Origin of the sequence: Rubrobacter taiwanensis (genome assembly GCF_004337705.1) — a bacterium.
GTDB lineage: Bacteria > Actinomycetota > Rubrobacteria > Rubrobacterales > Rubrobacteraceae > Rubrobacter_C > Rubrobacter_C taiwanensis.
The window spans coordinates 1-54,681 of sequence record NZ_SKBU01000004.1; the positions used below are offsets into that span (position 1 = coordinate 1).

Sequence of the window (54,681 nt, forward strand, 5' to 3'; positions counted from 1 at the left end):
CTTCGGGCTCGGGCTTCTCCTGAAAGCCCAGGATGTTGCCCTCCCGGTCCACCTCCACGACCCCGTACTCTGAGGTGTCCGAGACGCGGGCCAGCGCCAGCGTTGCTAAGGCTTCGCGCTTCCTGTGGAAGTCCACCACCTCCCGCACATCTATATCCGTCAGGGCGTCGCCCATGATGACGACGAAGGTCTCCTCGAAGCGGTCCTCGAGGCGCTTGACGCCCCCGGCGGTGCCCATCAGCTCCTCCTCGCGGCATAGGTGGACCCGCATGCCGTTCATCCGGGGAGTGCCCCCGTAGAACTCCAGTATGTAGTCCGCGAGATGATGGATGTTGACGTATGCTTCCTCTACGCCGCCGTCGGCCAGCAGCTCGAAGATGTACTCGATTACCGGGCGGTCCACGACCGGGGCCAGGGGCTTCGGAATCTCGCTGGTCAGAGGTAACAGCCGGGTGCCTTTGCCGGCGGCCAGGATCATTGCCTTCATAGCCGGGCGTTCCTCCTCAGCTGGCTTCTCTTGCCCCGGTCTTCTCCATGAGCTCCGTCGTTGCGACGCCGCTCCTGACGAAGAATACCTCGGGCTCGATCGGAAAGAGCACCCGGATCTCGCTGCCGGGGTATACCTCCCCGGCTACCTTCAGCGCCTGCCGGATGCTCGCGGCCTGCACCTCGACCTCGAAGCGGTCGGTTCTGCGGATTACCTCCAGGGAGATCCTGATCATGATCCATCGCCCTCACTTTCATCCCGCTCCTCCAGGGAGTGGAGCCTCCGTATCCGGTGCCTGAGCTCCTCTACATCGCAGGGCCAGGGCATCGTATAGCGCCCGGACTCGGCCCGGGAGGCCGGCGCGTCGGCCCTGAGCTCCAGGATCGGAATGCCGCTTGCTTCCGGGTTCGCCGCGATCGACTCCAGCAGAGCTCTCCGGCGCTCTGAGACCGGCTCCGGTGTCAGGAGCAGCAGGTCGCTGCCCTCCAGCGCCTGCGGATCTGCCAGCGCCGATTCGGGCAGGAACTCGGCCTCGTACTCGTCGCTCTGCAGCAGGAGCTCCAGGGTGCGGCCGACGACGGCGTCCCGGCCGAGGATGATTATCCGCCTCTTTCTCGCGTTGGGGTTGTTCTTCTTCGGCTCGGGTTTACGGGCGGGATACACTCTGGCGCCGCGCTTTCGATCCGGAGGAGCTCGAGGTTCTCATGAGAGTAATGGTGAGCCTCCGGCGGGCTGTGAGCATCAGCCGGGTGGCATATTTTGTCGGCCTCCGGCTACGACTTGGGGAAGGTGATGATGCCCTGTTCCAGTGCCCGCACCACCGCCTGGGTCCGGTCCGAGACGCCGAGCTTGGAGATGATGTGCTCGACGTGGTTCTTGATCGTGCCCACGCTGAGCACGAACTGCTGGGCTATCTCGCGGTTGGTCTTACCCAGTGCCAGAAGCTCCAGTACCTCCAGCTCCCGGGGTGTGAGGGAGTGGGAAGACGTTCCACTCGAGAGAATTCCCCCCGGGCGGGGGGCATTGTTGGCCAGATCGTAGATGAGTTTGTTCGCCATCGCGCGGTTTAAGGTCGTCTCTCCTTCGAGCACCTTGCGTATGGCGGTGACCAGATGCTGCTGGGGCGCGTCTTTCAGCACGTATCCGGCGGCCCCGGCCCGGATCGCCTCCAGGAGGTAGTCCTGATTCTCATACATCGTGAGCATCAGCACGCTGATATCCGGGAAGCGCCGCTTGATACTCCGGGTCGCCGCCAGTCCGTCCAGCTCTGGCATGCGCACGTCCATCAGGACCAGGTCCGGCCGTACCCTGCGGCAGAGGTGCAAGGCCTCCAGCCCGTTGGAGGCTTCGCCGGCGATCTCGATGCCCGGTTCGCCGGCGAGCATGACCCTTATGCCGTTCCGGACGGTATCGTGGTCGTCGACGATCAGCACTCGGGCCATTGCCACCTCCCCGGGGCCGGGTGTCCTCTGCTCGTCCGGAGCGGAGCGGAGCGCGCGTTTCTCAAGAGCCATCGGTGTCATCCTCCTCCTGAACGGAACTTCCGGAACGGGTCAGCGGGATCTCGGCCGTCACCAGGGTGCCGGATTTCGGACGGGTCGAGAGCTCGAAGCTTCCTCCGAGCAGGTTTACGCGTTCCTGCATGCTGGACAGGCCCAGCCGCTCGCCCGGTCCGGAGCCGGCCGGGGCGGCATCCGGGTCGAAGCCCCGGCCCCAGTCCCTCACCCGGAGGCGTACGCCCCGCCGCGTTCGGTCCAGCACGACGCTCACCCGCCTGGCGTGCGCGTGCTTGCGTACGTTTCTCAGCGCCTCCTGGGCTACCCGGAAGAGCGCCGTCTCCACGGCCACGGGCAGACGTTCGCCGTCCTGCAGGGTGCCACCGTACTCCACGCTCCAGCCGTCGGCTCGCATGCTCTCTACCTCGAGCCGCACGGCCGTCTTGAGCCCCAGATCGTCCAGTGCCGTGGGGATGAGGTTGGATATTACCCGCCGGGCCTCCCCAGCGGTGTCCTGTACCAGCTCCAAAGAGCGTTCGAGCAGCTCCCGACCTTCCGCGGAGTCTGGAGGATGGAACCGGGCGAAGGCCTGGAGGTGCTGGTGAGCGGCGGCGGCCATCTGGGCCAGTCCGTCGTGGATCTCGAAGGCCACCCGGCGTCGCTCCTCTTCCTGAGCGACGAAGAGCTTCCTGACGAGGTTCTCGAGCCGTTTCTCGCGCTCCGCCAGCTCTCCGTAGAGGCGGGCGTTCTCCAGCGCGCTGGCTGCCTGGTTTGCCAGACTGGCGAGTATCTCGGGCATCTCGTCGACGGTCAGATCCTGCGGTCCGTAGACCTCCAGCACCCCTATTACCTGATCCCGGATCCTCAACGGCAGACAGAGCCCCATCAGGGACTCCGCCGGGTTCGCCGGTCGCCGCAGCCGGAACAGACGGTGCTTGCCGGTGGACATCACCTCCTCCCGGCTCTCCGTCGCTTCGGGCATGAAGCGTGCTCTGGGCCAGAGAGCATCGAGCCCTGAGGCGCGCCAGATGCGGAGCTGGCCGTCCCTGTCCTCCACGTCGATGATCGCCGTGGTTAGCCCGAAGACCTCGCGCATGATCTTCAGGAGCCTCATGCTGATCTCTCCGGCATCGAGGGTGGAGCCCAGGATCTGGCCGGCTTCCCGGAGCGCCAGCAGGGTTCCCAGACTGCGCTTGAGCCGCTCCTCGGTCTGTTTGCGCTCGGTTATGTCGCGGCAGGTGCCCTCATAGTACGCAACCTTTCCATCGGCTCCTCTTACGGCCCGCGCGCTCAGAGAGCTCCACATGAGAGCTCCGTCGCGCCGCCGGGTCCGGACCTCGAATTCACTGACGGATCCCCGCTCCTGCAGGCGGCGGATGAACTCGCCCCGATCCTGCGGATCGGCGTAGAGATGGTCCACGCCGGGGATCTCCTCCGGAGAGGTATAGCCGAACATGCGCACGAAGGCGGGGTTGGCGGTTAGCAGGGTGCCGTCCGGGGCACTCTGGTAGATGCCCTCGACCGCGTTCTCGAAGACGGAGCGGTACCTCTCCTCGGCGCGCCGGCGCTCCGTTATATCCAGTGTCAGGCCGCCCAGCCGCCGCACCCGGCCCCTCCTGCTCCGGACGGCGGACAGGACGCTGCGCACCCAGCGCTCGCCGCCGTCCGCCGCGAGAACCCGGTACTCGAGGCTCCGGCTCTCTCCCGTGTCGGCGACCGACCGGCAGATACTCAGCACCCGCTCGCGATCTTCGGGGTGAACGGTGCCGGTCAGAGCTCCGGAGTCCGGGAAGAGCGCCGGCTGCCCAATGGTGGAGGTCAGCTGCAGGGTGTCTGCCTCGGCCTCCCAAGCGGCGGCGTTCGCCCGCTCGAATATCTCCTGCCGGAAGGTTTCTCGCCTCTGTTTTCTCCGGTGTGCGGAGCGCAGCTGCGCTCCGGCTCCGCTGAGGAGCAGCCCCGCGCCCGCGAGCACCGCCAGCGGCACCATGTGCCCGGGACCGGGCTGGGAGACGGAGTGCAGCAGGAGGTAGCCGTTCGCTGCGAGCGCCAGAGCGAGGGCTGCGAGGCCTGGCCCCAACCCTCCGAAAAGGGTGCTGGCCAGAACGGCGGCCAGAAACAGAAGGGTTGCGGAGAACCGCTCCCGGAGCATGGAGTCCGGGACGATCCACAGCGCCGAGGCTGCGGCGACCGCCAGGGCGGGGATCAGGTAGCGTGCCGGAACGGGCAGATCCTCGCCTCCGGCAGATCCACCTCCGGGATGCGCCGCGCTGCCGGTGACATGTTTCAATCTCATCACGATTACTTAGACATTATCAAGAACTGAGGGGAATGGGGCACCGATCGGCGAATATGTGTATTTTCGTGGCGCTCTAACACTCGAGTTCGAACCTGAGAGGTCCGAGTGCGGCGCCCGGATGGCGGAGGCAACCCCCCGCCGGAGCCTCTTATCGAGGCAACGCTGGGGGTGGTCTTGAAGCACGGCCTCGCGCGGCGGCCTAGAATGGATTCGCCCGCGAGGCTCATCGCGGAAGCCGTAACGACCACTACTCTAGAGGAGGGGATCGTGATCAGGGTGCTGGCCGTCTGCGGGATGGGGCTGGGGACGAGCGTGATCCTCAAGAGCCGTCTGAAGGAGGCGCTGGACGCCGCGGGCGTGGAGTACACGCTGGATGTGGTGGACGCCGGAGCCGCCCGGGGACAGGATGCGGACATAATCTTTACCTCGGATGAGCTTGCCGACCGCGTGCGGCGCGAGGGTGCCCGGGTGGTCGTCGTCAGGAACTTCACCAGCCGCGACGAGGTGGGGGAGAAGGTGCGGGCCGCCCTCGCCGAGCTGGAGGGATAGGCCCGTGGCGGTCCTGAACGTCCTGCGGGACATCCTCGGCACCCCGGCGATCCTGGTCGGGCTGCTGGCGCTCGTCGGTCTGCTCGCGCTGCGCTCTTCTGCCCCGGACGTGGTGAGCGGGACGCTCAAGACCATCATCGGGTTCCTCATCCTGGGCGGCGGGGCGACCATCCTGATCGGGGCGCTGGAGCCGCTGGGAGAGATGATCTCCGAGGGGCTCGGGCTGCAGGGCGTGATCCCGACCAACGAGGCCGTCGTGGGACTGGCGCAGGCGGAGTTCGGCGCGCAGACGGCCGGGATAATGGGTCTGGCCTTCCTGGTGAATTTGTTGCTCGCCCGCATCACACGCCTCAAGTACGTCTTCCTCACCGGCCACCACGTCTTCTTCATGAGCGCGCTGGTGGCGGTAGTGCTCAGCTCCGCCGGGGTCGGCGGAGTGAACCTGCTGCTCGCGGGCGCCCTGATCGTCGGGAGCGTGATGGTGCTGATGCCCGCGGCTGCGATGCCGTTCATGCGCCGGATCACGGGCGGGGAGGACATCGCGCTCGGGCATTTCGGCACGCTGGGGTACGTGACGAGCGGCCTCGTAGGCCGGGCGCTCGGGAACGCCGCGCGGAGCACCGAGGAGATCACGGTCCCGCGCAGCCTCTCTTTCCTGCGCGACAACCTCGTCTCCACCGCGCTCGCCATGATCGTGGTCTACCTGGTCTTCGCGCTCATCGCCGGTCCGGCGTTCGTCTCGGAGCTGGCCGGAGACCTCAACCCGTTCGTCTTCGCCCTGGTGCAGGCGCTCACGTTCGCCGCCGGGGTGTGGGTGATCCTGGTCGGGGTGCGCATGATCCTGGGCGAGATCGTGCCCGCCTTCGAGGGCATCTCGCGCAAGGTCATACCCGACGCCGTCCCCGCCCTCGACATCCCCATAACCTTCCCCTACGCTCCGACCGCCGTGATCGTGGGCTTCGCCGCCAGCGTGACGGCCGGGCTTGTGGCCCTGCCGTTTCTCGGCCCGCTGGGGCTCGCGCTCATAATCCCCGGCATGGTCCCGCACTTCTTCGTCGGGGGCGGAGCGGGGGTGTTCGGCAATGCTACCGGCGGCCGCCGGGGCGCGGCCCTCGGCGCCTTCGCCAACGGCCTGATCATCACGTTCCTCCCCGCGCTCCTGCTGGGCTACCTGGGGACTCTGGGGCTTGCGAACACCACCTTCGGCGATTCGGACTTCGCGTGGGTCGGCATCGTGCTGGGCTTCGTGGCGGAGGCCGGCGGTCCGGTGGGGGCCTGGGCCCTGGCGCTGGTCTTCGTCGCGCTCACCTTCGTCCTCGGCTACGTCTTCCCGCAGCTCCGGCCCCGCGACGAGTCCCGGAGGGACTAGCTTGCCCGGCCGGTCTTCAGGCCGTCCGGGCGCCGGACCCGGCGTCTTTCGAGTATCCGCTCGATGAAGACCTCGCGGCTTATGCTCACAAGACCGGCCGTCAGGGCGTCACCGGCCTCGGGCGGAGGGTCGAGAGCGACGCCGAGAGCCGCGGAACAGGGACCGTAGAGGATCGAGACGAGCTCGCCGGTGGTGGTGGGCCGGATCTGCCAGCCGGCGTCCCGTGAAGGCGCCGAACGCAGGAAGAGCCGGGCCTCCTCCTCGGAGGTGAAGACCGGCATGACTTCTTCGCCTCCGATCAGGTACATAGTCAGTACATTCATCTGACGGCGATCGTGTAGCGCGATCACCCAGTATGAAGCTCGGGTCGCCTCGCTCATGCTGCTGCTCTTTTCTGCTTCCCTGAGAAGCTGTGGCGAAGGGGGCTTGCCGCTACCGGCTCTCGCTGCGGTCGGCGCTCTCCTTCCTCTCCGGGCGGTCTTCTTCGCTCGGACCGGGGCTGTGGCGGCGCTTCTCCTCTTCTTTCCCGGGCCGGTCGACCTGCTTGCTGCGGCCCGGGTTTTGCTGGTGTTTTTCTTCCCTCTCAGACATCTCGCTGGCTCCGTTCTCCTGAGGTGCTACGGGCAGTATAGCCTATCCGGCTATGTACCCGCCCGGCAGATTTTTAATCACTCGCCGGCGGCTTCGATCAGGCGCCGGCTCTCCCGCACCACGGCCCGGCTCACGGAATCCCCGCCGGGGCTGAGAGGCTTGCCGAACGCGACGCGCACGGTGCCCTCGCGAAGGGCCGGCACCATGGCCTGCAGCACGGCGGCGAGCCACCGCCGGTCCTCCGGTCTCCGGCGCAACCGGGTCAGGGGGTGGTGCAGCGCGCGCCGGGAGAGTACGCCGCTGACGACGGCCGGGACCACCGTCAGCTCCGGGGTCCGGCGAGCGAAGAGGTCCAGGCTCTCCGACCAGCGTTCCAGAGCCTCGGCCGCGCCGGGCAGCACCGCCGGGTCCGGCTCTATCCTGCCGCCGGGGAAGGTGAGCACCGCGCCGCCGCCTCTCAGGTGCCGGTTCGCCGCGCGGACGGCCTTCAGCCCGCTGCCAGAGACGTAGAACAGGCGGCTCGCCGTGTTCGGCAGAGCGCTCAGAAGCGGGTTCGCCGCCGCCACGACCCGCAGGTCCGGCCGCGGGATGGCGGAGAAGAGGGCTATCGCGTCCGAGAGGCCTGGGTGGTTGGCGACGACCAGCAGCGGTCCCTCGGAGGGGAGGTTCTCCCGGCCCCGGACCTCGACCTGCCGCACGAACCGGCTCATGGCCCACGCCCCGCCGGCCTGAAGGCCGCTGCGCCCCACGACCTCGTCGTAGGTGAGCAACTGCTCCGCGAAGCGCCGCGCGGGGAGCCGGAGGACCGGCTTCAGCAGCCCGCTCCCGGTCCGGCCCCGGGCTCCCAGGGCCTCCAGCAGGTCGTCCGTGCCGGCGCGCGTGAGCCTCTCCAGCCGCCGCCGGCGCTCCGGGTCCGTTCCGCCGGCCGGCCCGGCGAGGGGGGTGTTCTGTGCTTCGATCCCGGCTATCTCGGCTCCAGTCTCATTCTCCCCGGCGGCGCAGGATCTCTACGGCCGAGCCGGAGAGGACGGTGTCTTCCAGCCGGACGTCCGGCTTCCGGACGCGCACGCGCACGGCCTCCACCATCGGGTGCTCGTCCAGGACGGCCGCGGCTATCCGCTCGGCCACGGTCTCGGTCAGGCTGACGGGCTCGCCCTCCACTATCTCGCGCGCCCGCCGGTGGACCCGGCTGTAGTCCACGGTCGCGGCGAGGTCGTCGGTCTTTCCGGCCCGGCGCAGGTCGCAGCGCAGCTCCACGTCCACCACGAACCGCTGCCCCAGCTCGCGCTCCGGCGCCAGCGTCCCGTGGCGGCCGAAGAAGACCATGCCCTCCAGGAGTATCCTGTCTTCACTCATCGGGTGTTACCTCGCGTGAGTGATCGGCACACTTAATTTAAGATAGCACGGTGCGGGTAAGATAAGGGGTGATATGAACGACGTCTCCTCCGAACGGCCGCGAGTCACCCTCAGCTACGCCCAGACGCTCGACGGCCGGCTGGCCACCGTCACGGGCAGCTCGCAGTGGATCAGCTCCGAAGACTCCCTGCAACTCGCCCACCGCCTGCGCTCCGAGCACGACGCCATCCTGGTCGGCGTCGGCACGGTCTGCCGGGACGACCCGCGCCTGACGGTCCGGCTGGTGGAGGGCGAGGACCCTCTGCGCGTGGTAGCCGACAGCGCCCTGCGTACCCCACCCGCCGCCGCCGTGCTCTCCGGCGGGGCCGCGCGCGGAACGCTGCTGGCGGTCACGCGACGGGCCCCGGAGGAGCGGTGCCGGGAGCTGCGGCAACTGGGAGCGAAGGTGCTGCGGCTCCCGGAGGACGGCGCGGGACGCGTGGACCTGAGGGCTCTCCTGGTGGCGCTCGGCGAGCGGGGGGTGGGCTCGGTGATGGTCGAGGGCGGCGCCACCCTGATCACGGCCCTGCTCCGGGAGCGGCTCGTGGACCGGGCGGTGGTCTGCATCGCGCCGAAGATCCTGGGCCGCGGCATAGCGGCCGTGGGGGACCTGGGCATCCGGGAGCTGGACCGGTCCCTGCGGCTGACCGGGGTCTCCGTGGAGCGCTACGGCGTGGACCTGGTGCTGGACGGCCGGGTGGAGTACCCCGGTGCCGGGTAGCCCGCTCCCGGCCCGCGCCCTGTGGTTCGAGTCGGCGCGGGAGGCCCGGCTGCGCGCAGCAGAGGCCCCGCCCCCCGGTCCTGACGAGGTGCGGGTGCGCGCCGCCGCCTCGGGTGTGAGCGCCGGGACGGAGCTGCTCGTCTACCGGGGCGAGGTACCGGAGGACCTGCCCCTCGACCTGCCGACGCTGGAGGGGAGCTTCGGTTTCCCGATCAAGTACGGCTACGCCGCCGCCGGCCGCGTGCTGGACGCCGGCTCCGCGGTCGAGCACCTGCACCCCGGAGACCCGGTCTTCGTCCACCACCCGCACCAGAGCGTCTTCACGGTCCCGGCGGAGCTGCCGGTCCGGCTTCCCGCCGGGCTCGACCCGGAGTTGGGCGTGTTCGCCGCCAACCTGGAGACGGCCCTGAACATCCTCCACGACACCCCGCTACGCTTCGGAGAGACGGCCGTAATCTTCGGGCAGGGGGTAGTGGGGCTGCTGGTCACCCAGCTCCTCAAGCGTGCCGGAGCGGAGCCGGTGCTGGCCGTGGACCCCATCTCCCGGCGGCGGAAGCTGGCGCTGGCGCTGGGCGCGGACGAAGCGTTCGAGCCGGGGAAAGGGCTGCCGGAGGCGGTCCGGGAGGCGACTGGCGGCCGGGGCGCGGACGTCGCGGTGGAGGTCAGCGGCTCGGGGGCGGCGCTCCAGAGCGCCATAGACTGCGTGGCGGAGGAGGGCACGGTCGTCGCGGCCTCCTGGTACGGCACGAAGCCCGTGACCCTGCAACTCGGCGGGGGCTTCCACCGGGGGCGGGTGCGGCTGCGCTCCTCGCAGGTCGGGCGTATCAACCCGGAGCTGGCCCCGCGCTGGAGCCTCCGGCGGCGGCTGGAGACCGTGACCGGCCTGCTGCCCCGCCTGCGGCTGCGCGAGCTGGTCTCCCACCGCCTGCCGTTCGCGCGGGCTCCGGAGGCGTACCGGCTGCTGGAGGAGCGGCCTGAGGAGGCGGTGCAGGTGATCCTGGACTACGCCGGAGAGTAGTTGTCGTTTTTCAGTGGAAGGAAGGACATGTACGAGATATACGTGGCGGCGCGGTTCGAGGCGGCTCACCGGCTGGTCGGGGACTTCGGACCGGCGACCCGGCTGCACGGCCACACCTACCGGCTGGAGGTGCTGGTGCGCGGCGAGCGCCTGGACGGCTCCGGCGTGCTCTTCGATATCGGGGAGCTGCGCGGAGCGGTGGACGAGCTGGCCGCCGGGCTCCACTACCGCAACCTGGACGACGTGCCGGGCCTAGAGGGGCGGAACACCACCGCCGAGGTGGTGGCGGACCACGCCTGGGAGAAGCTCGCTCCGGGACTGCGCGGCCGGGGCCTGGACTCCCTGCTGGTGCGCGTCTGGGAGTCGCCGGATGTCTACGCCGCCCGCGAGGACGCTCTTTGATGTGAGGGTCGCCTTTCTCACCGTGGGAGATACCGGCCGCCGCACCGGCGGCTACCTGTACAACGCCCGGGTCTGCGCCGGGCTGCGGGAGCGGGGCGTTGCGGTGGACGAGATCTCGCTGGCCGGAGCCTCGCCGGAGGAGCAACGGGCCGCGAAGGTCGCCTTCGAGCCGGAGCCGTACGACGTGCTGGTGGTGGACGCGCTGGCCCGCAGAGCCCTCGCGCCGCACCTCGACCGCTGGCGGCGTTCGACACCCGCCGTCGCGCTGGTGCACGAGCTGCCGTCCGCCGCGGGCTCCGGAGTTCCGGATGAGGCCCGCTACGAGGAGCCTCTGCTGCGCGCCGAGCGGCTGGTGGCGGTGAGCGACCACGGGCGGAGCGTCCTGGAGGAGCGGGGGGTCCCGCCGGAGCGCATCCGGGTCGTGCCGCCGGGCTTCGACCGGCTGGGTAAGGCTTCGGGGAGCTCTCCGCCGAACCTGGTGGCGCTCTGCGTGGCGCAGTGGATCCCGCGCAAGGGTATCCTCACCCTCGTCGAGGCCTGGAAGCGGCTGGAGCCGGCCGGGGCCGAGCTCGTCCTCGCCGGGGAGCCGGACGCCGACCCGGAGTACGCGGCGGCCGTGCGCGCCGCCGTTGGGGAGACTGCCGGGATCCGGGTCGCCGGGGCCGTGCCGGATGCGGAGCTGGAGTCGCTGTACGCGGCGGCGGACCTCTTCGTCCTGCCCTCCCGCTACGAAGGGTACGGGATGGTCTACGCCGAGGCGCTCTCCTGCGGTCTTCCGGTGGTGGCCTGCGAGGTGGGACCGGTCCCGGAGCTCGTGGGACCGGCCGGCCTGCTGGTGCCGCCGGACGACCCGGCCGCCCTGGCCGCGGCCCTGGAGCGCCTGCTGAACGGTCCGGAGCTGCGGCGGAGGCTCGCCGAAAACGCGCTGCGGCGCGCCGCGGAGCTCCCCCGGTGGGGGGAGACCGTCGCCGGATTTATGGCGGTGCTGCGGGAGGTGCGGCGTTGAGCGGCCGGGAGCGGCGCGAGCAGAACCGGCGCTCGTGGAACGCGGCCGTCGGGGCGCACGAGAGCCACCGGGGAGACCTGGCCCGCTTCCTGCGCGCGGGCGGCAGCACCCTCTTCCCGGAGGAGCTGGAGCTGCTCGGGGACGTGCGGGGCAAGACCCTGCTGCACCTGATGTGCAACGCGGGCGGGGACTCGCTCAGCCTGGCCCGGCTCGGGGCCGCCGTCACCGGGGTGGACATAAGCGACGCGGCCATCGGTGCGGCCCGCAGGCTGTCCGAAGCGGCCGGCATCCCCGCCGAGTTCCACCGCCGGGACGTCTACGACTGGCTGGAGGAGAACCGGGGGGCGCGCCGCTTCGAGCGGGTCTTCGCCTCCTACGGGGTGGTCTGCTGGCTCTCCGACCTCGACGCCTGGGCCGCCGGGGTGGCCGGCGTGCTCGCTCCCGGCGGGCGCTTCGTGCTGGTGGACTTCCACCCGGCGGCCATGATGTTCGACCGCGACTGGAACCTCGCCCACGACTACTACGCGGGCGGCGCGCCGCTGGAGGACGCCGCCGGGGTGGGGGACTACGTGGCGGAGTCCGAAGGCGGCCTGACCCCGGCCGGGTACGCCGCAGGAGTACGGGACTTCCGCAACCCGGAGGCGTGCCACCTCTTCCGGTGGGGGCTGGGGGAGGTGGTATCGGCGCTGGCCGGAGCCGGGCTCCGGGTCCTGGTACTTAAAGAGTACCCGTACTCCAACGGGGAGCGGCAGTTCGCCCGGATGCGCGAGCTGCCGGGCCGCCGGATGTACCCGCCGGAGGACGTGCCCGCGCTGCCCCTGATGTACGGGATCTCGGCCGGAAGGAGCTGACGCGGCCCCCCGCAGGCCGGGGTCAGATCCCGGAGGTCTTGCGGTGAGTCTACTCGACCCTCTCTTCCGGCCGCTCGCCGGTGTAGCGGGCGCGGGGCCGGATGAGCCGCCGTCCGCCCCAGTGTGCGACCCGCGGGCAGAGATCCTGTCTGAAGCGGCCGGGCGCATGTACCGCGCCGGCGGGGACATGCGGCTCTACGGGCTCTCCCGGTACGTGGAAGAGGAGGCCGTGGAGCTGCTCGAGGAGTACGGTCCGAGTACGTCGGAGAGCGCGACCGCCGCTGGGTGCCGCTGGAAGAGCGTTAGGGGCGGCTTCGGGGAGCGTTACCGGATCCCGGCGAAGGGGTTGATCACTACCACCCCACCATAGCTTTGTCCGGCGTTGAGATCTTCTGAGTAGAGAGCCTTGCACCCCAGAGACCGGGCGCTGGTCAGGATCATGGCGTCCCAGAAAGAGATGTCGGCCTGCCGGTGGAGGTCTATCGCGCGAAGCACCTCCTCGGGAGGCGGAGTGTGCACCCTCCAGCGCAGGAGCCTCTGGACTATCTGCCGGGCCCGCTCCGGCGGCAGGGGCTTTGCGACCTTGCGGGTGAGGTTGGCGTAAAGCTCCTGCAAGACCTGCACGCTCACACACCCACGCCGCTGCTCCCAACCTTGCGCCACCAGCGCCCTCGCCCGTTCGCGCTTCTCTCCGGCGCTCTCGTCGTAAGCGTAGATGAACAGGTTGGTGTCTACGAAAAAACGTTGCTCGAAACCCTGCCTGTCCTGGCCCTCTGCCGCCGATTCAGCGGCGCTCATGCGCCTCTTCCCTGCTCCAGGTTATCTCTCCGTGAGTGCCGAGGTCGAAGCCCCGCTCCAGCTCGAAAAGCTCCTCTTCCCGGGCCAGAGCGTAACCACTCTCCCGATCGATCATCTCTCGCAGAGCCCCGGCCAGAAGCGCCGAGAGCGAACTCTCCCTCCGCGCAGCCAGCACCTTCGCCTCCTTGAGCAACTCCTCGGGCAAGCTCAACGTCACGTTGCGGTTCGCCACTACCACTCACCTCCGATCTGCCACACAAAACAGTGTAGCACACTTTTATGTGTAAAAGGCGGACGCATCTTGAAGCCTGGCCCGCGGCCTCGATTGGGGGTTGCGGTAGAGGGTTAGAACAGGCTCTCCTGATTCCCACCCGCCCGGCGGAGGCGGTTGGCGGCGTTGTGGGCCTGGCGGGTCGGCTCGGGCAGCCGGTAGCGGGTGCAGCAGGCCAGGACCAGATCCACGGCGCTCTGCAGGTCTATGCGATTGCCGACCGAGACGAAGACGGGGGAGACCCCGTCCCGGGTCCTGACCACCCTGCCGACGACCTCACCCCGGTCTACGAGGTCGGTTGCGCTGCCCTTCTTCCGGTCCGGCTCCTCAAAGCGCCCGGTGAGGCGGCTCTTGGCGCAGCCCACGCTCGGGACGTCGAGGAAGAGTCCCAGGTGCGAGGCCAGCCCGAGCCGCCGCGGGTGGGCGAGCCCCTGGGCGTCGAAGATCACGGCGTCCACCGGGGTTTCGATCCGGCTCAGAGCCTCCGCCACGGAGGGTATCTCCCTGAAGGCCAGCAGCCCCGGGACGTAGGGGAAAGACAGGGGAGCTCCGGCTCCCCGCACCTCCACCACCTCCAGCTCCGGGAAGCGCAGCACGGCGACCGTGGCGTAGGCCATCTCGTCCCCGGTGGAGACGTCGGCGCCGGCTACGAAGCGCACCCGGTCCAGGTCCAGCGGCGGCCCGGTCTGCACCCGGGAGGCGAGCTCGCTCTGGAGGCGCCGGGCCTCCGCCACCGGGAGGTTCAGCTCGTGCAGTCTGGCGACTCTTATCCGGCGTTGCCCCTTTCAGAACCAGATGTCCGAGGTCACATCACCGCCCGGGTAGCGCATCTCGTGCGCGCGGGCGGGACCTTTGGGTTCCTGCCCGAAGTCTACCAGGAAGTCCTCGTTGATCTTCATGCCACCGTTCTCGGTGTCGCAGTCTATCTGCAGCAGGAAGGAGCCTTCCCGGGCCATCTCCGGGTAGAACTGGTTGTCCCACGAGCTGTAGAGCGAGCTGGTGACGTACAGGCGCTTCCCGTCCAGGCTGAGCTGGAGCATCTGCGGGCCACCAATGAGCCGCTTGCCGTTCAGCTCCTCCGCCTTGCCCAGCAGGCCGCCGCACCACACCTGCCCGCTCAGGCGCGGGTTGGACGGGTCGGATATGTCGTACTGGCGGATGTCCCCGTGCAGCCAGTTGGAGAAGTAGAGGAAGCGGTCGTCCAGGGAGATGAGCAGGTCGGTGATGAGCCCCGGCACCGGGAAGGGCCAGCCCTCCAGCTCTACCGGCTCCACGTCTATCACCTTCTCCACCCGCCAGGAGCCGTTCTGTCTGTGCCAGTGGAACATGTTGGAGCTAAGGGCAGCCCCGACGAAGCCGTGGGTGCTCTCGGGATCGTGGTGGAAGCGGACTTCGAGCGGGATCATGCCCTCCTCGCCGAGGTCGAAGCTCTGCGCTATCTGGCGCTTCTCCCAGTCCCAGAAGTGGAGCTTGCGGCCGTACTTGCCGGCCTCCACGTCCTCCAGTTTAAAGCCGTCCCGGTAGGTGTTGGGGGCGGCCCACTCGCTGCTCACCATCACGTTGTGCCGGGGCTGGTACCAGAAGTCGTAGTTGTAGTCCATGCCGCCGGTTTCGCGCTCCCAGCGGCCGGCGATGTTGAACTCCTCGTCCAGCACCAGAAAGCCGCCCGGCCCGTTGCCCGCACCGTCCCCGAGCATGGAGATGAGGATCTTGTCCGGCAGACAGTGGACGGTGTGCGGGGCGCTGAGGTTCGTCTTCTCGACTATCTCCTCCGGCTCTATGACCTTGTGGAGCTTCGGGGCGCGCTCATCGGCGGTGTCCACGATGTGGATGCGCCCGGAGCGCTGGCCCGGGATGATTAGGTACCGGCGCTCCTTGCTCGCGTCGTGGTGGCAGGAGCTGCACGCGTTCCATCCGAAGTGGTGCAGCTCGTCGCCCACGTTGGGCATCGGGGTGCGGTGGATCACCTGCGAGTAGGTCGGCGAGTCTGGGTCTACGTCCACCGTGGCCAGGTAGTCCGGCTCCTCCACCCCGGTCCCCACGTAGAGCGCCACTGTGTAGAGCACCCTCTCGCGCTCGGCCTGCATGGCCTCCTCGGGCGAGGCGTAGCCCGGCCCGCAGCAGGCGTGCCCTCCTTCGTGGTGCGCCATGATCTCCTCCTTTCCCCGTGTTCGTCAGCAGCTGGAGTCGGTGGGCTTGGGGTTGGCGAGCTCGAAGAGCGGCCGCACCTTGAGCCCGGCGTAGGTGCCGATAAGCGCCATCGCGATCCACAGCCAGCCGTGCAGCGAGAAGGATGCGACGCCGCTGAAGTACGCTCCAATGTTGCAGCCGTAGGCCAGGCGCGCGCCGTAACCCATCAGGAGCCCCCCGATTATCGCGGCGGCCGCCGTCTTCGGCGGTATCCGACGGTGGAGGGCGAAGGACCCCCCGATAGCGGCGGCCAGAAGAGCGCCGAAGACGATCCCGAAGTTCATCACGCTCGTGGAGTCGGCGAGCACGGACGCCTGCAGCGCGGCGGCCCGCTCGCCGGACCAGTAGCTCCAGCTCGCCACATCAACGCCGAGCGCCTGCGCGATCTTGGACCCCCACAGCGCGAACGCCGAGGTGATACCCCACGGCTCGCCCCGGACGAGCAGGGTGGCTGCGTTGAGCCCGGCCAGCACGACCGCACCGGCCCATAGCGGCCACGCGCCGCGAATCACGCGCGCCACTCCGGAGGCGGCGGCCGGCGGCCGGCGCGGCGGCGGGTTCTTGCGCCGGGCTATGAGCACCGTCGCTCCGGCTATCGCGGCGAAGATGGCGAGCTGTACCGCCAGCGCCCCGCCGTAGCCGAGCCCCGTGCTCTCGGCGAGCGAGACCGGCGGCAGCGCGGGCATCGTCTCGGTCCAGAAGTCCCAATGCCAAGCCCCGAGTACCGACCCCCCGATGAACCCAGCGAGCGTCAACAGGATGGCGGTCTGCCCGCCGCCGATGGAGAAGAGCGTCCCCGAGGCGCACGCACCCCCGAGCTGCATCCCGATCCCGAAGATGAACGCGCCGACCACCACGCTCAATCCCAGCGGCGCCACGAAACCGGCCGGCTCCACCCCGAAAAACCCGACCCCGGCCGCCAGGATCGGGGCGAACAGCACGCTCGCCACCGCCAGCATCAACATGTGCGCCCGCAGCCCCGCTCCCTGACCCACCGCCACGAGCTGCCGGAAGGCCGAGGTGAACCCGAACCGGGCGTGGTAGAGCGCGATGCCGAGCAGCACCCCCAGCGCGTACAGGATCCCCTGCTGAACGCCGTGCCCGGCCACGATCGCATACCCCAGCGCCACCAGCGCCAGAGAACCCCCCAGCGCTACACCTAGCCGGGGCGGAGGGAGCTCCGCTCCCACGGCGCCCGCGGCCCGCTCCGCCGTCCGGGCCGCGACCTGATTGCTCTGCCGAGTCTCGGCCATACCACCTCCCACTAAATCCGATATCTTTTGTCGGGATTATACAAAGCGCGCGGGGACGTTCAACGGGCGGCCGGTTCTGCTTTAAACTTCTTCTGCGGGAGGTGAGGATCATGGCGAGGATAGACGGCGTGACGGTCGAGTGCGTACGCGGGGACATAACGGCCCAGGAGGACATCGCGGCGGTAGTTAATGCGGCGAACGCGGAGTTGAGGCCGGGGGGCGGGGTCGCCGGTGCGATCCACCGGGCTGCCGGACCGGGGCTGGAGGAGGAGTGCCGGCCGCTGGCGCCCATAAGTCCTGGGGAGGCGGTCATAACCGGGGGGCACGGGCTGCCGAACCGGTACGTGATCCACACCCTCGGTCCCGTCTACGGGCGGGACGAGCCGGCGGCGGAGCTGCTCGCGAGCTGCTACCGCAACGCGCTCCGGCTCGCCGAGGAGAACGGGGTGGAATCCGTGGCGTTCCCCGCCATCTCCACCGGGGTCTTCGGCTACCCGGTCGAGGAGGCTGCGGAGGTCGCCTTGGGGACGGTGCTGGAGGAGGCGCCGCGGCTGGGGTCGGTGCGGCTGGTGCGCTTCGTGCTCTTCGGGGAGGAGGACTTCGAGATCCACCGGCGGGTGCTCTCCCGGCTGGCCGGGGAGGGGTAGCGGCGGAATCCTCCGCCGGGTGCCGGGATCGCCGGTCCGGTGTAAAGTACCCGGAATGGAGACCAACTTCGACGCCTCGGCGCGCTACACCGTGGGTGTGGAGGAGGAGTTTCAGCTGGTGGACCCCGGCACGCTCGGGCTCGCTCCCGCCATCGATTCCCTGCTCGCCGCCCGCGACACCGTGGGGCTCCCCGGGGACTCTCTGGCTTCCGAGCTCTTCTCCTCGTGTCTGGAGGTGCGGTCTCCGGTCTGCTCCACGCTGGGAGAGCTGGCGGCGGAGCTGGCCGCCCTGCGGCGGAGGGCTCGGGAGCTGGCCGAGAGCTGTGGCGTGCGGCTGGCGGCGGCGGGAGCGCACCCCTTCAGCGAGGCCGTAGACCAGCCGCTCACCGGCGGCGAGCGCTACCGCCGGGTGGAGGAGAAGATGGGCTGGGCGGCGCGGATGCAGGCGATATACGGCCTGCACGTGCACGTGGCGGTACCGGACGAGGAACGGGCCATCCTGGGCGTCGGGGCGCTCGCGCGGTACATCCCGCTCTTCCTCGCCCTCTCGGCCAACTCGCCCTTCTGGGGCGGCCGGGACACCCGGCTGGCTTCTGTGCGGATTAAGGTCTTCGACCTCTTCCCCCGCTCCGGGGTGCCACCCGCCTTCAGCTGCTGGGAAGATTTCGAGCGGCATGTCGCCGTCCTGACGGAGGCCGGGAGCGTGCCGGACTACACCTGGTGCTGGTGGGACGTGCGGCCGCACCCGAGGCTCGGGACGGTGGAGCTACGCGCGCCGGACGCCCAGACAGAGCTCGACCGTACCGTCTCACTCGCCGCCCTCGCCCGGTGCATCGTCGCGACCGCCGGGGAGCACCCGCCTCCGGAGAGCCCCGTGCTCCTGCAGGAGAACAAGTGGCGGGCCACCCGCCACGGCCTCGACGCCCGATTCTACGACTTTACGGCCGGCCGGAGCATCGCCGCCCGGGAGGCGGTCCGGGAGCTGGTCCGGAGGCTACGGCCCGTTGCTCAGGATCTCGGGTGTGAGGAGGAGCTGGCAGGGGTGCTGGAGATAGTGAGGGATGGGAGCGGGTCCGAGCGCCAGCGGGCCGTCCTCAAGAAGCGCGGCTCGCTGGAGGCCGTCGTCGAGTACCTGATCTCCGCTACCGCTTGAGATCCGCCTTTCCGTCTTCCACCGCGGAACCGGCGGCTACCCGGCCGAAGACCAGCGCCGAGGCGAGGCCGCTCGCGTACCCGCCGGTCGAGACCCCGCCGGCCTCGACGCCCGCTGCGTACAGCCCGGGCAGCGGCCGCCCGTCCGCCTGCCGGAGCACGCGGCACCCCGCATCGACCGCGAGCCCTCCCGTGGTGTGCGTTATGGCCGGCGCGACCTCCACGGCCATGAACGGGGGGACCCGCACGGGCGCGGCCGGTTCGCTCCGGGGCGGTGAGAGCTCCGCTGCCCGGCCGGCTGAGACGGCGGCGTCGTACTCGCCGAGCGTGCGGAGCGCCCTCTTCAGGGGCACGCCCCGCTCCGCGAGCCTTTCTGCAAGCTTCTCCAGGCTCTCCGCCCGCAGGACCGTCCCCCCGGCGCGCAGGGCCGCCGCGACCATCTCCTCCACGGTGCGGTCCCGGACGCGCCGCCGGAGGGCCGCGGCGTCCAGCACGTACCACGCCCGGAGGCCCGGCTGGCGGGCGGTGGCCCGGACGAGCGCCGTCTCCGACCAGTCGGCGGCCTCGTCGGCGTAGCGTTCGCCCGCGGCGTTCAGGGCTACGGCGTGGCGGCCGTAGAGCTGGGAGACCTCGACGAACTCCTGCGGAGAGAAGTTGGCGGGAGGTGCGGGCAGGTTGCGGCCGTAGAAACCGTCGAGGCCCGGGCTCGCCAGCGCACCCGCCGCCAGAGCTGCGCGGAAGCCGTCCCCGGTGCTCCGGGGGTGTGCCCGCAGCTGCAGCTCCCCGGGGCCCCGGAGGATGTACCGCCGGACCAGCTCCCGGCTGGCCGCGAACCCGCCGGTGGCCAGGATCACCGCGTCTGCCGGCTCCCGGCGCTCCCCGCCGTTCTGCGCCACCTCCGCTCCGGCTATCCGGCCTCCGGCGAGGGTCAGGATGCGCAGCCGGGCGTTCGTCAGGATGCGCCCTCCGGCGGCCGCGATGCGCTGCACGAGGGAAGCTACCACCCGCTCCGGGTCGAAGCGGGCGCCGAAGGTCAGGGGGTTGCCCGTCTCGCGCGCGAGCGCGGGGGCGCCGCGCTCCTCCAGCCAGCCGAGGTCGGGCGGCAGCCGCCTCAGGATGAGCCTCTGCAGTGCGGCGTCGCCCGCCGGGACCTCGCGGCGGAAGGTTGCCAGATCCCGGTAGGACCAGATATAGCCGCTGGAGTAGACGAAGGAGCCGCCGGGCCGGACGCCCTTCTCCAGGAGAGTGACCTCGGCCCCCGACTCCAGGGAGCCGAGGGCGGCGACCAGGCCGGCGAGTCCTCCGCCGGCGACGAGGATGCGCATCCCGGTCAGGTCAGCGAGAAGGTGGGCTTGTGCTCCACGTACTCCACGCTGATGCCCTCCGGTCCCCGGACGAAGACGGCCCGGGTGTTCGGGCCCTCGACGAAGTCCTGGATCTCCAGCCCCCGCTCCTCGGCTTCGCGGCGGTGATCCTCCGCCGACTGCACCAGGCAGCCCAGGTGGTAGAGCATCTCCTGACCTTCCCTGAAGGGCGTCGAGGAGGTCAGGCGCAGCCGGTACTCGCCGGCCCGGACCGTCCGCTCGTCCTCCCCCGGCTCGAAGCCCATCCCGGCGAAGCGGCGCGCCGAGCCCTCCGGGTCGCCGGAGCGCAGAACGATGCCCTCCAGGTCGTAGTCGGTGAAGCCTCCCTCGCCTGGCACGAGAGCGAACGGCAGCCCCTCCGGGCCGGTGAAGAGGTATGCGCCGTCCCGCCGCTCCACGCCGGCCTCCTGCGGGAGCCGGGCGGCGGACTCGGGGTCCGACACGCGGAAGTTTATGCGTTCGATCACCTGCGGCGCCGGCACCGTTCCCTCCGGGGCGTCGAAGAGGGTCAGCTTCCCGATCCTGCCCCCGGCTCCCACCAGAGTGTAGCGGTCGGTACGGTCCACGACGTGGAGCCCCAGATGCGAGGTCAGGAACGCGGCAGCCGCCTCTCTGTCGCTCATGTAGAGCGCTACGTGGTCCAGTTTCTCTATCTCCATGCTCCCTCCTCTAAAGATGGCCGGCTCTTGCACCTACCCTGCTTTTTTGCCCGTTGCGCCGGGCCTGCACACCTGACGCAGCACCAGAGAAATATATAATCCGGTCGGGTGGCCGGAGGACGGGGAGGCAAATGACCTCGCTTCACCACATGGAACGGATGACCTACCCCCGGATCGGGCAGCTCGCCGCCCGGACGGAGCTGGCTCTCCTCCCGGTCGGCCCGCCGGAGGCGCACGGCCCCCACCTGCCGGTAGGAACCGACCTCCTGGCGGCCCGCGAGCTCTGCGATCGCGCAGCCCGGAAGCTCGCCGCCCGGCGCACCGAGTGCCTGATAGCGCCCCCGCTCGCCTACTGCCTGGCCGAGGCCGCATCTCCCTTCCCCGGCACGGTCACGGTCCGGTCGGAGGTGGTGGCGGCGCTCGTAGAGGACATCTGCCGGAGCCTGGCCCGTTCGGGGTTCCGCCGGGTGCTGGTGGTAAGCGGGCACGCCGAAGGGGAGAACCTGGCGGCGCTGCGGGCGGGAGCCGAACGGGCGGGAGAAGGTGGAGCAGTGGTGGCGGTCTCCCGCTGGTACACGAACGCGCTGCCGGGGCTGCTGCACCTTCTGGACGAGGATCACCCGGAGTGCGATATCCACGCCGGGGAGTGGGAGACGGCACTGGTTATGCTGCGGGCTCCCGAACTCGTGGACGGAGAGGCCCTGGCCTCGCTGCCGGCGAACTGGGAGGCCTGCCGTATCTCCGAGCTCCGGGCGGCCGGCGGGCGCACCTTCCCGGAGCTGGGGGCTCCAGAAGCCTACTGCGGAGACCCGCGCCGGGCGAAACCAGAGACCGCCGAGAGGCTCTACGCGGCTCTCGGGGAGTTCGTCGCAGAAGAGGCCGGCTCCCTGCTCCGCTCCTGAGGCGCAGAGCCGCCTGTTCTAAGCGCCCGAGGGAGCTCTCTTGTCGAGGCCTCCTTCGCCCTCGTCGCCCTGAGTATAGACTCTATCCGAGACCAGGCCCCGGATCTCCTCGTCGCTCAGGTGCATCTCGGGGTGGTCCTCGTCGACGTGCCTGCGCGCCTGCTCCACCAGGGCTTCGTCATCCGGCGCTTCCAGGTGCCTGCCGCACTCGCAGTCCATCGCCCGCATGTTCTCCTCCTTTCCGCCCGCCAGAAGCGATAAAGTGAACCAAATAATTATTCCCCGTCTGGGCGGAGCGTAACCCGGTCCGGGCGGATGTCTTTGTGCCGCTGCACGAACGGCTCGCACAGCACCGAGTAGTGGTTTGCGCCCTTGAGGACCGCGTCTTTGCGTCCGGCGCCCGTTCCATGACTTCCCGGGTTTCGCCGTCTATGCTTCAGGCGCTGCGCACCGGGTTGCGGCGCAGCCAGGCGAAGGCGGCCAGGCTCAGGGCGGTCCGCTCTTTGGGCCGCTCCAGATCCCGGCCCAGGATCTGCTCTGCGCGCCGCACCCTGTAGCGGACCGTGTTCTCGTGCACGAAGAGCCGCTCGGCCGCGGCGCGGGGCGAGCCGAGGGCGAGCGCCAGGCAGAAGGTTCTGGTGAGCTCGGAGCCGTGCTCCCGGTCGTAGGCCAGCAGGGGGGAGAGGAGGTTCTGCGCGAACGCCGCCAGCTCGCCGCCCAGCCGGGGGTTCTCCAGCAGGCTGTCCAGCCCCCAGCTGCTCACCTCCAGGACATAGCGCCCGGCGTCTTCCCGCCGCGCGCGGCGGGCTATCCCCACGGCGTGCAGCAGGGCGTCCTTGAGCTCTCCGAAGGTATCGTAGGCTGCGCCGTGCACCAGCCACAGAGGGTCCGGCCCGAAGTACTTCAGCAGCTCGTCGCGCACGGCCGAGGGCCGGCTGCGCGTCCGGCTCCGGCGCAGCACCACCCCTAGGCCGTCCTCGAGCACGACGAGCGGGTCGCCCAGCAGGTCTAGCACGGCGTCCTCGGCCAGCATCTTGAGCCGGGTGTGCGCCTTTTCCGCGGTCCAGGCGAAGACCCACACCTCGCCCCGGTCCACCGCCAGACCCAGATGGTTCCCCTCCCGGTGCGCTTGCGGGGAGGCGTTCCCCTCCGCTACCCCCTGGAGCCACCGGGAGCGCTGGTGGTTGAGCCGGTTATAGGCGTGCTCCATGCGGTCTATGATCACGCCGGCTGCGACCGCGGCGTCATCGAGCAGGTCGGGCCACTCCGCCAGGGGAAGGTTCACCGAGGGCCAGAGGTACAGGCGGCCCCGGTCTCCGGAGCCGTCCAGCGGAACGGTTTGCGGCGCGCGTCCCGCACAGAGGCGCTCCAGACGGTCCAGGTTGTGGAACACGTACGGACGCTCTCCGGAATCCACGCAGATCGCCGGTCCCCGGACGAGCCGTTCGAGCCACAGCTCTAGATCCCGCACCTGGGTGGAGTGGAGCAGGATCCGGCGCAGCTCGGACTTCACGACCTTCAGGTGATCCCGGCCCGAGACGAACAGGTGCCGGGGAGCCGGCCACAGCTCGGGCACCGGCTCGACGCCGCGGGCCAGACGCAGCAGCAGCGTCCGCCGGGCGGGGGAGAAGGGCGCCACCTCCCGCCGGACGGCGTAGAGTACCGCACCGGTCTGTGGGGTAGAGCTGCGGACCGGGATGGCGAGCACCGAACGGGCCTGCTCCTCGTCGGTGACGTCGCTGACGCCCGGGTAGCGGTAGCGGCAGTTCTGGTAGTCTTCGATCTCGAAGACCGCACCCCCGGCGAACGCCCGTCCGCCGACCCCCTCCCCGAGGGGCAGCTCGAAGCCAAACCCGGCGTCCCGGGCCCCCAGGTGCCACTTCACGTCCACCAGCTCGTCGTGCACGCTGCCCCAGTAGGTGAGATCCGCATCGCCGATCGCTCGCGCCAGGGTCAGCAGTGCGGGCAGTCCCTGCTCGTCCCGATTTCTGAGCGCGTCTGCCAGCTCCTCCTCCAGCGGCGCGCCGCCGCGGAAGTAGAGGCGTTCCAGGTGCTCCACCTCCAGAAACGACTCCAGAGCCTGCCGGAAGCGCTCCAGCCTCTCCGCCCCCGCAAGCCCACCGCGCGGCCACAGAACCCAGAACCCCCGGAGGGCCGCCTCCCGCGGATGGAGAGGGAAGAGGACCGGCTCTATCCCGGGGAAGCAGGGAGCCCGCTGCATGAGCGCCTGAGCCGTGACCTCCGGCGAAGCGTCGAGGCGGGAGCGCAGCCAGCGCAGCAACTCCGCCCGCCGCTCTCCCGCATAGCTCACCTGCCAGGGCGTCTCCCCGTCCAGCCGGGGCCGGATCAGGGCCGTGCCCGCAGCAGAGACCCAGCCGGCAACACCCGCCAGCGCCCGCTCCAGCTCCCCGGCCCGCCGCTCCGGCTCCAGAGCGGCCCGCTCCAGCAGGTTCCAGACACCGCTTTGTTCCGTCATACAAACCCCTGCCCGGAGTTTTGTCTCCGACAACATAGTAACGGATCTTGCCAGAGAGATACAATCCAGGTATTTGGGGAGAGAGGGGTGGTAAGCGTGAAGTCTAACGGCGTTCATCGCGGCAGGTTCGGGGCACGGTTTTCGGCCGTTCTAATAGCGGCGGTTTGTCTGGCGGCACTCTCGGCCGTCATGGTGTGGGAATCCGGCTTGGCGGGGGCGGCTGTGTGCGCGGAGGGGGTGCTGGTGCCGGGCGCGGAGCGGCAGAAGGTGGCGTGTCTGGACGACCTAACGACCGCGGGCACCGAGCGCACGGGGCACACCAACCGTTCCGACTGGGAGGGGCTGCACGCCAGCGGCACCTGGAACCCGAGCGGTGTTCCGGGTGTTCAGATCGACGGCTACTTCCCGGATGACTCCTACTCGAACAGCAACAACGGCTACTTCCACGACTCGCAGTTCGTGATCCGGCTCCCCGACGACTGGAACGGCAAGCTCGTGGTCACCGGAGCTCCGGGGGTGCGGCGGCAGTACGCCAACGACTTCATCATCAGCGACTGGGTGCTGGCCCGGGGCTATGCCTTCGCTGCCACCGACAAGGGAAACACCGGCGTCTTCTTCTACCGGGACGGCGAGGAGCCCGGTGACGCGGTGGCCGAGTGGCACTATCGGGTGGAGGAGCTCACGCTCGCGGCGCAGGCCACCGTCGAGCAGTACTACGGCCGGGAGGCGGAGAGGACGTATATCACCGGCATCTCCAACGGCGGGTATCTCACGCGCTACGCGCTGGAGAACAGCCCTGAGCTCTACGACGGCGGGGTGGATTGGGAGGGGACGCTCTTCCGGGAGGAGGGGCCGAACCTGCTCACGTACCTGCCGGTTGCGCTGGCGAACTACCCGCGCTACGCGGCGACCGGGGACAGGAGGGCTTACCGGGCCATGATCCGGGCCGGGTTCTAGCCGGGTTCGGAGTTCCTGTGGCAGGACCACTACCTCACCTACTGGGACCTGACGCAGCGGATCTACCGGGAGGAGTTCGACCCCGAATACGACGGTGCTCTCGAAGCGGGTATCCCATTCTGCCGGCCCGGCACCCCGAACTGCGACGCCGACTACGACTACGAGGGTCGGCCGCAGGAGGTAAAAGACGCCGTCGGGCGGGTGTCGCTGGACGGGGATATCGGGCGGCCCATGATCACGCTGCACGGCACGCTCGACGCCCTGCTACCCATCGGTCTGCACGCCGACGAGTACGAGCGGCTGGTCAGGGAGGCCGGCAACAAGCGGCTACACCGCTACTACGTGATCGAGGCCGGCAACCACGTGGACTCCTACTACGACAGGTACCCGGACCGGCTGCGCCCGATCCTGCCCTGTTACCGGGCGGCTTTCGAGCTGATGGAGCGGTGGGTCGAGAGCGGCCGGAAGCCTCCCGGCAGCCGGTTCGTACCGAAGCCGGAGGGCGGGGACGTCGTCAACTCCTGCTCGATAGGAGGTGTTAGGAAGGAGAAGGGGGGAAAGGGGCGTATGAGGGGCGGGTAATCGGAGAGCGGGGAATTTGGGGGGCTCTAAACTCGACAGGAGGATGTGTATGGAGAGAGAAGGCGGACAACGGGCAGTTCAGGGTGCAGAGATCCGGAAGGTCGCACTGGCCAGCTTCATCGGGACGGCCATCGAGTGGTACGACTACTTCCTGTACGGCACGGCGGCGGCGCTGGTCTTTGGCGTACTCTTCTTCCCGGAGTTCGATCCCCTGACCGGGACGCTGGCGGCGTTCGCGACCTTTGCGGTCGGGTTCTTCGCCCGGCCGGTGGGCGGCATAATCTTCGGCCACTTCGGGGACCGGATCGGGCGCAAAACGATGCTGGTGATCACGCTGATGATCATGGGCATCGCCACGTTTCTCATCGGGCTGTTGCCGACGTATGCCCAGATAGGCATCTGGGCTCCGATACTGCTCGTCACGATGCGTATCCTGCAGGGGCTCGCTGTCGGGGGAGAGTGGGGCGGTGCGGTCCTGATGGCCGTCGAGCACTCGCCGCCCGGCAGGCGCGGGTTCTACGGCAGCTGGCCCCAGATGGGCGTTCCGGCGGGGCTGTTGCTCGGGACGAGCGCCCTGTACATCTTCGCCGCGCTGCTGCCGGAGGAGGCGTTTCTGGCCTGGGGCTGGCGCGTGCCGTTTCTCCTTAGCATAGTGCTGGTGGGTGTGGGGCTGTACATCCGGCTCTCCATCTCGGAGTCGCCGGCCTTCCGGCGTGTGCGGGAGAGCCGCACGGAGGCCCGGATGCCGATCATAGACGTGCTGCGCACCTACCCGAAGTCGGTCCTGATCGCGATGGGTCTGCGGGTGGCGGAGAACGGATCGTTCTACGTGTTCAGCGTCTTCGTGCTGGCCTATGCCACCCAGCAGCTGGGGCTGCCGAACAGCATGATCCTGGCCGGTGTCATGATCGCCGCGGCGATCCAGCTCTGCACCATTCCGGCTTGGGCTGCGCTTTCTGACAGGTTCGGCCGCCGGCCGGTGTACCTGGGCGGTGCGGTCTTCTCGCTGCTCTTCGCCTTCCCGTTCTTCTGGCTCGTCAACACCAGCGTCAATGTGCTTATCTGGCTGGCGATTGCGCTGGCACTCGCCGGCGGCCACGCTGCGATGTACGGGCCGCAGGCGGCCTTCTTCTCCGAGCTCTTCGGCACGCGGGTCCGCTACAGCGGGGCCTCGCTCGGCTACCAGCTTGCCTCGGTCTTTGCGGGCGGCCTCTCGCCGTTTATCGCCACGGCGTTGCTGGCGTGGGCCGGCAGCTACTGGCCGGTCGCCGTGTACCTCGGCTTCATGGCCCTCATAACCATCGTGGCGGTGGTCCTGGCGACCGAGACCTTCCGGGAGGATATAGCGGCTGACCAGCAGGAGGAGCGGCAGCTGATCGCCGAGCGCAAGGGCGGGGTCGCCCGGGAGGGGGCATGAGCGGGTTCTCTGTAGGGATGAGCTCCGCCGCCTCCGGCGTGAATCTCTCGGGCCGCCGGGCGCTGGTGACCGGGGGGGCGAGCGGTATCGGGAGGGCTTGCGCCGCGCGGCTGGCCCGCGCGGGTGCGGAGGTCACGGTGCTGGACCTGGACGGCGAGGCTGCTGAGGAGGTGGCCGGCAAACTCGGGGGAAAGGCCGTGCGGGCCGATCTGTCCGATCCCGCCGCGCTGGACGGGCTGGAGGTGGAGGCAGAGATCGTGGTCAACAACGCCGGTCTGCAACACGTCTCGCCCGTCCAGGAGTTTCCGCCGGAGAAGTTTGCGGCGATGCTGCGGGTGATGCTGGAGGCGCCGTTCAGGATCGTGCGCGCCGCGCTGCCGGGGATGTACGAGCGGGGCTGGGGCCGGGTGATCAACATCTCCTCGGTGCACGGTCTGCGGGCCTCGCCGTACAAGTCCGCGTACGTCGCGGCCAAGCACGGGCTGGAAGGTTTCTCCAAGGTGGTCGCGCTGGAAGGGGGGCCGCACGGCGTGACCTCCAACTGCGTCTGCCCGGCGTACGTCCGGACGCCGCTGGTGGAGGGGCAGATCTCGGACCAGGCGAGGACGCACGGCATCCCGGAGGAGCGGGTGATCGAGGAGATCATGCTCACCGAACCGGCCATAAAGCGCCTGATCGAACCCGAAGAGGTCGCCGAACTCGTCGTCTACCTCTGCTCCGATGCAGCCTCGTTCATGAACGGAGCTTCGTTGGTGATGGACGGAGGCTGGACCGCCCGGTGAGAAAGAAAGGGCCGCCGGAGAAACCCGGCGGCCCCTCTTCTCCACAAGCTTTTACGCCGCGTTGCGCCCGGCCTGACCGAGCTCGCCGGAGCGCAGCATGTGTTCGGCCTCCCGCTGCAGCTGCCGCACGCGCTCCCGGGAGACGCCCATCTCGTCGGAGAGCTTCGCCAGCGTGGCGGGCTCGCGGCTATCCAGCCCGTAGCGCCGCACCAGCACGTGCCGGTGCCGGTCGGGCAGGCGCTTTATAGCCTCGGAGAGCAGCTCCGTCTCCATGCCCCGCACCACCTCGGAAGCGGTGTCGGAGCTCCGCTCATCCTCGACGAACTCGCCCAGCTCGGAGCCCTCCTCCTCGGAACCGCTGGTGAGCGGGCGGTTGAGGCTGGTGGCGTCGGCCATGGCGCTCTTGACCTCCTTGAGCTCCTCCACGGACCAGCCGAGCTGCCCGGCCACCTCCTCTTCGGTAGCATCCCGGCCGAGCTCGGCGGAGAGCTCGTTCTGGGTCCTGATAACCTTCCGGATCTTCTCGCCCATGTGTACCGGGACCCTTATGGTGCGGCCCTTGTCGGCCACGGCCCGCTGCACCGCCTGCCTTATCCACCAGGTAGCGTACGTGGAGAAGCGGTAGCCCCTTTCGGGGTCGTACTTCTCCACGGCCCGCATCAGGCCGATATTGCCCTCCTGGATGAGGTCTTCGAACGGCAGGCCCATCCCCCGGTACTTCTTGGCCACGCTGATGACCAGCTTGAGGTTCTTCTCGATGAGCTTCTTCCTCGCCTGCCGGTCACCGCGCTTGGCCCGGCGGGAGAGCTCTATCTCCTCCTCGTGCGTGAGCAGCTTGCCCTGATCTATGCGGGAGAAGTACGCCGGGATGAGCTCCGGCGTCTCCTCCGGCCTCTTCTGCTGTTCGCCGAGCATCTTCTTCAGATCCTCCATCTTATATAACCTCCTTATCCCGAAATCTGCTTCTCAAAACACCGCAACCCCCCCGCAGCAATAACCGCCCAGACCCGGCGCCACTCTTCCTGCCGGCCTGCGCGTCATTATCGAGTTAGATGCGGCTGGGTGCTGATCTGTACTCTATATACCACCTGCGCGAAGAAAATAAACATAGCACAGAGGAACGATTTGTCAAGGCGATGGAGCTGCGGCCTTTCTCGGGATTCGGGGCTTTGCAATAATGCCGGGGTATGTATGTGGATTCTCACACGCACCTCCTGCGGCTGGAGCGACCGCCCGGTGAGGCCGTGCGGATGGCCCGGGAGGCGGGGGTCGGGGCCGTGGTCAACATCGGCACCGACGTCGAGGACTCGCGGCGGGGTGCGGAGCTGGTGACCGCGCTGCCGGGCGTATATTCGGCGGCGGGCATACATCCCCAGAATGCGGGCAACTACACGGCGGAGGATCTGGAGGCCCTGGCCGAGCTTCTGGAGGAGCCGGGGATCGTGGCGCTTGGGGAGGTAGGGCTAGACTACTACCGGGAGTACTGGTCGAAGGAGGTACAACAGGCCCTATTTGAGGATGTGATCTCACTCGCCAACGACACACGCATCCCGCTCATAATCCACAACCGGGAGGCGTTCGACGACACGATGGGTTGTTTGAGCCGCGCCCGTGTCCCGGTGGTGCTGCACTGCTTCGAAGGCGGTGAGCGTGAGATCCGGGAGGCCGGTGAGCGCGGCTACTACATCGGGCTGGCGGGCAACGTTACGTTCCGGAAGAGCGTCACCGCCGGGTTCCTTCACCTTATAGACCCCGGGCGGCTCCTGATCGAGACCGATGCTCCCTACCTGAGTCCCGAGCCCGTGCGGGGCACCAGGAACGAGCCGAAGAACGTGGTTTACACTGCCCGCTTTATCGCGGAGCGGCTGGGGATGAAGCCTGAGGAGCTGGGCAGGATGACGGCCCGCAATGCCCGGGATGTATTCGGCCTGCCCCTTGAAGTCTAGAGGGAGATTGAGTTTCCCGAAGAAACGGCTGGGCCAGCACTTCCTGAAGGACCCCAACATCGCCCGCATCGTGGCGGAGGGCGTGGGGGAGGGCGACGTGGTGCTGGAGATTGGGGCGGGGAGGGGGGCGCTCACGGCCGTGCTGGCGGAGCGGGCCCGGCTGGTGCACGCTGTGGAGTTAGATGCGGAGATCATCCCGGAACTGGAGGAGGCCGTGCGGGGGTTTGCGAACGTGAGGATCCACCAGGCCGACGCTCTCACCTTCGACTACGGACGGCTGGATCCGCCTCCGGTCCGTCTGGCGGCGAACCTGCCCTACAACATCGCCTCGCCGCTTGTGCTGCGGTTGCTGGAGGAGGTAGGGTGTTTGCGCATCCTCCGGTTCATGGTGCAGCTGGAGGTAGCGCGGAGGATGGCCGCTGCGCCCCGGAGCAAGGACTACGGCTCGTACGCGGTGCTGGTGCAGCTTCTGGCACGGGTGCGGGTGGTGCACCGGGTCTCGCCCCGCGTCTTCGAACCGCCGCCACGGGTGTGGTCGGCCGTGGTGGAGCTGGAGCGCCGGGGGCCGGTCCCGGAGGATTGCGGCCGGATCAGGGAGCTCGTGCTCGCCGCCTTCTCCAGCCGGCGCAAGCGTCTGGTAAACAACCTGCCGGACCGGGAGGCCGCCGGGCAGGCGCTGCGGGATCTGGGGTTCGGGCCAGACGTTCGGGCCGAGGAGCTGGAGCCGGAGCAGTTCGCGAGGCTGGCCGGGGCGTTATGACGATCCGGCTGTTGGCGCGCGCCAAGATCAACTACGCTCTGGAGGTACTGGGCTCCCGGCCGGACGGATACCACGAGCTCCGAACCGTCCTGCAGAGCATCTCGCTCGCGGACGAGGTAGCGATGAGGCGGGGGGGAGCGGGGTTCGAGCTTGAGGTGGAGCCGGCCGGGATGGATCTCGGTCCGCCGGAGGCGAATACGATGCGCCGGGCGTGGGAGGCGATATGCGGGCTAGCCGGAGAGGAATTGCCGGTCCGGGTACGGGTGCGCAAGCGGATCCCGCCCGGTTCCGGGCTCGGAGGAGGGTCGGCCGATGCGGCCGCCGTGCTCTTCGGGATGAACCGGATCTACGCGCTCGGGTTTCTAGAGGAGCAGCTCTCCCAGGCCGGAGCTCGCGTGGGGGCCGACGTCCCCTTCTGCCTGAGGGGCGGCACGGCGCTCGGGGAGGGGATCGGTGATCGCCTCTCTGTGCTGCCGGCTCCGCCGCCGCACCGGCTCGTCGTCGTCAAGCCCCCGCGCGGTGCGAGCACGGCCCGGATCTACCGGGACTACGACGCAGAAGAACGGGACGGCGTGGAGAGCGTCGGGCCGGTCATAGAGGCGCTGGAGACCGGGAGCCTGAACCTGCTCGCCGCCGCCATCGAGAACGACCTGACCGGCGTGACCGTAAAGAGGGTGCCTGAGGTGGGGGATCTCAAGAGTGATCTGCTGCGGGCCGGGGCGCTCGGGGCGGAGATGAGCGGGACCGGTACGGCGGTGTACGGGATCTTCGCCTCCGGCGAGCTCGCCCGGCGGGCCGCTGCGGCGGTGCGGGCGGACTTCGCCGGCGTCTACGAGCCGGTGCAGCGGGGGATTGAACGCCTCGGCGAGGAGATAAAATAGCGGGGAGAACCGGGTGGCTGCGGGCCTGAACCTCGCGGTCTATATCCGGTATAATCCGCCGCGTTGCGGGCGTTGGGGCGTAGCCAAGTGGTAAGGCGCCGGGTTTTGGTCCCGGGATCGCAGGTTCGAATCCTGCCGCCCCAGCACTCCCTGCTTTGCAGGTTCCATCGGGCAGAGGAGTTCACGGACTCATGACGCACGACAGGCCGCTCTTCGTCGCCGTACTGGCGGCCGGCAAGGGCACCCGGATGAAGTCCAACCGGGCCAAGATGCTGCACACCCTATGCGGCGTGCCGATGGTCAACTACGCCATCTCCGCGATCCTCCCCCTCAGGCCCGAGCGGTTGCTGGTCGTGGTGGGGCATCAGGCCGAGGAGGTAAGGGCCGTGCTACCGCCGGAGGCCGTACCGGTCTTCCAGGAGCGGCAACTGGGCACCGGGGATGCGGTAAGGGTCGCGCTGGAGGAGATCGAGGCCGAGGAAGGGACGTTGCTGGTTGTGAACGGCGACGGCCCGCTCATCTCCGAGCGGACGCTGCGGGAGCTGCTGGAGCGGCACCGCTCCGCCGGGGTAGGGGCCACGGTGCTGGCGGCTGAGCTTCCAGATCCCACGGGTCTCGGGCGGGTCACCGAAGACGCCGGCACGGTGCGCATCGTAGAGGAACAGGAGGCCACGCCGGAAGAACGCGAGAACCAGCTCGTCAACCTGGGGCTCTACGCTTTCGAGCTGCCCCTGATCCGGGACGCTCTGAGCCGGATGGAGCGGCAGGACGGCGAGGGCGAGCTCTACCTGACGGACGCGCTGGAGATCATCGGGCGGCGGGCCCGCGCCGTGACCTACCGGCTCAGGAACCTGGAGGAGGCGCACCTGGTGAACAACCGGGCGCAGCTGGCGAAGGCCGAGGAGATCCTCCGGCGCCGCATTCTGGACGCGCACATGGTCGCCGGGGTGACGGTGCGCGATCCCGTCTCCACCCATATAGAGGCTTCGGTAGAGATCGGGCCGGACACCATCATCCTGCCCGGGACGCTTCTGCGGGGCAGCACGAAGATAGGCTCTGACTGCGTCATCGGCCCGTCCACGGACCTGGTGGACACGGTCGTGGAGGACGGGGCCGTGGTGGAGCATTCGGTCGGCCGCGGGGCCCGCATCGGCGCGGGAGCGACCGTAGGACCCTTCTCCTACCTGCGGCCGGGCACGGTGCTGGGCCGGGGGGCGAAGGTGGGGTCCTACTGCGAGATCAAGAACAGCCGGGTAGGGGCCGGGAGCAAGATCCCGCACCTCAGCTACGTGGGGGACGCCGAGATCGGGGAGGGTGTCAACCTCGGTGCGGGCACGATAACCGCCAACTACGACGGCAGGAACAAGAACCGCACCGTCATAGAGGACGGCGTGTTCACGGGCGTAAATACGAATTTGATCGCGCCTGTTACAATAGGGCGTGGAGCCTATCTCGGAGCCGGAAGCGTTGTGAACAAGGACATCCCGCCGGGCAAGCTGGCCGTCGGCATGCCCGCGCGGGTTATCCGGGACATCTCCGGCGGCGAAAGAGATTGAGGGGGGGACGGTCAGCGGAATATGGAGGCGGAGATAGAGATGCGCAACGGGTATCTGTCGCAGGCCGCCGAGCGGAGACTTATGCTCTTCTCCGGGCGCGGATACCCCGAACTCGCGGAGAAGATAGCCGACCGGCTGGACATTCATCTGGGCGAGGTCGAGCTGAGGCAGTTCGCCAACGGGGAGATGTACGCCCGGTATCTGGAGAGCATCCGCGGCTCGGACGTCTTCATCGTCCAGAGCCTCTGCGACCCCGTCAACCAGAACCTGATGGAGCTGCTCATCATGATAGACGCCGCCAAGCGCGCTTCGGCGGCTAACATCGTGGCGGTGATCCCGTGGTACGCCTACTCCCGTCAGGACCGCAAGACCAAGCCGCGCGAACCGATAACGGCCCGGCTGGTTGCGAACATGATCCAGACCGCCGGGGCGGACCGCGTGATGACCATGGACCTGCACGTGGGACAGATCGAGGGCTTCTTCAACTTCCCGGTCGATCACCTGACCGCGATGCACACCTTCGTGGACTACTACATCGACCAGGGTTTCAAGGGAGCCGGGGATGCCGTGGTCGTCGCTCCGGATACGGGAGAGGTGAAGCAGGCCAAGCTGCTGGCCGACCATCTGGGGCTGCCGTGGGCTATCCTGAGCAAGACGCGCCGCGGACCCGGGGAGTCGGAGATCACGCACGTCATAGGCGAGGTCGAGGGCCGGCGCGCCATCCTGATAGACGACATAATCGCCACCGGGGGGACGCTCTGCAACGCGGCGGAGCGGCTGATCCGGGAGGGGGCGACCGAGATCTACGCCGCCGCCACCCACGGCGAGTTCTCCGGCAGTGCCTACGAGAGGCTGGAGGAGTCCGTGATCCGCGAGATCGTGGTGACCGACACGCTGCCCTTGAAGGCCGACCGCCCGACGTCTAAGATACGGACGCTTACGATCGCTCCCATTCTGGCGAATACGATACGGAACGTATTTCTGGGTGAGTCCGTGAGCGCGGTGTTCATGGGCGAGAACCAGCTCTTCTGAACGGAAAAGGTTTGGTGATCGGTTATGGCGAACGTTCATCTGGAGGCTCTGGACCGCAACGAGAGCGGCAAGAACGCCGCCCGCCGCCTGCGGCGCAGCGGATTCGTGCCCGCGATCCTCTACCGGAAAGGGGAGCACAGCGCGAAGCTGGCGGTGAAGGCGAAGACGGTGGACCAGACGCTCTATCGCCTGGGCGACAACGCCATCTACGAGATTGAGGACGAGCGCGGCAAGTCGGTGACGGCCCGGATCATAGACCTGCAGCGGGACCCGATCACCGACCGGTTGCTGCACGTGGACTTCGTGCCGGTCATCATGACCGAGCGCATCGAGGTCACCGTCCCGATCACGATCGTAGGCGAGGCTCCGGGCGTGCAGGAGGGCGGCGTTCTGAACCAGGTCGTCTACGAGGTGCAGGTCGAGACGCTGCCGGGGAACATACCGCAGGAGCTGGAGCTGGATGTCTCCGGGCTGGGGATGAACGAGAACCTGACGCTCGCCGACCTGAAGCTCCCCGAGGGCGTGACCCTGCTCTCCGATCCGGAAGAGGTTGCGGTGACCATCAGCCCGCCGACCGAGATCACCGAGGAGGAGATGGAGGCCGCGGGCGTCGTCGAGGAGCCGGCCGAGGAGGAGCCGGCCCCCGAGGCCGAAGAGGAGGCCGCCGAAGGGGAAGAGGAGGAGTAGACCGCAACCGTGGCAGCGGATGCTCCTTCTGCGGGCGGGGGGCCTCTCCGGCCCCCCGTCGTCGTCGGGCTGGGCAACCCCGGACCCCGGTATGCCGGAACCCGGCACAACGCGGGCTTCCTGGTCGCCGACGAACTCGCCGGGCGCCACGGCGGCCGCTGGAAGCGCGTGAAGCAAGCCGAGGCAGCCTCGGTGATGATCGAAGGCCGGCCGGCCGAGCTCCTGAAGCCCCGAACCTACATGAACGAGTCCGGCCGGGCTCTGGGCGGCTACCGGGCGGATGAGCTCATCGTCGTGCACGACGATCTGGACCTGGATGCCGGGGTCGTGCGGGTCAAGGTCGGGGGCGGTGCCGGCGGGCATAACGGGCTGCGCTCAATCATCGCCCGGCTCGGCCGCGACTTCGTGCGCGTGCGGATCGGGGTCGGACGGCCGCCCGCGGGAGTAGACCCGCGGGACTACGTGCTCTCGAAGATGGACCCCGCCCTGCGGGAGGCGATCCCGCGCGCGGCCGACGCGGTCGAGGCCGTGATCCTGGAGGGGCCGGAGGCCGCGATGAACCGCTTCAACGTCCGGGTCCGCGGGTAGCGAGCGCCCTTACGGCGAGGGCCCCGATCCCGATCAGCGCCACAATCCCCGCCGGCAGGAGCGGGGAGATGCCGCCGGTTTCGTGCAGCGTCTCCTCACCGCCCGGTGTACGGATCGGGATGAGATCCGCGCAGGCGATCCCGGGCGGCACCTCGTCTCCCCGCGCAGCGTGGACGTCGACGTAGCGCGTGGTCTCACCGGCGAAGAGGCCGGCGAGCTCCACTCCCTCAAGCATGGTCGTGCCGGCCCCGGCGCCGTCCTCCCCAGCTACTACGGGCTCCAGGGAATGCTCGACCGGTCCCTCCTGACCGGCGCGGCCGGCGGTGCAGGTTGCGTCCCGGTGGATGTGCGCGGGGTACTCCGCCCCGCTCTCCGGCAGGTTCGCCACCTCCAAGGTCACCTCGACGCCGCCTTCGACGGCGGTGAAGGTGACGGTCCCGCTCACTTCCTGCCCGTCGACCGGTGTCAGCTCCAGCGTCCTGCTGCCTGTATCCTCCTGCGCGCCTCCGGTGCCGGCCACCGCTCCTGCGGCGAACACCAGCAATGCCACCAGGGCCGGAAGAACACCCGCCGGAACGATTCTGGACGCATAAACCAATCTCTCACCCCCCAGTCTCCGAGAACCCCGCCCCCGCTATTGCACCTCCCGCAGCAGCCTCTCCGCCGCGGTAATGGGGTCCAGCTCGCGGGAGTACACCCGGTTCATGAGCTCGGAGTTCTCACGCGAGAGCCGGCTCTGAAGCTCTTCCTCCAGCCGGGAAGAGGCCCAGGAGATGACGGTGCCCTTAAGAGACTCGCGGCGGCGGGTCTTGAGCTCGCCGCTCTCCTCCAGAAAGGCGCGGTGCTCCTCGATCTTCTCCTTGAGCTCCTCTACGCCCTCGCCGCTGTCCCCCCGGGTCATGACGATGGGGGGGACCCACGGCCGCGGGTTGAGCTCCTGCCCGATCTCCAGGATCGAGCGCACCTGCGCCGCCGTGCCGCGGGCCTGCGGATGGTCGGCCTTGTTGACACAGAAGATGTCCGCGACCTCCATCACGCCCGCCTTGAGCGCCTGCACCGCATCGCCGGAACCGGGCTGAAGCGCTACGACCACGGTGTCCGCGGCCGAGGCTATCTCAACCTCCCCCTGCCCGACCCCGACCGTCTCGTAGAGGACGAGGTCCACGCCATAAGCCTCCATCGCCAGAGCGCCGAGCTTTGAGGTGGCCGCCAAGCCGCCCAGATGCCCCCGGCTGCCCATCGAGCGGATGTAGACTCCCCTGTCCAGAAAGTGTTCGGCGAGCCGGATGCGGTCGCCCAGGATCGCACCCTGCGAAAACGGACTGGAAGGGTCTACCGAAACCACCCCGATCTTAAGCCCCTCCCGCCGGTACAGCTTTATGAGCTGGCCGATCAAACTGCTCTTCCCAACCCCCGGCGGACCGGTGAACCCCAGACTGTACGCCCCCCCCGTGCTCGGATAGAGCTCGGAGATTATCTCCGGCGTCTCCGGAGAACCGTCCTCGATCTTGGATATGACCCGCGCCAGCGCCCGCCGGTCGCCGCTCCTCAAACGCTCGATCAAACCGTTCTCCACCAATTCCTACCGCCCGCTCCCAGAGAGTCGCAGCCTGCAAAACCATAGTCTACCCAAAACCATCCCCCGGTTTCCCGCACAAACGATCCGGGAAATTTCTAAATAAATGAATCCTAACCCTTGACAGCTTGGTATATATATGTAGAATGCACATAGACTGAGTATGGCTGAGAAGGACGACAAGGACAAGAAGGCTCGGGAAGAGGAGCTTCGGGAGAAGGCCGGCAAGGCCAATGCCCGGCCGAAGAACTGGATGGTTCCCTTTCTGTTGCTCTGTTTGAGGGAGTGGAACTCCTACGGGTACGAGCTGATGGAGCGGATGACGGCCTTTGGGTTTGGTGCGATGAACCCGGGCACCCTTTACAGGGTGTTGCGTCAGATGGAGAGGGATGGGATGGTCAGTTCGCGGTGGGAGACTTCCGGGGATGGTCCGGCGCGGAGGGTGTACTCGATCACGGACGTGGGCGAGGCTTACCTGAGGTTCTGGGCCGACTCTCTGGAGCAGTACCGGAGGATGACCGACACGTTCTTCAGGCTGTACACGGGCCGGTCGCCGGAGCGAGAGGAAGAGTAGGGCGACCGGCGGCTTTTCGGGCAGCGAGTTCTGCGGGAGACCGCAAGAAAGGAGAAGTAATGGCCGACAAGAAGACCGAGCAGAAGGCGGAGAAGATGAACCGGGCCGCTGAGGATCTGGCCGTGGCGACGCGCGACTCTTACAAGATGGTCGTGGACAACCTTGTGGCTCTGCAGGAGCGGAACGTGAAGTTCGCCCAGAGCTGGGTGGAGAACGCTCTTGAGGAGTATCGCAATCAGGCCGAGGCCAATCGGGCTACCGCGCAGGCTCTGGTCGAGCACACCCGGAAGCAGCGGGACGCCTTTCAGGCTCTGGTTCAGGAGTCGGTGGACGCCTACATGGACTATCTCTATGCCCCGCTCGCCTATTATGAGGAGGGGCTGAAGGAGGCCGGGAAGGTCACCAAGTAACGCCGGAGAGGCGGGGAGATTTGCGGGGGCCGGATGCGATCTGCGTCCGGCCCTTTTTCCATTTACGCGCTTTGGGGTATCCTTCCGGATAAGGACATCCGCAGGAAAGGAGGAGCCGAGTGAACGCTGTGAACGGCAGCGAGATCGTAGTCTCCACCCCCTTGAGGACTGCCATAGGTACCTTCGGGGGAGCTCTCAAGGACGTACCTGCCACCGAGCTTGGGGCCACCGTGGCGCGTGAGGTCGTCTCCCGCGCGGGCATAGAGCCTGAGCGCGTGGATCAGGTCATCGTAGGCAACATCCTCTCGGCGGGGCAGGGCATGAACCCCGCTCGGCAGGTCGGCATGTACGCCGGGCTTCCGGTCACGACCCCCGCCATGACCCTCAACCGGATGTGCGGCTCGGGTCTGCAGGCGATAGTCTCCGCGGCGCAGGAGGTCGCTCTGGGCGACGCCGAGGTGGTGCTTGCGGGCGGCATCGAGAACATGGACCGGGCGCCGTTCCTTCTGCCCAAGGGGCGCTACGGCTACCGGATGGGGATGCCGGGCGCCGAGATCTACGACCACATGGTCTACGACGGCCTCTGGGACATCTTCAACGACTACCACATGGGGACCACGGCCGAGAACGTCGCCGAGAAGTACGGCATCAGCCGGGAGGAGCAGGACGCCTACGCCGCGCGCAGCCACCAGCGGGCCGCGAAGGCCATGGAGGAGGGGTACTTCGCGGACCAGATCGTGCCCGTTGAGGTCAGGCAGAAGAAGGAGACGGTGCAGTTCACCACGGATGAGCACGTCCGGCCGAACGCCACCGTCAAGGGGCTCGGCAAGCTCAGGCCGGTCTTCAAGAGGGACGGGACGGTGACCGCCGGCAACGCCAGCGGTATCAACGACGGGGCGAGCTTCACGCTCGTCACCACGGCCCGGAAGGCCGAGGAGCTGGGCCTTCCGGTCGATGGGAGGCTGGTCTCCGCCGCGGTGGCCGGGGTGGACCCCTCGATCATGGGGACGGGCATGATCCCGGCCTCGCAGGCCGCCCTGAAGAAGGCCGGGCTTACGGTGGACGATCTGGACATCGTGGAGGCCAACGAGGCTTTCGCCTCCATCGCGGTCGCCGTCGGGCGCGAGCTGGAGGTCCCGGAGGAGAAGCTCAACCCGCTCGGCGGCGCGGTCGCTCTCGGGCATCCCATCGGGGCCACGGGCGCCATCCTGACGACCAAGATCCTGCACGAGCTGAAGCGCCGCAACGGCCGCTACGGTCTCGTGACCCTCTGCATCGGCGGCGGCATGGGCATCGCCGCCATCTTCGAGCGGGCCGCTTAGTAGAGGAGCGTCACAGAGGTAACCGGAGGGGGGGCGGGAGGCCGCCCCCCTCCCGCCGCGCGTTCTCTTACTGGGCGGGGATCTTCTCTCCGGCGGTGTGCCCGGCCTCCTCCTGCAGCAGGGAGCGGGCTATGATCTGGCGGTTGATCTCGCTCGTTCCCTCGCCGATCTCGTTGATCTTCACCTGCCGCCAGTAGCGGGCCACGGCGTTCGTCTCCATGAATCCCTCGCCGCCCCAGATCTGGACCGCCCGGTCCGCGGCTCTTTTGGCCGTCTCGGAGGCGAAGACCTTAGCCATGCTGGCCTCGCGCGAGAAGGGCCGGCCTTGATCCTTGAGCCAGGCGGCCTTCAAGACCATGTTGCGTGCCAGCTCGATCTCCATCGCCATGTCGGCGAGCTTGAACTGGATGGCCTGAAACTCGGAGATCGGGCGCCCGAACTGCCGGCGGGATCTGGCCCGCCTGAGGGCCTCGTCGAAACACGCCTGCGCCAGCCCGACGGAGAGGGCGCCGACCGCGACCCGGCCGCCGTCCAGCGTGCTCAGGAACTGGCGGAAGCCCCGGCCGCGTTCGCCCAAAGTGTTCTCCTCCGGCACCCGGCAATCCCGGAAGTAGAGGGGGCGCTGATCCGAGGCGCGCCAGCCGGTCTTCTCGTAGCCGGGGCCGCGGGTGTAGCCGGGCGTGTCCTGCGGCACTATGATCGCCGTCAGCTCCGGCCGGCCGTCCCCGCGCGTGCCGGTCCGGGCGATTATCGTTACGCCGGCGGTGATGTCCGTGCCGCCGTTGGTGATCCACTTCTTCGAGCCGTTGATGACCCACTCGCCGCCCTGGAGCTCGGCGGTCGTCTCGGTGCCGCCCGCGTCGGTCCCGGCGTTCTCCTCGGTGAGCCCGAAGGCCCAGAGCCGCCGCCCGCCCTGGATGATCTCGCCCAGATAGCGCTCCTTCTGCTGCTGCGTGCCGAAGTTGAGGAGCGGAGCGCAGCCCAGAGAGATGTGAGCCTCCATGGTTATGCCGACCGAGGTGTCGGCCCGGCTGATCTCCTCCAGCGCCAGGTTGTAGCCTACGAAGTCTCCCCCGCTGCCGCCGTACTCCTCGGGGATGGTCAGGCCCATGAGCCCCAGATCCGCCATCTTCTCGATTATGTCGTAGGGGAATCTCTGCTCTCTGTCCAGCCGGGCGGCCCGGGGGGCTATCTCGTCCCGGGCGAACTCGCGGGCGAGTTCCCGCCACTTGCGCTGCTCCGGGGTTGTGTCGAAGTTCATCCGCTCCTCCTGACCGGTAAGCCGCGTTCGCGGAGCCTATCTCTCTTCTGAAGGATTATGCCGGGTGTCCCGAACTCCCGCTACGGGCACCGGCAGCCGCTCCTCCCGGGCCGCGAGCGTCAGCAGCACGACCGCACCGGTCCAGCCGAGCGGCGCTACCGAGACGGGCCGGCCGTCCGCCGCGACCTTCTCCGGGAAGCTGCCGGTAGGTGCGCGGTGCTCTGCCAACCACCTCAACCAGCGCCCGGCGGCAACCTCGTCGCCACCAGCGGCGGCCGAGAGGGCGAAGAAGGCCGTCTCGGGCGTCCAGGCTTCGTTGAAGCGCCAGTTCTCGCCGGGCCGGAGACCGCCGTTGGTGGCCGCGAGCCCGGAGATGGCTGCCTCTATGGACCGCCGGACCTGCGGGTCTTCCGGTGCGAACGGCGGCCCTAGCCACGCCACTGCCGAGTCGGCGCCACTCTCCGGGTCGGGGGTGCGGGAGTAGCCGTTCGGGGCGAAGCTGCGCTCTATGGCTGCGTCCAGCTCCACCGCAGCCGCCGCGTACCGCTCCGCGGCCCGTCCTTCACCGAGCCGCCGGGCGAGGTCCGATGCGGCCCTGAGGCCGGTCAGCAGGGGCGCTGCGGTCCCGAGGTTCGGCTCCTCCGTGGGCGTCTCCCAGTAGTCCGGACCGGGGGGCGGGAGGCCGTCCCGTCCGAGCGAAGCAGCGGCGGCGCCGGCCGCCTTCCGGGCGGCGGGCCACAGCTCTCTCCCGATCTCCCACTCGCCCATCTTAGAGCAGAACCATACCGACCATAAGAACCAGCCGTTGCCGTCTAACTGCGGGGCCCGGCCGTCGGCCACGGGCTCGCCGGTGATGTGGTAGCGGGCCTCCCAGGTGCCGTCTTCACGCTGCACGCTGGCGAGGAAGTGCAGGATGCTGCGCGCCTCCTCCCGGTGACCGGTGACGGCGAAAGCGGCCGCCGCCCAGCTCGCATCCCGGGGCCAGACGTAGTTCCAGCCCGGATGTGGGGCCGCGATCGAGGCCCCGTTGGGCCGGGTCAGGAGCCGCAGGTCCAGCAACGCCCGCTCGGCCAGCGCGCGTTCGGCCTCGTTCGCGCCGGGAATGTTGCCGCTCCGTAGCCAGGCCCGGCTCTCCCGGATGGCCTCCCGCGCGCCCGGATCGGAGGCCGGTACGCGGACGAGGCCGCTCTCTCCGGACGGCAGGTAGAGGAGGTCGCCGCCCGGCAGCCGCAGCACGCTGCTGCCCGGCAGGTATCGGGCTCCCTCAGCCTCGGAGGGATAGACCGGTGCGAAAGATTCGAGCGAAGAGTGATCGCCGGTGATCCCTACCGGCTTCGGAGGGGCGTGGTCGCGCTGGAGAGCCCCGGTGCCTAGGAGCAGCAGGAGGAAGATCAAGGCCCCTCCCGTAGCCCGGCGTACCAGATGCCGCACCCGGCTCCTGCTACTCAGGCATCGAGCACCACGTCGGAGAGGGGGCTGCTGGTGCATATGAGGCGGCAGCCCCGCTCGAGCTCTTCGTCCGGGATGGTGAGATTCGTTCAGTCTCCGGGGAAAGAGGTCAGGAAGTCTCTAAGGGTGGTAATAGATATTCCCTGGAACGACCCGAGAGGTAGTAAGTGCTTTTTGTCTCCGGTCACGACGAGTTCTGCACCGGCGGCAAGAGCGCACTCCAGAACTCTATTGTCCGCCGGATCGTCTTCGACCATGTCCACCGAATCTTCCGGCTCATGTACCCTGCCGGAGATCCTGCGGATCTGATCCACCGCCCGCCCGATCTTGTCCTCCTCCCAATCGAACTTCTCGCGCAGGATTCGCCCGACCTCGTCCAGAATGAACGTACTTACGTGCAGCTCTACCACCCCTCTTCTCACCAGGGAGTAGGCATGGTCCGCTGTACCACCGGGCCAGTTGTACGCCGCTACCAAAATGTTGGAGTCGAAGACAACCTTGGGAACCCTCCTGCTTTGCTCGTGGCTCGTAGACAGAGGCCGCTACCTCTCCGAATACAGAAACTCGAACAGCTCCTCCTCGCTCTCGAACCTGCCCCGCGATTGGATGGTCCCATACCTCTGTAACCGCCGGAACTCTTTCTCCTCCCGGTAGTCCTCGTAGACTCGTACCATCTCCCGGAACAGCTCGCTCGCTCCCATACTTTGCTCTTCCGCCAGCTTCTTGAACTCTCTCTTCGTCTCCGGCGGTACTGAGAAGCTCATAACTTCCGTCTTCCTTCGGCTCATCCTGATGAGCTCCCTTCTATCCGATCACGAAGTGTAATACTAAGTATTACACAAAATCCCGGCTTGTCTGTGGCAGAGTTACGCTTGACGGCGCGGGCTTCGAAAGGAATGTATACGGTTGTCCGCTCTCCGGTGCCGGTTAGCTACGGATAGAGGATCGGGAGTGATTATCCATCAGGCATCGAGCACCACGTCGGAGAGGGGGCTGCCGATGCATATGAGGCGGTAGCCCTGCTCGAGCTCTTCGTCCGAGATGGCGAAGGCCAGATCCTGGTCTATCTCTCCCTCCAGGCACTTCTGCATGCAGGTTGTGCAGGTACCGCTGCGGCAGTCGTACGGAAGATCCAGTCCCTCCTCCTCTGCGCGCTCCAGGATGTACTCGTCCTCACCGCACTCGAAGCTTACACCGCTCCGCTTGAATATCACCGTGTGCTTCTTCGCCATTTCCTTCCTCCGCGCCCGAGAAGGCCCCGGCGCCTGGGGGGCGGGCCGGGGCCTCCGGTCTTACGCCTTTGCCTCTTCTCTATACCTGCTTGACCTCGAAGTCCTCGGCCGGTGCTCCGCACACCTCGCACTCTTCGGGCGGCTGGATTCCCTCCGACTCCTCGCCACAGACGGTGCAGACCATCGTCACGGTGAGCGTCGGGTGTGGGGCCTCGCCCTCCTCGGAGGAGATGGTCTCCCCGGTGTCACGTGCCAGCTCGGCGATGGAGATCTTACCCGTTATAACGTCCTCCATCGTGTTGCGCGCCCCCTCGAGCGCCTCCTCGATGAGCGGCAGGTCTATCTGCCGCACGCCCTTCTCACGCGCCAGGTTCTCGGTCATGTTGCGCGAGATGTTGCGCATGAAGCCCTTGGGGACGCGCTCCAGACGCGCTACGGCGTCCTCCGTCCAGGCGAACTGCTTCGAGCCGCCCTCCGGAACCTTCTCTCCGGCTTGCTTGAAGGCCTTGTGATCTACCGGGCACTTCTCGCCGGTCTCCTGCTCCACCTTCTGCCTGGCGTGGCTGACCGGGCAGCCGCCGGACTCGCGCTGCGGGTAGACGCGGTTCCCTTCGGTGTTGAGCCGTACCTCGGTCTCGTAGTAGTCGCGGCCGGTCTCCTCCCGGTAGCACTGCTCGACGTACTCGCGGGTGACGGTGGTGTAGCCCTTCTTGAGCGCGCTCTTCTCGGCCCGCGCCCGGACCCGGCGCTTGACCTGCCACTCGTCGAGCGTATCCAGCAGGCGCTTGGCATCGTCCGTCCACAGCAGCTCCCGCCCGTCGTATACCTCAGAGCGGTTCAGGTTCTCGTCGTCGGAGGCCCGGGCTATCTCCCGATCGACCGGGCGGAACTTTATGGCCTCAGCGCCGCAGACCGGGCACTTAACCGGCTTGCCCTTGGCCACGTAGTTGCAGACCTCGCACTCGTAGCGGTCTTTCCCCTGCGCGGCACGGTCTATCTCGCTGCGCACCTCTTCGGAGATACCCGCTATGTCGCCCTGATCCTCGGCCTTCCCGAAGCCTCCGCGGCCGCTGTTTAGGATCTCGTCCTTCTCGGAGGCGCCGTTCTCCCGATGGCCGTTTCCGCCACTTGCGGTACGCTCGGTGAAGTCCTGGAAGAGCGAGTCTACCGAGGCGTCCTCACCGGCGGCTTCCCTCCGGCGCATCTCCTCCCCGACGGCGCGCATGGACTCCATGGCACCGGGTGGCAGGATGTTCTCGATGACCTCGTCGATCACGCTCTCGGTGATGACCGTGTAGCCCTTCTCGATCGCGTAGCGCAGAATGGCGCCGGTCGCCATGCCGACCACGAAGCCCGGCACCCGGTCCATGCGCTCCAGGGCCTCTTTGGTCCAGGTCATGTGCTCCGCGGCAGTGTAGAGGTCCGGAGCCTGATACTCGTAGTTGCCGACCATTACGTTGGTCGGCAAGTACCGCATCATGTTCTCGGCATTGGACCCGATGTCCATGTCGTCGTCGGAGTGGTAGCCGATGCGGCCCATCATGACCAGCGTGGGTTCGACCTCGCGGGTGTACTTCAGAACCTGCTCGAAGGGCTTGCCCGCCAGCAGCGTAGTCTTCAGCTCGACGCCCTCGTCCGCGGCGACCTTCCTGGCGACCTCCAGGTGGGCGGTGTAGATCTTCGCGAGCCCCGAGTCTATGATCTCCTCGTGCAGCTTCTCCTGCTCCTTGAACCTGAAGACTTTCTGCGCCTTGGCAGAGAGCACGCCCGCGATGGAATGGAACATCGCGTAGTGGAAGTACGGGTCGAAGACGCTCACGGCCTCCACGTAACCGTCAAACGCCTTGGCCAGCTCGATGGCCCGCTTGAGCGCCCCCAGAGACTTGGCCGAACCGTCTATGGTGACCAGGATGTGATCGAAGGGCATCCGGTCCAGATCCTTGACGATCAGGAGATCGGCCTTCTTCAGGCGCCGGGCCACCCGCTCGGTCACCGAGCCGAGCACGGTGTCTTTGACGGCGGCCATGCCCATCGCTCCCATGACCACCAGGTCGTAGGGACCGTTGTTCACGTCCTCGACGATGACCTTGAAGTTCTTGCCCTCCAGCGAGCGGCGTACCAGCTCAATGTCGTACTTCTCGCAGAGGGGCTCCAGAACATCTATGTAGGAATCGGTTATTATCTCCAGCCCCTTGGTGATGAGCTGGTCGTGGATCTTGCGCTGGCGCTTCATCTCTTCCTCGTCCCGGAACTCCTCCGGGAGCCCGCTCTCCATCTGCCGGAAGCGGACGTCGTGCATCTTCGCCGCGTAGGCGTGACACCCGGCTACCCGACCCCCGAACCTGCGGGCGACCTCTACCCCGATGACGCTCGCCTGATTGGAGTAGTCCGAGTTGTCTACCGGGACGTAGATCTCTCTGTACATATCGAACCCACTCTCCAGTCTCTAGAGAACGCTGAGACAAGATCCTGACGCCTACCTAGCATACGCACCTACTTTACAGCCAGAGCTCTGCTCCCGCAAATAAAATCGTTCACAGAGGAAAACCCCGGGCGGAACGGACCCGCCCGGGGTGCATGAGAGCCTGCCGCTCGCCGCTTTAATAAGTGGCGGCGTAAGGCTGCTGGCCGACGACCTGCGCGTCCACCACGGCGACACCAGGGCCGGTGAGACCGATGGCCTGCGCCGCAGCCTGCGAGAGATCGAGCCCCCGCCCGCCGACGAACGGACCGCGGTCGTTGACCGTCACAACAACACAGCCCTGGTAACAGACCTGCAGCTGCGTCCCGAACGGCAGATAGGGGTGGGCCGCCGTGTAGGCATACGGGTTGAACGGCTCGCCGCTCGCCGTAAGCGCCCCCTCAAACCCCGGCCCATACCAGCTGGCCACCACCGGCTCAGCCTGAGCCTCGTTGCTGAAAGCAGCCAGCGAAAACACCATCAGGCCGGCCACCATTGCAGCCTTCAGAAAAGACCTCAAAAGTCCCTCCCTCCAGACTTGCCTGCAGTTACAGGCGCGAGAGGCTAGCACAACCCCAGCCGGGTTTCAAACTTTTACAAGTAAATAACAAGTCTGTAACAAAGTTGTCTGACCCGTTATGCTGGGGCGGGGCGTTAGTTTCCCGGGAGGCGAGGGTAGTTAGAATGGGGTGATCTCTGGGTAGGATCTGGACGGGAGTGAGGTATGAAGAGCGCGGGACTGGCGGCGGTTCTGAGTTTTCTGATCCCCGGTTTGGGGCAGATATACAACGGGCAGATTCTGAAGGGTTTGGTGGTCTTTATCATCGGGGCGATCAACGCGTCTTTGACGTCCGTTCTGATAGGTTTTGTTACCTATCCGGTAGTGGTGATCTATGCCACCTACGACGCATACCGCACGGCGAGCCGGATAAACGAGACCTACGCCGGCCCTGGGACTCCGCCGCGGTACTAAGCTGATGGCGAACGAGAGCGTCACTTCGCTGCAGAGCGCCATGACCGCCATCGAGGAGGCGGCCGAGGCCGTCCGCCGGGAGGTTGAGAGTGGGCGGCTGGGGGATTCGGCTGTGGCCCGGCTCTCGGCGACCGAGGCGGATCTCCGGCGCAGCCGGCTCGTGTTGGAGAAGATAGTTCGGGAGGTCTCGGAGGAGAGGTAGGGCTCTCTACGCCGCGCAGGGGCCGGTATCTGCCGGTTCGGGGTTCTGGAGGGCTGTGGCTATCAGGTCCTCCACGATTGGGGAGGGGATGCCGTAGCCCACGCGCTCGCCGTCGGCGCGGCTGGCGAAGACCGTGGCTACCACTTCGCCGCGGGCGTTCACCACGGGGCCGCCGGAGTTGCCCTGCCGCACGAGCCCGCGGATGCTGGTGACCTGGCGCTGTACGGGGCCGCGCCCGTAGAAATCGCTGGAGATAACGGCGTGGGTGTTGCCCAGACGGCCGGGGCGCACGTCGAAGGGGCCGTTGCCGGGGTAGCCCAGGATCGCGACGGGCTCTCCGGGGATGGGAGAGGCGGTCGGCAGGGAGGGGAGATCCAGGCCCGGGACGCGCAGGACGGCTATATCGTTACGGACGTCGAAGAGCACCACCTCGGCGTCCAGCCGCTGGCCCGCGCCGCCGGGCTGGACGGAGGTGTACTCCTCGCCGGCGACCACGTGGGCGTTGGTGACGACGAGTCCGGGGGCTGCGACCCAGCCCGAGCCCTCCACGCCGACCCCGCAGGCGATGCCGGAGACGCGGACCACGCTCGGGCCGAGGGTCTGCAGGTCCAGGTCCTGCAGGATGGCGGCGTCCGGCGGGGCCACATCGGCATCCGGCCCGTCCAGTTCCGGGAGTGGGTCGAGGCGGGCGAAGGTCTGAAGCAGGGTCTGGGAGGGGAGGCGTTCGTCCAGCCGCTGGAAGATCTCCGAGCGCTGCACCGGGTTGTGGAGCAGGGGAGACAGGGGGGCTTGCAGGATCAGGACCCCGGCGATCCAGGCGAAGATCAGGGCCATTGCGGCTCCGAAGAGCGCTCCGCCGAGGCCGTCCAGGGCGGCAACGAGGCCGCCGTCCTTCAGGCGCCGGCGCAGCCGGTCACCCAGGGAGCGGGCGGCGGCCTCCCCGATCGCGGCGAAGATCAGCGCCCCGGCGATGCTGATGAGCGGGCCGTAGGGGGCGAGCGTCTCGCCGGAGAGGAGCGCCGGGGCCAGCCGCGAGCCCAGGAAGGCCCCGGCGACCACGCCCGCCAGCGAGAGGAGGCTCGCCAGGAAGCCTGCGCTCAGTCCGCGCATGGCGAGCAGCACCGCGAACGCAACTATCAGCCAGTCGAGAATGTTGAGTTCGCCGAGCATGCTCCTGAGTTATACATTCTGCGGGGGCTTTTCCTAAGGGCCGCTTCTTCGCGGCGGACCCCGATTTTACCCTGAGAAGGCTTTGCCCGGGCTATATAATCAGCCCTGTTGTGAAGAAGGGGCCGAACGTAGAGGAGTACCTGCCGGAGGTTGCCGCGCTGCTCGAGCGGCGTGGCGAGCCCGGGTTCCGGCTGCAGCAGGTCTACGAGGCCCTCGCCGTCCGGCGCGTGGGGGGCTGGGAAGAGGCAACGAGCCTGCCGGCGGACCTGCGGGCGGAGCTGGAGGCGCAGGTTCCGGTCTCTTCGCTGGAGCTCCAGCGCGTCTCCGAGGGGCGGGACGGGACGCGCAAGTACCTCTTCGTCACCCGCGACGGGCACGCCATCGAGACGGTCATGATCCCGGAGAAAGAGCGCCGGACGGTCTGTATCTCCACGCAGGTCGGCTGCCCGATGGCCTGCACCTTCTGCGCCACGGGGCTGCTCGGGATCAAGCGCAACCTCAAGGCGCGGGAGATCTCCGAGCAGGTGTTCGCCGTTGCCCGGGACATAGCACCCGAGCGGGTCTCCAACGTTGTGGTCATGGGAATGGGGGAGCCGTTCCTGAACTACCGGCGGCTCCTGGCCGCGCTGCGGGTGCTCAACGACGGGCGCGGGCTGAACCTGGCGGCCCGGTCAATCGCGGTCTCGACCAGCGGGCTGGTAGAGAAGATACGGCGCTTCGCCGACGAGCCGGAGCAGTTCCATCTCGCCATCTCGCTGCATACACCGTTCGAGGAGCAGCGCCGGGAGCTGATGCCGGTCGCGGCGAGGCACACCATCCCGGAGCTCATGTCCGCCGCCCGCTACTACGTGGAGAGGACGCGCCGCAAGCTCTTCTTCGAGTACACCCTGCTCGCCGGGGTAAACGATACGCCCGAGCACGCCGCCGCGCTGGCCGAGCTGCTCGACCACCGGCTCTACCACCTGAATCTGCTGCGCTTCAACTGGACGGAGACCGGGTACACCGCCACCTCGAAGCCGGCCGCGAAGGAGTTCCTGCGGCGCGCCCGCGAGAGAGGGCTCTCGGCCACGCTGCGCCCGAGCCGGGGCCAGGACATAGACGCCGCCTGCGGACAGCTCGCCGCCAGAGAAGGCGGCGAGAGGGTCGGGGCCGGCCGGTGAGCAGCGTCCGGGAAGAGGGCGGGCTCAAGGCGGAGCCGAAGGAGCGGCTAGACCCCCGGGCGAAGGCGCTCTGGCGCATCGTCGGCTCCTTCTGGGCACTCTTTCTGCTGGCACTGGGGAGTGCGGGGACGGTGGTTCTCACGCTCGCCGGGGCTCCGGTTTACGTGGGTCTCCTGCCCGTACTGGGGGCTCTCGCTCTCGGGGTGCTCATCGTGGGGGTGATCCCGGCCGTGCTCTGGCGCCGGTGGCGCTACGAGGTGCGGGAGACCGAGATAGATCTTCAGCGGGGGTTGTTAAAGGTGCGGCGCACGCTCGTGCCGATGGCGCGGGTGCAGCACGTGGACACCCAGCACGGTCCGTTGCAGCGGGCGCTGGGGCTCTCTACCGTCATCTTCTACACGGCCGCCGGGCCGAACCAGATCCCGCAGCTCGCCGCACCCGTCGCGGCCGCCGTCCGGGACCGCATCGCCGAGCTTACCAAGACCCAAGATGAGCTCTGAGCCCCGGGAGTTCCTGGAGCGTCCCGAGGCCTTCGGAAAGCCGACGGCCGAGCGGGAGCCGCCGCTTCTGGACCGGCACCTGCATCCGGTAGGCATGCTGCTGGACGCTCTGGGCACGATCCGGCAATGGATCGGCATCGCCGCCTTTCCCAGTCTCGCCGCCCTCTTCGGGGGCGGACTGCGGCCCGGCACGCTCGTCCTGATCGGCTTCTTCGCGGTGCTGCTGGTGGTGGGAGCGGCCGTGTGGGGCGTGCTCTCCTGGCGGGCTACGACCTACAGCGTGGCCGGGGACACCTTCACCCTGCGGCGCGGCGTGGTGCAGAAGAGCGAGCGCTCGCTGCGGCTGGAGCGCATCCAGTCGGTGGATACCGTGCAGGGGGTCATACAGCGCCTCTTCGGCGTGGTGGAGCTGCGAATAGAGACGGCCGGCGGCGGCTCCGAGCCGGACGTCCGGCTGCCGGCGCTCTCCCGGGAGACGGCGGAGGCGCTGCGGGAGCGGCTGACCCGGGTGCACCGGGAGACAGGGGGCGGAGAGGAGCCGGAGCGGGAGGTGCTCCGGACGCTGGGCGTCCGGGAGCTGCTGGTGGCCGGGGCGACTTCGGGCCAGGTCGGGGTCGCGGCTTCGCTGCTGGCCGGGGCCACGCAGTTCGTGCAGCAGGTTCTGCCGGAGACCCTGGCCGCCCGCCTCTTCGAGGCTATCCTGCCACGGGACGCCGGGACCGCGGTGCTCTACGTTGCGGCGCTGCTCGTCTTCGCGTGGCTGCTCGCCATCGGGGGGACTTTCCTCGCCTACTACGGATTTACGCTCTCCAGGTCCGGGGACCACCTGCACATCCGGCGCGGGCTGCTGAACCGCTACGAGGCCACCATCCCGCTGGCCCGCATCCAGGCGATCCGGGTCGTGGAGGGCGTGCTCCGGCAGCCGTTCGGGCTTGCTTACCTCCGGGTGGACAGCGCCGGGTACGGGGCGGAGGAGGGGACCTCTACCACGCTCTATCCACTGCTGCCGGTCAAGGAGGTCCCGGGGCTGCTGGAGGCAGCCGCACCCGAGTTCGCCGCGCCGGTGCAGGAGGTTGGGCCCGTGCCGCGGCGCGCACTGCGCCGGTACCTGATCCGGGCCGTCGTGCCGGTCTTGCTTTTGGCTGCTCCCCTCTCCTACTTCTTCTACCCGTGGGGGATGCTCGCCCTGCTGCTGGTCCTGCCGGCGGCGGTCCTCGGCTGGCTCAGGTTCCGGGCGGCGGGCTGGAACTACGCTTCCGAGCGGCTGACGGTCCGGTTCCGCAACCTGGCCCGCACGACGGTCGTGGTCCCGCGCCGGCGGTTGCAGTCACGCACCGTCTCGCAGACGCCCTTCCAGCGTCGGCTGCACCTGGCCAGTCTGGAGGTGCAGGTGGCCTCCGGCTCCACCGGGGCCGGGTTCTCGGTGCTGGATATGGATGCGGACGACGCACTGAAGCTGCTCGCCCGGCTCTAGAGTATCCGCTCCAGATCGCTCTTTCCGGGCTTTAGAACGCGGGTGCGGCTCTTGTTCTCCCCGTCCTCCTCGACGAGCCAGATCTCGTCCAGGAGCGCCGATTCCTGCACGTCTACGACGTGGGAGATGATGAAGATCTGGCCGAAGGCCCGCTTGAGCCGGTCGAGGGCCAGGAGCACGTTGTGCCGCCGGTCGGAGTCCAGCGCGCCGAAGACCTCATCCAGCACGATAAATCCCAGAGCCTCCGAGTTGCGGGCCGAGATCATCTTGGAGAGGGAGACCCGCGCCGCCAGGCTCACGATGTCCGCCTCGCCGCCGGAGAACCGCTCTATGCCGTAGGCGTCCGAGAGGCCGTCGAAGAGCCGGAGCCCGTAGTTCTCGTCGAACTCGACCCGCTCGTACTTGCCGTCGGTGAGCATGCGGACGAGTTCGCTGGCCTCCCGCTCCAGCGCCGGGCGTGCGCGGCTGCTCAGCTCTACGTAGAACTCCTTGAAGAGCCGGTTCATCCGCTCCAGGCGCCCGGCCCGGGCGGCCTGCTCGTCGGCCCTCTTCCGGTCCGCGTCGTATTCCCGGAGCCTACCGGCGACGCTCTCCAGACGGTGTTCCAGGCGGGTGTGCTCCCGCTCCAGCTCGTGCAACCGCTCGCCGAGGGCATCGCGCTGGAGCTCGGCCGCTCGCAGCCTCTCTCCGGCGGCCCGGTACTCCGCCTCGTTGAAGGCCAGTCCGGCCAGCCGGGCCTTCAGACTGGAGGCCCGTTCCCGGCAGCTCTTTCCGGCGGTCTCGGCCTCATCGAGCTCCCGCTCGATCCCGCCCCGGCGGGAGAGGTCGGCACGCAGGACCTCGACCCGGCCCCGGACCCCCTCCAGGTGCGCCCTCTCCGCTTCGAGCCGCCGGTGCTCCTCCGCGTCGTAGGCGAGGTCCGCGAGCTGCCGGATCTCGTCCCGCAGCTCCGCGACGGATTCCTCGGCGTCCCGGAAGGCCTGAATGCAGCTCGAGATCCCGGCCCCAGCTTCCCGCAGCCGGGTCAGCCACGCCACCCGGTCGGTGGCCCGCCGGATCTCCTCCTCCGCCGGAGGAGCGGCCGGAAGCTGCGCGCGCAGCTCCTCGACCCGCCGGCGGTCCCGGGCGAGGCTCTCCTCGGCGCTCTTGAGCCGGGCGGCGGTCTGCGTCCGCCGCTCCTTCAGGAGGGTGAGCTCGCGCAGCCTGCCCGCGACGCTCCGGAGGCGTCCGGAGACGGCGTCGGCCTCTTCCCGGAGGCGCCCGGCCTCCGCCAGGGCTTCGGCCGCCCGGTCGCGCAGTATCTTCGCCTGACGCTTCTGGGTCTCCACGACCGCCCGGTAGTCGTCGCCATCGAACGGCCGGCGGCAGGTGGGGCACTCTCCCTCTGAGCCCGCCGCCTCCACGATCTCCCGGGCCCGGTCCAGGTTCGCCGCCTCCCGCCCGGCGGCCGCTGCCTCGCCCTCCAGAGCGGCGATCTTCTGCCGGAGATCCTCCTTGCGGCCGCGCAGCCTCTCCGAGAGAGCCTCCAGATCCTCTCCGCCCGAGACCTCCCGGATCTCCTCCTCCACCGCGGACAGATCTTCCGCGAGCCCGGCCAGCGCCTCTTCCGCCCGCCGCAGCCCGGCCTCTTCCCGCTCGAGCTCCGCGTGGCGCCGTCCCAGGTCTTTAAGGCGGTGGAGGCGCTCCTCGGCGGCCCGCAGCGCGTCCGGAGCATGCCGGAGTACCCTGACGGCTTCGTGCATCTGTTCGGTCTCGTCCTCGATCCGGAGGACCGCCGCCCAGCCCGGCAGCGGCTCCTCGTCGAAGCCGTCCAGGTCCTCCAGCAGCCGGGAGGACCTCACCACGGCCTCCGCCGCCCGGCGGCGGGCGCGGCCGAGCTCCCGTTTTGCGCGCTCCCGGTCCTCGATCTGGCGGCGGGTCTCGTCCAGTCTCTTCAGCTCCCGCCCCACCCGGGGCAGGCGCTCCAGGGCGGGCCGGAGGCGCTCCAGTTCGCGCTCCGCTTCGTCCAGCTCCCGCAGGCGCTCCCGCAGCGCCTGTGCCCGGTCCGCCGCACGCTGCTCTCCGGCGCGCGCCTCCCGGAGCTCCGAGCTCAGGCGGTTGTGCTCCCGGTAGAGCTCCTCCAGCCGCTCCCGCTCCTGGCGGGCGGCGGCAAGCTCCGAGCTTGCGGCCTCGTGCTCCTTTCGAGCGGCGGCAAGGCGGAGCTGGAGCTCCGCCTTCTCCTCCCGGACGGCGGCGAGCTCCTCCTCCAGCCCTTCGCGATCTCTTCCCGCCAGCCGCGCTTCCAGGAACTCGGCGCGCTCCCTGACCTTCCGGCGCTCCTCGTTCAGCAGCTCCCGGGCGCGCTCGATCCGGCTGATACCGAGCAGCCGCGCTACCTCCCGCTGGCGGCTGATGCCGGTCACGCCGGAGAAGAACTCCAGCTCCTTCTGGCGGGCGAAGAAGGTGGACTCGAACGCCTTCTGATCCATGCCCAGCAGGTGGTTCTGCACCCAGTCGGAGACTTCCCGCGGGCCGCTCAAGATCTCGCCCCCCATTCCGCTCAGCACCCGGGCCTGGGCCCGGCCGCTCTGCAGGGTCCGCTCGACGGTGTAGCGGCCGCCGCCGGTATCCAGCGTCACCCGCACGGCGGTCCTGTCCCGGCTGGAGCCGCCGCTCCAGGGGATCATGTCGTTCTTGAACCGCTCGCCGCCGGCCTGCGGGCCGAAGAAGGCCCAGAGGATGCTCTCGAAGAGCGTGGTCTTCCCGGCCCCGTTGGCACCCACAACCCCGATGGCTCCCTCCGGGGGCTCCAGCTCCAGCGGGTCGCGGAACTGCTTGTAGTTCTCCAGATACAGGCGCTCCAGGATCACGACGCCGCCCGCTCCTCTTCTGCGGCGCTCCGCAGGTACTCCACGCCGCGCTCCAGAAACTCGGCGGCGAACTCCTTCTCCAGCTCGCCGCGCTCCCGCCGGATCTCTACGAAGCTCCGCAGCTCCTCCTCCAGCGGGCCGAAGGCGGTCGCGGCCGGTTCGCCGGCGGCTTCCGGAGCGGTCTCAGCAGCGCTGATCTCCAGGCTGAAGTTGAGGCATCGGCTCCGGAGCTCCCGCAGCAGCTCGCGGTCCACCTCGCTGCCGGCCGGGGCGTTTACGACCTTCAGGCGCACGATGGCCCCGTTCAGCTCGACGGACTCCGCGCGCCGCCGGATCTCCTCGGTCAGCTCCGGACCGGAGAGCCCGCGGGCGTCTATCTTGGGGAGGTCCAGCATGGGGCGGGCGGGGAGCGGGACGTGCTCCACCCGCACCTCGCCGCCGGAGAAGTCCAGGATCACGAACCCGGTCTCGAAGTCCGCCTCGGCGAAGCTGAAGCGCTCGGTGGCCCCGGCGTAGTATGAGTTGTGGTTGTGCCGGTGGTGCTTGTGGTAGTGGCCCAGGGCCACGTAGTCGAAGCCCTGGTCCAGCACGCCCGGCGTCAGGTCCACGTCGCCGAGCTCGTGGCCGTGGATCCTGAGCCCCGGCACCGTCCCGTGCGTAACCATGATGTTTATCTCCGCCGCCGGGTCCGGGCTCACGACGAGATCCCGGTCCAGCACCGCGCCGTGGGGGACGAGGGCGAGCCCCACGGTCGTCTCTCCGGCCTGCGTGGAGTCGTACACCGGCTCGTAGCCGTGGGCGAAGCGGGCACCGAGCATGTTGGCGTACTCCAGCGCGGCAGTGGTGGAGCGCAGGCGCGGGGTTTCGTGGTTGCCGGCGATGCCGTAGTACGGGATGCCTTCCCGGAGGATGCGGTCCGTCTGCCGGAGGAAGTCTATGATCACGTGGGTGGCCGGGCGGATGGTGTCGAACACGTCGCCGGAGTGG

Annotated in this window: 59 protein-coding genes, 1 tRNA gene and 1 pseudogene (1 of these 61 only partly in view); 30 read left to right on the forward strand and 31 right to left on the reverse strand. The window is 68.5% G+C overall.

Translation table 11 applies throughout. The features are described from left to right. The 5 genes from E0L93_RS01695 to E0L93_RS01715 all read right to left on the reverse strand — a co-directional run. Positions 1–487 (reverse strand): nucleotidyltransferase family protein (locus E0L93_RS01695; protein WP_132687621.1); only part of this gene is annotated, 487 nt, incomplete at its 3' end. Between the two features lie 16 nt (positions 488–503). Beyond that, a complete protein-coding gene (locus tag E0L93_RS01700; RefSeq protein WP_132687624.1) occupies positions 504–722 on the reverse strand; it encodes a hypothetical protein in 219 nt (72 codons plus the stop codon). Then, positions 719–1,150, reverse strand: coding sequence for a hypothetical protein (locus E0L93_RS01705; RefSeq protein ID WP_132687626.1), 432 nt, complete (start codon positions 1,148–1,150; stop codon positions 719–721). Before E0L93_RS01705 ends, E0L93_RS01700 begins: the two co-directional genes overlap by 4 nt. A gap of 110 nt (positions 1,151–1,260) precedes the next feature. After that, positions 1,261–1,929 (reverse strand): response regulator transcription factor, encoded by a 669-nt coding sequence (locus tag E0L93_RS01710; protein WP_132687813.1) that lies wholly within the window; start codon positions 1,927–1,929, stop codon positions 1,261–1,263. Positions 1,930–1,990: 61 nt separating this feature from the next. Beyond that, on the reverse strand, positions 1,991–4,276 hold the full coding sequence (locus E0L93_RS01715; RefSeq protein ID WP_132687629.1) for a PAS domain S-box protein: 2,286 nt from the start codon (positions 4,274–4,276) through the stop codon (positions 1,991–1,993). A gap of 108 nt (positions 4,277–4,384) precedes the next feature. Between E0L93_RS01715 and E0L93_RS01720 the strand changes: the two genes are divergently transcribed. Further along, positions 4,385–4,828, forward strand: coding sequence for a PTS sugar transporter subunit IIB (locus tag E0L93_RS01720; protein ID WP_132687632.1), 444 nt, complete (start codon positions 4,385–4,387; stop codon positions 4,826–4,828). 4 nt (positions 4,829–4,832) lie between these two features. Beyond that, positions 4,833–6,197, forward strand: a complete 1,365-nt coding sequence (locus E0L93_RS01725) for a PTS ascorbate transporter subunit IIC (RefSeq protein WP_207890264.1) — start codon at positions 4,833–4,835, stop codon at positions 6,195–6,197. Here the strand turns inward: E0L93_RS01725 and E0L93_RS01730 are convergent. From E0L93_RS01730 to folB, 4 genes are all read right to left on the reverse strand, one after another. Continuing rightward, positions 6,194–6,520: a hypothetical protein gene (locus E0L93_RS01730; protein WP_132687637.1), complete on the reverse strand. Its 327-nt coding sequence runs from the start codon at positions 6,518–6,520 to the stop codon at positions 6,194–6,196. The two genes, E0L93_RS01725 and E0L93_RS01730, sit on opposite strands and share 4 nt — an antisense overlap. A gap of 109 nt (positions 6,521–6,629) precedes the next feature. Beyond that, positions 6,630–6,788 carry a hypothetical protein gene (locus E0L93_RS15655; RefSeq protein WP_165874100.1) on the reverse strand — a complete coding sequence of 53 codons (159 nt, stop codon included), beginning with the start codon at positions 6,786–6,788 and terminating at the stop codon, positions 6,630–6,632. 77 nt (positions 6,789–6,865) lie between these two features. Next, positions 6,866–7,558: a lysophospholipid acyltransferase family protein gene (locus E0L93_RS01735; protein ID WP_132687639.1), complete on the reverse strand. Its 693-nt coding sequence runs from the start codon at positions 7,556–7,558 to the stop codon at positions 6,866–6,868. A 211-nt stretch (positions 7,559–7,769) separates the two neighbouring features. Beyond that, entirely contained in the window at positions 7,770–8,144 is a 375-nt protein-coding gene (gene folB, locus E0L93_RS01740) for a dihydroneopterin aldolase (protein ID WP_132687642.1), read from the reverse strand. Positions 8,145–8,217: 73 nt separating this feature from the next. Here folB and E0L93_RS01745 point away from each other — a divergent pair, with 73 nt between their 5' ends. Genes E0L93_RS01745 through E0L93_RS01770 form a run of 6 tightly spaced genes read left to right on the forward strand, consistent with a single transcriptional unit; the run spans position 8,218 to position 12,551 of the window. Further along, on the forward strand, positions 8,218–8,904 hold the full coding sequence (locus E0L93_RS01745) for a RibD family protein (RefSeq protein WP_132687645.1): 687 nt from the start codon (positions 8,218–8,220) through the stop codon (positions 8,902–8,904). Beyond that, entirely contained in the window at positions 8,894–9,922 is a 1,029-nt protein-coding gene (locus E0L93_RS01750) for a zinc-dependent alcohol dehydrogenase (RefSeq protein WP_132687647.1), read from the forward strand. Before E0L93_RS01745 ends, E0L93_RS01750 begins: the two co-directional genes overlap by 11 nt. 27 nt (positions 9,923–9,949) lie before the next feature. Beyond that, positions 9,950–10,324: a 6-pyruvoyl trahydropterin synthase family protein gene (locus tag E0L93_RS01755; RefSeq protein WP_132687650.1), complete on the forward strand. Its 375-nt coding sequence runs from the start codon at positions 9,950–9,952 to the stop codon at positions 10,322–10,324. After that, positions 10,293–11,330 carry a glycosyltransferase family 4 protein gene (locus E0L93_RS01760; RefSeq protein WP_132687653.1) on the forward strand — a complete coding sequence of 346 codons (1,038 nt, stop codon included), beginning with the start codon at positions 10,293–10,295 and terminating at the stop codon, positions 11,328–11,330. The genes E0L93_RS01755 and E0L93_RS01760 overlap by 32 nt, the downstream gene beginning before the upstream one ends. Continuing rightward, entirely contained in the window at positions 11,327–12,181 is an 855-nt protein-coding gene (locus E0L93_RS01765; RefSeq protein ID WP_132687656.1) for a class I SAM-dependent methyltransferase, read from the forward strand. Before E0L93_RS01760 ends, E0L93_RS01765 begins: the two co-directional genes overlap by 4 nt. A 43-nt stretch (positions 12,182–12,224) precedes the next feature. Further along, positions 12,225–12,551 (forward strand): hypothetical protein, encoded by a 327-nt coding sequence (locus E0L93_RS01770; protein WP_132687659.1) that lies wholly within the window; start codon positions 12,225–12,227, stop codon positions 12,549–12,551. On the opposite strand, the gene E0L93_RS01775 is transcribed toward E0L93_RS01770, so the two are convergent. The 5 genes from E0L93_RS01775 to E0L93_RS01795 form a co-directional block, all read right to left on the reverse strand. Further along, a complete protein-coding gene (locus E0L93_RS01775; RefSeq protein ID WP_132687661.1) occupies positions 12,506–12,979 on the reverse strand; it encodes a PIN domain-containing protein in 474 nt (157 codons plus the stop codon). The two genes, E0L93_RS01770 and E0L93_RS01775, sit on opposite strands and share 46 nt — an antisense overlap. Next, the gene (locus tag E0L93_RS01780) at positions 12,966–13,217 is read right to left on the reverse strand and encodes a ribbon-helix-helix protein, CopG family (RefSeq protein ID WP_207890265.1); all 252 of its coding nucleotides are present in this window, start codon (positions 13,215–13,217) and stop codon (positions 12,966–12,968) included. Before E0L93_RS01780 ends, E0L93_RS01775 begins: the two co-directional genes overlap by 14 nt. Before the next feature lie 107 nt (positions 13,218–13,324). Beyond that, a complete protein-coding gene (nfi, locus tag E0L93_RS01785) occupies positions 13,325–13,984 on the reverse strand; it encodes a deoxyribonuclease V (protein WP_243638066.1) in 660 nt (219 codons plus the stop codon). Between the two features lie 51 nt (positions 13,985–14,035). Continuing rightward, positions 14,036–15,400 carry a selenium-binding family protein gene (locus E0L93_RS01790; RefSeq protein ID WP_132687667.1) on the reverse strand — a complete coding sequence of 455 codons (1,365 nt, stop codon included), beginning with the start codon at positions 15,398–15,400 and terminating at the stop codon, positions 14,036–14,038. 24 nt (positions 15,401–15,424) lie between these two features. Continuing rightward, positions 15,425–16,693, reverse strand: coding sequence for a YeeE/YedE family protein (locus tag E0L93_RS01795; RefSeq protein WP_132687670.1), 1,269 nt, complete (start codon positions 16,691–16,693; stop codon positions 15,425–15,427). Between the two features lie 110 nt (positions 16,694–16,803). Between E0L93_RS01795 and E0L93_RS01800 the strand changes: the two genes are divergently transcribed. Together E0L93_RS01800 and E0L93_RS01805 are read left to right on the forward strand one after the other, a co-directional pair. After that, on the forward strand, positions 16,804–17,340 hold the full coding sequence (locus E0L93_RS01800; protein WP_132687673.1) for a macro domain-containing protein: 537 nt from the start codon (positions 16,804–16,806) through the stop codon (positions 17,338–17,340). Positions 17,341–17,395: 55 nt separating this feature from the next. Continuing rightward, complete coding sequence (locus E0L93_RS01805) at positions 17,396–18,493, forward strand: glutamate--cysteine ligase (RefSeq protein ID WP_132687676.1); 1,098 nt, start codon at positions 17,396–17,398, stop codon at positions 18,491–18,493. On the opposite strand, the gene E0L93_RS01810 is transcribed toward E0L93_RS01805, so the two are convergent. Then, a complete protein-coding gene (locus tag E0L93_RS01810; protein ID WP_132687679.1) occupies positions 18,483–19,817 on the reverse strand; it encodes an FAD-dependent oxidoreductase in 1,335 nt (444 codons plus the stop codon). The two genes, E0L93_RS01805 and E0L93_RS01810, sit on opposite strands and share 11 nt — an antisense overlap. Positions 19,818–19,822: 5 nt before the next feature. Continuing rightward, entirely contained in the window at positions 19,823–20,515 is a 693-nt protein-coding gene (locus E0L93_RS01815) for a VOC family protein (RefSeq protein ID WP_132687682.1), read from the reverse strand. Between the two features lie 131 nt (positions 20,516–20,646). Here E0L93_RS01815 and E0L93_RS01820 point away from each other — a divergent pair, with 131 nt between their 5' ends. After that, a complete protein-coding gene (locus tag E0L93_RS01820) occupies positions 20,647–21,417 on the forward strand; it encodes a creatininase family protein (protein WP_132687685.1) in 771 nt (256 codons plus the stop codon). Between the two features lie 18 nt (positions 21,418–21,435). Here E0L93_RS01820 and E0L93_RS01825 read toward each other — a convergent pair whose 3' ends face one another. Both E0L93_RS01825 and E0L93_RS15980 read right to left on the reverse strand, forming a co-directional pair. Then, positions 21,436–21,645 (reverse strand): DUF1059 domain-containing protein, encoded by a 210-nt coding sequence (locus E0L93_RS01825; RefSeq protein ID WP_132687688.1) that lies wholly within the window; start codon positions 21,643–21,645, stop codon positions 21,436–21,438. A 208-nt stretch (positions 21,646–21,853) separates the two neighbouring features. Then, complete coding sequence (locus tag E0L93_RS15980) at positions 21,854–23,893, reverse strand: PucR family transcriptional regulator (protein WP_207890266.1); 2,040 nt, start codon at positions 23,891–23,893, stop codon at positions 21,854–21,856. A gap of 189 nt (positions 23,894–24,082) precedes the next feature. Here E0L93_RS15980 and E0L93_RS16525 point away from each other — a divergent pair. From E0L93_RS16525 to E0L93_RS01850, 3 genes and pseudogenes are all read left to right on the forward strand, one after another. Next, a pseudogene (locus E0L93_RS16525) lies at positions 24,083–25,432 on the forward strand (tannase/feruloyl esterase family alpha/beta hydrolase). 49 nt (positions 25,433–25,481) lie between these two features. Further along, entirely contained in the window at positions 25,482–26,849 is a 1,368-nt protein-coding gene (locus E0L93_RS01845; RefSeq protein ID WP_243638067.1) for an MFS transporter, read from the forward strand. After that, a complete protein-coding gene (locus E0L93_RS01850; RefSeq protein ID WP_207890269.1) occupies positions 26,846–27,631 on the forward strand; it encodes a 3-hydroxybutyrate dehydrogenase in 786 nt (261 codons plus the stop codon). The genes E0L93_RS01845 and E0L93_RS01850 overlap by 4 nt, the downstream gene beginning before the upstream one ends. 51 nt (positions 27,632–27,682) lie before the next feature. Here the strand turns inward: E0L93_RS01850 and E0L93_RS01855 are convergent, their stop codons facing one another. After that, positions 27,683–28,564, reverse strand: coding sequence for a sigma-70 family RNA polymerase sigma factor (locus tag E0L93_RS01855; RefSeq protein WP_243638068.1), 882 nt, complete (start codon positions 28,562–28,564; stop codon positions 27,683–27,685). A gap of 260 nt (positions 28,565–28,824) precedes the next feature. Between E0L93_RS01855 and E0L93_RS01860 the strand changes: the two genes are divergently transcribed. From E0L93_RS01860 to pth, 8 genes are all read left to right on the forward strand, one after another. Beyond that, positions 28,825–29,577 carry a TatD family hydrolase gene (locus E0L93_RS01860; RefSeq protein ID WP_165874101.1) on the forward strand — a complete coding sequence of 251 codons (753 nt, stop codon included), beginning with the start codon at positions 28,825–28,827 and terminating at the stop codon, positions 29,575–29,577. Between the two features lie 7 nt (positions 29,578–29,584). Continuing rightward, positions 29,585–30,337, forward strand: a complete 753-nt coding sequence (gene rsmA, locus E0L93_RS01865; RefSeq protein ID WP_165874102.1) for a 16S rRNA (adenine(1518)-N(6)/adenine(1519)-N(6))-dimethyltransferase RsmA — start codon at positions 29,585–29,587, stop codon at positions 30,335–30,337. Continuing rightward, complete coding sequence (gene ispE / locus E0L93_RS01870) at positions 30,334–31,218, forward strand: 4-(cytidine 5'-diphospho)-2-C-methyl-D-erythritol kinase (RefSeq protein ID WP_132687700.1); 885 nt, start codon at positions 30,334–30,336, stop codon at positions 31,216–31,218. Before rsmA ends, ispE begins: the two co-directional genes overlap by 4 nt. A gap of 73 nt (positions 31,219–31,291) precedes the next feature. Then, a tRNA-Gln gene (locus E0L93_RS01875) sits at positions 31,292–31,362 on the forward strand. A gap of 47 nt (positions 31,363–31,409) precedes the next feature. Beyond that, entirely contained in the window at positions 31,410–32,774 is a 1,365-nt protein-coding gene (gene glmU, locus E0L93_RS01880; protein ID WP_132687702.1) for a bifunctional UDP-N-acetylglucosamine diphosphorylase/glucosamine-1-phosphate N-acetyltransferase GlmU, read from the forward strand. A gap of 21 nt (positions 32,775–32,795) precedes the next feature. Beyond that, positions 32,796–33,806, forward strand: coding sequence for a ribose-phosphate diphosphokinase (locus tag E0L93_RS01885; RefSeq protein WP_243638069.1), 1,011 nt, complete (start codon positions 32,796–32,798; stop codon positions 33,804–33,806). A gap of 24 nt (positions 33,807–33,830) precedes the next feature. Then, positions 33,831–34,493, forward strand: coding sequence for a 50S ribosomal protein L25 (locus tag E0L93_RS01890; protein WP_132687705.1), 663 nt, complete (start codon positions 33,831–33,833; stop codon positions 34,491–34,493). 9 nt (positions 34,494–34,502) lie between these two features. After that, complete coding sequence (gene pth / locus E0L93_RS01895; RefSeq protein ID WP_132687708.1) at positions 34,503–35,081, forward strand: aminoacyl-tRNA hydrolase; 579 nt, start codon at positions 34,503–34,505, stop codon at positions 35,079–35,081. Here pth and E0L93_RS01900 read toward each other — a convergent pair. Together E0L93_RS01900 and meaB are read right to left on the reverse strand one after the other, a co-directional pair. Then, on the reverse strand, positions 35,059–35,631 hold the full coding sequence (locus E0L93_RS01900) for a superoxide dismutase family protein (RefSeq protein ID WP_165874103.1): 573 nt from the start codon (positions 35,629–35,631) through the stop codon (positions 35,059–35,061). The two genes, pth and E0L93_RS01900, sit on opposite strands and share 23 nt — an antisense overlap. A gap of 84 nt (positions 35,632–35,715) precedes the next feature. Continuing rightward, positions 35,716–36,657, reverse strand: coding sequence for a methylmalonyl Co-A mutase-associated GTPase MeaB (gene meaB / locus E0L93_RS01905; protein WP_243638070.1), 942 nt, complete (start codon positions 36,655–36,657; stop codon positions 35,716–35,718). A gap of 163 nt (positions 36,658–36,820) precedes the next feature. Here meaB and phaQ point away from each other — a divergent pair, with 163 nt between their 5' ends. The 3 genes from phaQ (at position 36,821) to E0L93_RS01920 (ending at position 38,963) form a co-directional block, all read left to right on the forward strand. Next, on the forward strand, positions 36,821–37,231 hold the full coding sequence (gene phaQ, locus E0L93_RS01910) for a poly-beta-hydroxybutyrate-responsive repressor (protein ID WP_132687717.1): 411 nt from the start codon (positions 36,821–36,823) through the stop codon (positions 37,229–37,231). A 59-nt stretch (positions 37,232–37,290) separates the two neighbouring features. Beyond that, positions 37,291–37,641 (forward strand): hypothetical protein, encoded by a 351-nt coding sequence (locus E0L93_RS01915; protein WP_132687720.1) that lies wholly within the window; start codon positions 37,291–37,293, stop codon positions 37,639–37,641. Positions 37,642–37,769: 128 nt separating this feature from the next. Further along, entirely contained in the window at positions 37,770–38,963 is a 1,194-nt protein-coding gene (locus tag E0L93_RS01920) for a thiolase family protein (RefSeq protein WP_132687830.1), read from the forward strand. 67 nt (positions 38,964–39,030) lie between these two features. Here the strand turns inward: E0L93_RS01920 and E0L93_RS01925 are convergent, their stop codons facing one another. The 7 genes from E0L93_RS01925 to E0L93_RS01960 all read right to left on the reverse strand — a co-directional run bounded on the left by E0L93_RS01925 (position 39,031) and on the right by E0L93_RS01960 (position 45,886). Continuing rightward, complete coding sequence (locus tag E0L93_RS01925) at positions 39,031–40,224, reverse strand: acyl-CoA dehydrogenase family protein (protein WP_132687722.1); 1,194 nt, start codon at positions 40,222–40,224, stop codon at positions 39,031–39,033. 36 nt (positions 40,225–40,260) lie between these two features. Beyond that, the gene (locus E0L93_RS01930) at positions 40,261–41,655 is read right to left on the reverse strand and encodes a glycoside hydrolase family 15 protein (RefSeq protein ID WP_132687741.1); all 1,395 of its coding nucleotides are present in this window, start codon (positions 41,653–41,655) and stop codon (positions 40,261–40,263) included. Positions 41,656–41,762: 107 nt separating this feature from the next. Continuing rightward, positions 41,763–42,209, reverse strand: coding sequence for a putative toxin-antitoxin system toxin component, PIN family (locus tag E0L93_RS01940; protein ID WP_132687744.1), 447 nt, complete (start codon positions 42,207–42,209; stop codon positions 41,763–41,765). Between the two features lie 6 nt (positions 42,210–42,215). Continuing rightward, positions 42,216–42,437 (reverse strand): ribbon-helix-helix protein, CopG family, encoded by a 222-nt coding sequence (locus tag E0L93_RS01945; protein ID WP_165874105.1) that lies wholly within the window; start codon positions 42,435–42,437, stop codon positions 42,216–42,218. A gap of 198 nt (positions 42,438–42,635) precedes the next feature. Then, on the reverse strand, positions 42,636–42,905 hold the full coding sequence (locus E0L93_RS01950; RefSeq protein ID WP_132687749.1) for a 2Fe-2S iron-sulfur cluster-binding protein: 270 nt from the start codon (positions 42,903–42,905) through the stop codon (positions 42,636–42,638). 79 nt (positions 42,906–42,984) lie between these two features. After that, the gene (locus E0L93_RS01955; protein WP_132687752.1) at positions 42,985–45,330 is read right to left on the reverse strand and encodes a universal stress protein; all 2,346 of its coding nucleotides are present in this window, start codon (positions 45,328–45,330) and stop codon (positions 42,985–42,987) included. Between the two features lie 175 nt (positions 45,331–45,505). Further along, positions 45,506–45,886 carry a septal ring lytic transglycosylase RlpA family protein gene (locus E0L93_RS01960; RefSeq protein ID WP_207890271.1) on the reverse strand — a complete coding sequence of 127 codons (381 nt, stop codon included), beginning with the start codon at positions 45,884–45,886 and terminating at the stop codon, positions 45,506–45,508. A gap of 204 nt (positions 45,887–46,090) precedes the next feature. Here E0L93_RS01960 and E0L93_RS01965 point away from each other — a divergent pair, with 204 nt between their 5' ends. After that, on the forward strand, positions 46,091–46,339 hold the full coding sequence (locus E0L93_RS01965) for a DUF5683 domain-containing protein (RefSeq protein WP_132687755.1): 249 nt from the start codon (positions 46,091–46,093) through the stop codon (positions 46,337–46,339). 4 nt (positions 46,340–46,343) lie between these two features. Continuing rightward, complete coding sequence (locus E0L93_RS01970) at positions 46,344–46,541, forward strand: hypothetical protein (protein WP_132687758.1); 198 nt, start codon at positions 46,344–46,346, stop codon at positions 46,539–46,541. 6 nt (positions 46,542–46,547) lie between these two features. On the opposite strand, the gene E0L93_RS01975 is transcribed toward E0L93_RS01970, so the two are convergent. After that, positions 46,548–47,711, reverse strand: coding sequence for a MarP family serine protease (locus tag E0L93_RS01975; RefSeq protein ID WP_132687761.1), 1,164 nt, complete (start codon positions 47,709–47,711; stop codon positions 46,548–46,550). Positions 47,712–47,821: 110 nt separating this feature from the next. Here E0L93_RS01975 and rlmN point away from each other — a divergent pair, with 110 nt between their 5' ends. From rlmN to E0L93_RS01990, 3 genes are read left to right on the forward strand one after another with little or no spacing between them, the layout of a single operon-like run. Then, the gene (gene rlmN, locus E0L93_RS01980) at positions 47,822–48,871 is read left to right on the forward strand and encodes a dual-specificity RNA methyltransferase RlmN (protein ID WP_165874106.1); all 1,050 of its coding nucleotides are present in this window, start codon (positions 47,822–47,824) and stop codon (positions 48,869–48,871) included. Next, positions 48,868–49,371 carry a PH domain-containing protein gene (locus E0L93_RS01985; RefSeq protein WP_132687767.1) on the forward strand — a complete coding sequence of 168 codons (504 nt, stop codon included), beginning with the start codon at positions 48,868–48,870 and terminating at the stop codon, positions 49,369–49,371. Before rlmN ends, E0L93_RS01985 begins: the two co-directional genes overlap by 4 nt. Continuing rightward, the gene (locus E0L93_RS01990; protein WP_132687770.1) at positions 49,361–50,845 is read left to right on the forward strand and encodes a PH domain-containing protein; all 1,485 of its coding nucleotides are present in this window, start codon (positions 49,361–49,363) and stop codon (positions 50,843–50,845) included. The genes E0L93_RS01985 and E0L93_RS01990 overlap by 11 nt, the downstream gene beginning before the upstream one ends. Here the strand turns inward: E0L93_RS01990 and E0L93_RS01995 are convergent. Beyond that, positions 50,842–53,694, reverse strand: a complete 2,853-nt coding sequence (locus E0L93_RS01995) for an AAA family ATPase (protein WP_132687773.1) — start codon at positions 53,692–53,694, stop codon at positions 50,842–50,844. The two genes, E0L93_RS01990 and E0L93_RS01995, sit on opposite strands and share 4 nt — an antisense overlap. Continuing rightward, positions 53,691–54,681 carry the 3' portion of a metallophosphoesterase family protein gene (locus tag E0L93_RS02000; RefSeq protein WP_165874107.1) on the reverse strand. 158 nt of this gene lie beyond the right edge of the window, so 991 of the gene's 1,149 nt are visible here — the last part of the coding sequence; its start codon lies off the right edge, out of view; its stop codon occupies positions 53,691–53,693. The genes E0L93_RS01995 and E0L93_RS02000 overlap by 4 nt, the downstream gene beginning before the upstream one ends.

Excerpts from the sequence above, each read along its gene's own strand:
- E0L93_RS01700 (WP_132687624.1), bottom strand. The coding sequence starts at position 722 with ATGATCAGGATCTCCCTGGAGGTAATCCGCAGAACCGACCGCTTCGAG.
- E0L93_RS01710 (WP_132687813.1), bottom strand. The coding sequence starts at position 1,929 with ATGGCCCGAGTGCTGATCGTCGACGACCACGATACCGTCCGGAACGGC.
- E0L93_RS01715 (WP_132687629.1), bottom strand. The coding sequence starts at position 4,276 with ATGAGATTGAAACATGTCACCGGCAGCGCGGCGCATCCCGGAGGTGGA.
- E0L93_RS01730 (WP_132687637.1), bottom strand. The coding sequence starts at position 6,520 with ATGAATGTACTGACTATGTACCTGATCGGAGGCGAAGAAGTCATGCCG.
- E0L93_RS15655 (WP_165874100.1), bottom strand. The coding sequence starts at position 6,788 with ATGTCTGAGAGGGAAGAAAAACACCAGCAAAACCCGGGCCGCAGCAAG.
- folB (WP_132687642.1), bottom strand. The coding sequence starts at position 8,144 with ATGAGTGAAGACAGGATACTCCTGGAGGGCATGGTCTTCTTCGGCCGC.
- E0L93_RS01745 (WP_132687645.1), top strand. The coding sequence starts at position 8,218 with ATGAACGACGTCTCCTCCGAACGGCCGCGAGTCACCCTCAGCTACGCC.
- E0L93_RS01755 (WP_132687650.1), top strand. The coding sequence starts at position 9,950 with ATGTACGAGATATACGTGGCGGCGCGGTTCGAGGCGGCTCACCGGCTG.
- E0L93_RS01760 (WP_132687653.1), top strand. The coding sequence starts at position 10,293 with ATGTCTACGCCGCCCGCGAGGACGCTCTTTGATGTGAGGGTCGCCTTT.
- E0L93_RS01775 (WP_132687661.1), bottom strand. The coding sequence starts at position 12,979 with ATGAGCGCCGCTGAATCGGCGGCAGAGGGCCAGGACAGGCAGGGTTTC.
- E0L93_RS01790 (WP_132687667.1), bottom strand. The coding sequence starts at position 15,400 with ATGGCGCACCACGAAGGAGGGCACGCCTGCTGCGGGCCGGGCTACGCC.
- E0L93_RS01795 (WP_132687670.1), bottom strand. The coding sequence starts at position 16,693 with ATGGCCGAGACTCGGCAGAGCAATCAGGTCGCGGCCCGGACGGCGGAG.
- E0L93_RS01800 (WP_132687673.1), top strand. The coding sequence starts at position 16,804 with ATGGCGAGGATAGACGGCGTGACGGTCGAGTGCGTACGCGGGGACATA.
- E0L93_RS01805 (WP_132687676.1), top strand. The coding sequence starts at position 17,396 with ATGGAGACCAACTTCGACGCCTCGGCGCGCTACACCGTGGGTGTGGAG.
- E0L93_RS01810 (WP_132687679.1), bottom strand. The coding sequence starts at position 19,817 with ATGCGCATCCTCGTCGCCGGCGGAGGACTCGCCGGCCTGGTCGCCGCC.
- E0L93_RS01815 (WP_132687682.1), bottom strand. The coding sequence starts at position 20,515 with ATGGAGATAGAGAAACTGGACCACGTAGCGCTCTACATGAGCGACAGA.
- E0L93_RS01820 (WP_132687685.1), top strand. The coding sequence starts at position 20,647 with ATGACCTCGCTTCACCACATGGAACGGATGACCTACCCCCGGATCGGG.
- E0L93_RS01825 (WP_132687688.1), bottom strand. The coding sequence starts at position 21,645 with ATGCGGGCGATGGACTGCGAGTGCGGCAGGCACCTGGAAGCGCCGGAT.
- E0L93_RS15980 (WP_207890266.1), bottom strand. The coding sequence starts at position 23,893 with ATGACGGAACAAAGCGGTGTCTGGAACCTGCTGGAGCGGGCCGCTCTG.
- E0L93_RS01845 (WP_243638067.1), top strand. The coding sequence starts at position 25,482 with ATGGAGAGAGAAGGCGGACAACGGGCAGTTCAGGGTGCAGAGATCCGG.
- E0L93_RS01850 (WP_207890269.1), top strand. The coding sequence starts at position 26,846 with ATGAGCGGGTTCTCTGTAGGGATGAGCTCCGCCGCCTCCGGCGTGAAT.
- E0L93_RS01855 (WP_243638068.1), bottom strand. The coding sequence starts at position 28,564 with ATGGAGGATCTGAAGAAGATGCTCGGCGAACAGCAGAAGAGGCCGGAG.
- ispE (WP_132687700.1), top strand. The coding sequence starts at position 30,334 with ATGACGATCCGGCTGTTGGCGCGCGCCAAGATCAACTACGCTCTGGAG.
- glmU (WP_132687702.1), top strand. The coding sequence starts at position 31,410 with ATGACGCACGACAGGCCGCTCTTCGTCGCCGTACTGGCGGCCGGCAAG.
- E0L93_RS01885 (WP_243638069.1), top strand. The coding sequence starts at position 32,796 with ATGGAGGCGGAGATAGAGATGCGCAACGGGTATCTGTCGCAGGCCGCC.
- E0L93_RS01890 (WP_132687705.1), top strand. The coding sequence starts at position 33,831 with ATGGCGAACGTTCATCTGGAGGCTCTGGACCGCAACGAGAGCGGCAAG.
- phaQ (WP_132687717.1), top strand. The coding sequence starts at position 36,821 with ATGGCTGAGAAGGACGACAAGGACAAGAAGGCTCGGGAAGAGGAGCTT.
- E0L93_RS01915 (WP_132687720.1), top strand. The coding sequence starts at position 37,291 with ATGGCCGACAAGAAGACCGAGCAGAAGGCGGAGAAGATGAACCGGGCC.
- E0L93_RS01925 (WP_132687722.1), bottom strand. The coding sequence starts at position 40,224 with ATGAACTTCGACACAACCCCGGAGCAGCGCAAGTGGCGGGAACTCGCC.
- E0L93_RS01945 (WP_165874105.1), bottom strand. The coding sequence starts at position 42,437 with ATGAGCTTCTCAGTACCGCCGGAGACGAAGAGAGAGTTCAAGAAGCTG.
- E0L93_RS01950 (WP_132687749.1), bottom strand. The coding sequence starts at position 42,905 with ATGGCGAAGAAGCACACGGTGATATTCAAGCGGAGCGGTGTAAGCTTC.
- E0L93_RS01955 (WP_132687752.1), bottom strand. The coding sequence starts at position 45,330 with ATGTACAGAGAGATCTACGTCCCGGTAGACAACTCGGACTACTCCAAT.
- E0L93_RS01965 (WP_132687755.1), top strand. The coding sequence starts at position 46,091 with ATGAAGAGCGCGGGACTGGCGGCGGTTCTGAGTTTTCTGATCCCCGGT.
- E0L93_RS01970 (WP_132687758.1), top strand. The coding sequence starts at position 46,344 with ATGGCGAACGAGAGCGTCACTTCGCTGCAGAGCGCCATGACCGCCATC.
- E0L93_RS01975 (WP_132687761.1), bottom strand. The coding sequence starts at position 47,711 with ATGCTCGGCGAACTCAACATTCTCGACTGGCTGATAGTTGCGTTCGCG.
- E0L93_RS01990 (WP_132687770.1), top strand. The coding sequence starts at position 49,361 with ATGAGCTCTGAGCCCCGGGAGTTCCTGGAGCGTCCCGAGGCCTTCGGA.